The following is a 56,038-nucleotide window of genomic DNA, read 5'->3' as shown; positions in this document are numbered from 1 at the left end:
AGGCCGCGGCCCTGCAGGATGTGAACTCGGCCGTCAGCGCCATTGACCACAACACCCAGCAGAACGCGGCCATGGTCGAACAGACTTCCGCCGCTGGCCGCAGCCTTGCCGACGAGGCCGAGCAGCTCAATACCCTGCTGGACTCCTTCACGCTTGAGGGAGGGGCTTCGGGTGTAACGGATATGGTCAGGAGGAAGGACGAGAGTCATCCTGCCGCTGACGTATCGCAGCTTCAGCTTGAGCCTGCTCTGGATTGATGTGTTGATTGAGCCGGTCGGTGAAATAGGTAATGCTTTTTTCACTGGCCGGTGCTGTGTAATGCCACCTTTAACCAAGGTGGGCAGGAGAACCGGTGCAGTGGGCATTTCATGCTCTGTATCCGGTTTTCTTCCGTAAGACAGCGATTATGTAATCAGGCTCATGCCCAGAACCGGAATATGGGATGTCGCGCCACCATTGGCTGATATGATCGCCAGGTGGTGACGGGGCAGGAACGGCGGCTGCCCAATGGCCTCGATTTCCAGCTTCCATTCCGGTCGGGTGCTGTATCCGACAATAGAATTGGACAGGCGGCGTTGCGGCTTTTTCCTGTAGCGGATGTTGTGACGGAGTGATCCTGTCTGGCCGATTGTCTGAAAAGAGGCGTCGGTTTCTAAAACACTGTTTGAAAAGCCAATCCACGGAACATCCTGTAATCATAAGGAAGTTTTTGGTGAAGCTTTTTTCAAAAAGCTTCAGGAAACGCCACCTTATTTGAAAAAAGCGACATCCAGAAATGGCCGCAAGGTGCTCTGACCATCTGCTGTGAGCCTGGCAGCATGGGCATAGCAGATGGCTTGAGCCTCCTCATCATGTGAAAAGAGACGGGATGATAACCGAATTATAGAATGCAGATTTCGCCTGTCCTGCTGCACAGAAATATTGCCTGCGATAAAATAATATCCTGAACCGTGATGAAATCAGGTAAAAATATCTATTCTCCACACACTTCAAGTGCCGTACCAGCGGCAATCAGCTTGTCATGTATGCTGCGTTTGAGGTGGGTATCGGTCAGGACAAGGTCGAACGTATCCATGCCAGCCAGTCGATACAGGCCACCTGTATGGAATTTGGAACTATCCGCCAACAGGATGGTCCGGTCGGATATGTCCATGAGCGTCCGCTTGATTTTTACAACATCGGGATTGTTCTGGAATGCGGTCGTGCCATGGATGACGGAGGTGGACATGAACATCATATCGGCATGCAGCCCGCGCGCGGCCTGTTCACACACAAGCCCGAAAAAGGCGTCACGCGGCCGGTTGTAATCGCCCCCCAGGCAGATCAGGCGTAGGCCGGAGCAGGGGACCAGGGCCGTAATCACCCCCATGGCGTTGGTGATGATGGTCAGCGGCGCGAGTGCGGGCAGCAGGGGCAGCATTTCGGCAACCGTGGTGGAATCATCGAGTACCAGAATCTGCTCCGGCCGGATCAGGGATACGGCATGGGTAATGATGGCCTGCTTGCTGCCGGTTGCCCGTGCCTTGCGGTAGGTAACGGTCTTGCGGGTGGCATTACGATCACGCAGGGCAATGCCGCCGTGCAGTTTTTCAACCAGCCCCTGTTGCACCAGTGCATTGGCATCACGGTGGATGGTCATGCGACTGACGCCAAAATGTGCGGCGAGATCATCAATCGTGGCGTTCCCCGCCTCAAACAGCAGGTCAAGGATACGATGCTGGCGCCCGGCGTTATCACGGCGGCGGAGGGAAGGGCAGTGTAGGGCCAGATCATCGGTCATGCGCGAAAGCGATCTTTGTCCATAAGGGCAGGGGAGGCGGTTCCTGTCTGAAAAAATACCATTCATTCCACCATGCGCAACCTGCGTTCCGGTTCCCGTGGTATATGATCACATATTTATGTGATATAAATAACATATAAGGTGTTATTTATTGCCTCCTGAATCCGTTGCCATCTGTCGGATATCAGGAGGTCAGGGATGAGCCGGGACTTCATCATTGGCATTGACTGTGGGTCAACGGCGACCAAGGCAGTCATTTTTTCACCAGCCGGTCAGGTCGTGGGGACAGGGCGCACGCGCCTGGCCCGGCACATGGACAGGCCCCACCATGTCGAGCGCGATATGGGCGATATGTGGCTGGGCGTGGCTGGGACCATACGCGCGGCACTGGCGGATGCCGGCCTGTCGGGGCGGGACATCGCCGGCGTGGGGGTTACGGCCCATGGTGATGGCGTATTCATGCTTGATCGCATGGGCAACCCGCTCGGGCGTGGCATCATGTCGCTCGACAGCCGTGCGACCGCGCTGCATGACAACTGGCGGCAACGCGGCCTGCTGGACCAGATGCTGCCGGTCGCGGGGCAGCGGCCCTATGTCTATTCAGCCAATACATTGCTGGCGTGGATACGTGACCATGAACCCGAGCGTTATCACGCCATCGGTTCCGTCCTGTTTGCCAAGGACTGGATCAGGCTGTGCCTGACCGGGCAAATCGCAACTGACATAACGGAAGCCAGTACCGCGTTCACGGACCTGCACACGCAGCAGTATAGTGAGGCAATACTGGATATACTGGGGCTTGAGGCGATACGTGACTGCCTGCCCCCCATGCTGGATTCCTGCACGCGCGCGGGGTGTGTCACCCCGGCAGCGGCAGCGGTTACAGGGCTGCTGGCCGGGACGCCCGTGGCAGCCGGATTGCATGACGTAACCGCTGCCGCCGTGGGTATGGGCCATACGCGCCCTGGTGACATGTCGCTTACCGCCGGGACTTTTTCCATCAACGAGGTTTTTCGCGATCACCCGGCCACGGGCGATGGCTGGGCCTGCCGCGCGGGATATCGGCGCGGGTTGTGGAACTGTATGGCGATCTCGCCTGCGTCCTCCAGCAATCTGGAATGGGTGGCGAAACTGCTGCTGCCGCATGATGGGGACGCCATGGGAACGTTGATGCAGGAAGTGGAGGGGCGTCTGGCCAGCGCGCGTGATGCCCGGCCTCTCCCGCTATTCCATCCCTTCCTGTTCGGCTCCCCTTATGATGCCCCGGCCAGTGCATCCTTTTTTGGCGTGCAGTCATGGCATGACCGTACGGACCTGTTTCAGGCTGCGGTGGAAGGCGTGGTTTTCAACCACCGCATGCATGTCACTGCCCTGCGCCAGACTGGCGCGGTCATGCGCCTGGGTGTATCGGGCGGCAGTAGCGCCCGACCCGGCATCGCCCGGCTTTTTGCCGATGTGCTGGACATGCCCGTCAATATTTCCGAAGTACAGGAGGCCGGGGCGCTGGGTGCGGCGCTGACGGCTGCGGTTGCCGTTGGCATCCATCCTGATCTGGAACATGCCGTGGACGGGCTGGAGGTGCCGCATGCCACCTGTTGCCCCGATGCGGCGCGCGCGGCGGTTTATGACAGCCTGTATCACCGTTACGTCGCGCTGGCGCGCGCCATGCGCCCGTTCTGGCCATCACTGTACAACATGGCACCCCGGCCGGAGGCCCAGCAGCAGCCCTCTACCCATACCGCCATTCCCCTGCACCTGTCGGGTGCGACCGTAATGGGAAGGATTCCGTCATGAATACTTATATGTTCCCTGATCAGGGGCGCACGGAATTTGATGTCATCATCATCGGCGCGGGAATTAATGGTGTCGGGCTGATGCGCGAACTGGCCCTGCAGAATGTGCGCGGGCTGGTGGTGGACCGGGGGGATATCTGCTCGGGGGCGTCATGCGCGCCATCACGCCTGATCCATGGCGGCATCAAATACCTTGAAACGGGTGAATTCCGTCTGGTCGCGCAATCCACGCTGGAGCGTAACCTGCTGCTGCGCAACGCCGCGCATATGGTGCATCCACTCCCCACCACCGTGCCGCTTCAGTCATGGTTCGGGGGGATCGTGCCCTCCCTCCGGCGGTTTGTGGGGCTGGGTGGCAAGATGACTGATCGGGGTGCCCTGGTGACCGAACTGGGCATGCTGATGTACGATATTCTCGGTCGGCATAACCGGGTCATGCCCCGCCACCGTTTCTTCACGCGCGGGCGGACCCGGGCGCGCTGGCCGCACATGGCCAGTTCCGTCATGGCGACGGGCATGTATTACGATGCCGCGATCACCCAGCCCGAACGGTTGGGCTATGAATGTGTGCGCGATGCCATGATGACCGAAAGCGGATGCGTGATCGCCACCTATACCCGCATCGAGGGATTTCATGATGGAACGCTGACATTGCGTGATCGCCTGTCCGGCCGATCATGGAGGGCGCGTGCGCCGGTCATGGTCAATGCGGGCGGCGCATGGATTGACCAGATCAATGCCGTTCTGGGTCTGCGCACCCGTTACATCGGCGGTACGAAAGGGTCGCACCTGCTGTTGCGTCATGATGCGCTGCTGCGTGAACTGGATGGTCACATGGTCTATTTCGGCACGCCGGATGGACGTATCTGCCTTGTCTATCCGTTCTTGGGACATGTGCTTGTCGGCTCAACGGATATCCGCGTGAGCGATCCGGACAGCGCCGTATGCACGGATGATGAGCAGGCCTATATGCTCGAACGGCTGGGCGCGCTGTTTCCCGGTTTCAAGTTTAGTGCGGATGACGTGATTTACCGTTATTGCGGTGTGCGGCCGCTTCCCGCTGCCAGTGTATCCGATCCCGGCGCGATCAGCCGTGACCATATCGTGCATGAGGACAGGCTGGGTGCGGTCCCGCTTTTCTCACTGGTGGGGGGGAAGTGGACAACCTTCCGGGGCCTTGCGGAAGAAGTCGCTGATCTCATCCTGCCCCATCTGGGCCGGACGCGACAGGTCTCGACCCGGATGCTGCCCATCGGGGGTGGCAGGAATTTCCCCACACCTGCCCGGCAGGCCACCTATATTGCCGGTATTGCCGAAGCCTACGGCATATCACACGAACGCGCGGGCATACTGCTTGCACGCTATGGAACGCTGGCGCAGGACATTGCGCGCTTCTGCGCCCATGCACCTGATGCGCCGCTGCACAGCCTGCCCGATTATACCCGGCGCGAGATCGCGTTTATTGCACGTTATGAACAGGTGCGGCAGGTAGCGGATATTCTGTACCGGCGCACGACCATTGCCCTGTCTGGTGCGTTAACGCCTGCTGTCGCGCGCGAAGTGGCGGAGGTGGCGGGTGACGCGCTGGGGTGGGACGGAGATGAAATCCGGCGTCAGGCAGATGACGCCTGGCAGCAGGCCCGGACATGCCACCACATAGCGTCCCGACCCATGCCTGAATCCGCGCGGCCTGAACCGATCGGAGCATAAGCCATGAACAGGTATGAACAGAAGATCGCCCGCATGCATGCGGGAACCGACACGCGCGCCGATTTCATCCTGGCCGATGCGAAGGATGCCGACATGGCCGCCGGTATCAGCGCCATGGGCCGTAACCGCAGCACGGGGGCAGCGTCCGCCTACCGGCCGCGCGGGGCCTATCTGGATGATATACGCGCCATGCTGGAGCAGGATATTGTTGATATCATGCTGGTTTCCGCCTCCACACTGGAAACGCTGGCTGGCGAAGGCGCATTTGAGGGGGGCCGTGTGCAACCCGCCATCCGCGCCAATGACACCAGTGAGTTATGGCGTGGTCGCGCCAGTCCCTATACGACCCAGCAGTCAGTACCGTTCCGCTCGGCCTCCCTGTCACGCGCGCAGACCCGGCTTGGCCTGTATTCCCTGACCTTCAATGGTGATGCAGCCCAGGATGTCCACACGCTGGAATGTTTCCAGCGCTTTCGTGAAGATGCCTCCACTTACGGGTTTTCCTATTTTCTGGAGGTGTTCAACCCCAATGAGGGGCGGATCGCGCCACGCGATTATGGCGTGTTCATGAATGACATGATTGTACGCAGCCTTGCAGGGTTGCGGCAGTCGGAGCGGCCTGCCTTCCTCAAAATCCCCTATAATGGCGCGGCGGCGCTGACGGAATTGTGCGCTTTTGACACGCGTCTGGTCGTGGGCATCATGGGGGGCGGCAGTGGTACGACACGTGACTGCCTGGAACTGCTGTATCAGGCCCAGAACTGTGGCGCACGCGCGGCGCTATTCGGGCGCAAGATACTGGATGCCGATGACCCGCTGCTGCTTGTACAGGCCATGCGCCATGTAACGGATGGCCAGTTGCTGCCCGATGAAGCCACCTGTTTTTATCACGAAGCCCTGGCGCGGAAGGGGCGCAGCACGACCCGCCCACTGGGCGCTGACCGCCAGATTACGGAATCCAGCCTGCAGGATGGACCCATGCGTGCGGAAGTTACGGGATAGTAATTCCGCCCCGGTGACGTATTTCTTTATATGTATTCAATCCGGAATATCCGGATTTATTTATACGCCATCGCGGCTCATGGGAACGTGATGGGCCGCCTGCGCGGGCGTAGGAAACGATATCCCCTTAAATGAGATATATCACACATGGAGAGTTACGTATGAACGCTCTGACAGGGGTGGAGACGGAAAATGCACCCAGCACCCATATGGGTCGGCACAAGCTGGAAAATGAACAAGGGGCCCGCGGCGGCAATTGAGGCGGCGCGCGCACTGGCCGCCTTTACCCCGCCTGAAGGTGTGACACCGTTTGTCGTGCCGCCTTTTACGTCACTCAAGGATGTGTGCGCCATCCTGCACGACACACCCGTACTGACCGGCGCGCAGAATACGCATTGGGAGGATGCGGGTGCGTGGACGGGCGAGATTTCTCCCGCCATGCTGGCGGAATGTGGCGCGGATCTGGTTGAAATCGGCCATTCCGAACGGCGCGCCCATTTTGGTGAGACGGACTGGACCGTCAACCTGAAGGTCCATGCCGTGCTGCGTCACGGCATGCGGCCGCTGGTCTGTATTGGCGATAGCGCGCAGGAACATGATTTTGGCGTAACGCGTGATGTGCTGGCCCGCCAGATCAGGATTGCGCTGCATGGTGTCTCGCCCGCCAGGATGGCACGGGTGCTTGTGGCCTATGAACCCATATGGGCCATAGGCACGGGCGGCCGCGCGGCGGAGGCGGGATTTGTGGCTGACATCCATGCCAGCCTGCGTGCGGTGCTGGTGCAGATCGCGGGGGAGCAGGCGGGGCGGAACGTGCCGTTACTGTATGGCGGCAGTGTAACGCGTGACAATGCCCGCACCTATACCCGGCTTGAAAATATAGATGGGGTCTTTGTCGGGCGGGCGGCGTGGAATGTAACGGATTTCGTGCAACTGATCAGGAGCGTGGCGGCATGAACATGACCCATCTGGCTGAATCCCGCACGGTTGCCGCGCGCAGGCGCGCCATTGTCGATTACGTCATTACCCGTGGCAGTGCGGAGATTGATGAACTGGTGCTCCGCTTTGAAACCAGCCGCATGACCATCCACCGTGACCTGCATGCCCTGTCCGGGCAGGGACTGGTACGTAAGGTGCATGGGGGTGTCACGACACTGCCCAACGGCATTGTTGAAAGCAGCGTGCTCTACCGCCTGCGCCGCGCCGTGCGTGAAAAGAAGGCCATAGCCGCACTCGCGGCAGGCATGATCGCACCGGGTGACGTGATCGCGCTGGATGATTCAACCACGGCGCGGTTCCTGTCGGACCATCTGGCTGGCATTGGCGCGGTGACGGTGCTGACCAACAGCCTTGGCATCGCGACCATGCTGGCGGGTGTGCCCGATATCAGGCTGATGGCTCTGGGCGGGTGTTATCATCCTACTTTCGATGCGTTTTTCGGGCTGTTATGCGAACAGGCCATTGGCGCGCTGCGGGTGAATACACTGTTCATGTCGGTTTCCGCCATCCATGGGCTGGGCGCCTATCATCAGGAACAGGACATCGTGAAGGTCAAGCTCGCGCTCATGCGCGCAGCCGACAGGCGCGTGCTGCTGGCTGACAGCACCAAGTTCGGCGTGACTGCTCTCAACCGCCTGGCCGACCTTGCTGAATTCGATGTGGTGATCACCGATGATGGCCTGGCCCCGGATATACGCGACCGCCTGCAGGATCATGACATCATGCTGCGTGTGGCGCGTTCCAACACGTCCGACACCGTTAAGGATGACCTGAAAACGGAACGGATTGCCCAACAGGGAGAAGAACCATGCGTATAGCCATTGGCGGCGACAGCGTCGGTAAGGGGCTGGCCGGAATTCTCGTGCAGCACGTCATAGACCGGGGGGAGCATGATGTGCTCGACATGTCCGCGCAGTCCCCGGGCAGCGCGGAACCTTATGCCACGTTGAGCGAGCGGGTTGGCCTTGCCATCCTGTCCGGTGAATTCGACCGCGGCATCCTGTGCTGCGGCACCGGGATCGGGGTGTGCATCGCCGCGAACAAGATACCGGCCATCCGCGCGGCCCTTACACACGATACGTATTCTGCCGGGCGGGCCGCGCTGTCCAACAACGCGCATATCATCACCATGGGTTCGCGCGTTATTGGCGTGGAAGTGGCCAAGGGCATTGTCGATGCCTGGCTGGCCTGCACCTTTGACCCGCACGGGCCATCGGCTGGCAATGTCGCGGCGATTGACGCGCTGGGCCTGAAATATGCCTGCCACGCGCCCGCCACTACGGAATGCTGAACCGGGCAGGTCATGCCCGGTAGAAAAACGGCAATGGGAAAGAATAATAAAAATGAAAATGGCTTTTCTGTTTTCCGCGCTGCTTGCATGCGCGCCGCTGGCCGCCAGGGCGGCTGACACGGGTGCGCCCCTGCGCTTCGTGCTGATCCCCAAAACGGTGCATCCGTGGTTTGACAAGGTCAATACGGGCGCGCACGCGGCGGCCGACCTGCTGGCAAGGTTGACGGGGCGGCGGATCGAGATCGAATACCGCGCCCCGCAGACGGCCGATGTCTCATCGCAGAATGATATTATCGAGCGCGCGGTCGCCACGCATCCCGACGGGCTCATTCTCGACCTGCTGGATGAAAAGGGCAATCACGCCACCATGCAGGAAGCGGTGGATGAAAAGGTCCCCATGACCGTGTTTGACTCCCTGCCGCCCGAGGGCATGGATGTGACGGCGGTGGGCGCGGATTTCTGTGAACAGGGCACCATCGCGGCCCAGCGCCTCGCCAGCCTGATCGGGGGAAAGGGTGAGGTCGCGATCATGATGGGTGTGCCGACCGCGCCCAACCACAGCCTGCGCGCCCAGTGTGAACGCACGGCCTTCGCGAAGTATCCGGGCATTACGGTGGTGGCGACGGGCATTGATAACGACAGCATCGAAACCGCGCAGAAACAGGCCGCCGCCGTCATGCAGGCGCATCCGGACCTGGCGGGATGGGTGGCGTGCGATGCGTCCGGCCCGGTCGGGATCGGTCAGGCCATCCGTGAAAGCGGGCGCACGGGCAAGGTGCGTGAGGTCGGCCTTGATAACCTTAATGACATGATCCAGCTCATCCATGATGGCGTGGCTGATTCATCAGCCTCCAGCCGCCCAGAGATGCAGGGGTACTGGGCCGTGGTCGCGGCATGGCAGCGCGCGCTGGGCCAGAAGACACCCAAGTATATCGACACGGGCATAGATGTGCTGACCCGCAAGAATATCTGAACAGGCCAGTCAGTATGGAGTAACGGTTATGACGGTTCTCCAGGTTGAATCCCTGCGCAAGGTCTATCCCGGCGTTGTCGCGCTCGATCATGTTGACCTGACGCTCGAGGCGGGAAAGGTCCATATCCTCGCAGGTGAAAACGGGGCGGGAAAGTCCACGCTGATAAAGGTGCTGACCGGGCTTGTTCCGCCCGATCAGGGGCGCGTGCTGATCGGGGGGGAGGACGCGCTGGCCGATCCCGGCCTGTTTGCCCGCGTGGCGTACGTGCCGCAGGAACTGAACCTGTTTTCTTCCATGACCGTGGCGGAAAACATGTTCATGCCGTTTTCGCGCTCCGGCTTTGGCGGCATGCTGCTGTCCCGGCGGGCGATGCAGGCCGCCGCGCGCAGGCTCATGACCCGCTTTGGCATGCATGCCCGCCCCGATCAGGCGGTCGGGCGCATAAGCGTGCCGGACCAGCAGCTCCTCCAGATCGCGCGCGCCGCCAGCCGGGAGGAATTCCGCGTGCTGATCCTCGATGAGCCGACATCCTCGCTCACCTCCAGCGAGACGGAACACCTGTTCACCATCCTGCGCACGCTGCGTGATGAAGGATGCGCGATCGTATTCGTCTCGCACCGGATGGAGGAAATATTCGCGCTGGGCGATACCGTGACCGTGCTGCGCAATGGCCGCAGCGTGGGCACATACCCCATGGCGGAAATGGGGGAGCAGGAACTTGTCCGCCTCATGTCCGGCAATACCGTGCAGCTTGATGAGCGCTTCCAGCCGCACGCGATACCCTGCGCGGATGACGAGACCATCATGAAGGTGGAGCACATGAGCGGCCCCGGCTTTGCCGATGCGTCATTCACGCTGCGCCGGGGCGAGATACTGGGTTTTGCCGGGCTGGTTGGCGCGGGGCGGTCGGAACTCATGCAGACCATGTTCGGCTACCACCGCGCCACGGCGGGGCGGTGTGTCGTACACGGGCATGAAATCCCCCCCGGCCGGCCGGACAGGGCGGTGGAACTGGGCATGCTCTACCTGCCCGAGGAACGCAGGCACCACGGCATCTTCCCGCTGCTGAGCGTGCGCGAGAACATTGGCATTTCCGTGCTGGGACAGATCATGAAGGGCGGCGTCATTTCATCGGGGCGGGAGCGTCAGGTGGTGGCGGATACGGTCGAACGCTTCGATGTGCGCACGTCCTCGGTGGAAAAGAAGATCATGTACCTGTCGGGCGGCAACCAGCAGAAAGCGATCATCGGCCGCGCCATGGCCTGCCAGCCGCGTGTGCTGATTTTTGATGAACCGACCAAGGGCATCGACATCGGCACCAAGTTCCAGATCTACCGGATCATGCAGCAACTGGCCGAGGACGGGGTAGGGATCATCCTCGTCTCATCCGAAATGGCGGAACTGCAACGCTGCGCCACGCGCATCATCACCATGCATGCGGGCCAGATTACCGGCTCGTTCGATCAGGCCACGACCGACATCAATACACTTGTGGGCGCGATCATTGGCGCGCCGGAGGTTCGTCATGTCGCTTGAAACCACATTTCCCACCACCCCGCCCACGCCACCGCGCCTGCCGCCCCTGCGCAGGCTGGCCGCACGCTGCATGCGCAGCCCGCTGGGGGGCGTGGTTGCGGCACTTGTCATCATATTTGGCGTATCATGCCTGCTGTCGCCACATTTCCTGACCAGCTTCAACCTCATGATCATGGCGCGCGCGCTGGCCTTCATCGGGCTGGTCACGATCGGGCAGTCCGTACTCATGATCCTGGGGGAACTGGACCTGTCGGTTGGCGCGATTGGCGGGCTGGCCGGGATTACGGGCGGCATGCTCATGGTGCAGGCGGGGCTTGATCCGTGGCTGTCGCTTGGGCTGTGCCTGCTGCTGGGCACGCTGTGCGGCATGCTCAATGGTGTGCTGATCACGCGGCTGCGGCTCCATTCGCTGGTGCTGACCATCGGCATGGCAGGCGTGTATGGCGGGGCCAACCTGGTCGTGACCAAAGGGGTCGCCATTACCGGCGTGCCGGGGGATATTTCCTTTCTGGGGCGCGGGGTCGTGTATGGCGTGCCGGTGCCCTTCCTCATCCTGCTGGCGTGTCTTGGCGTTGTGGGCTTTGTCATGTCGCGCACGCCGGTGGGGCGGTATGTCTATGCCATTGGCAGCAACCCCGAGGCCGCGCGCATGCTGGGCCTGCGGGTTGACGCCATCCGGGTTGCTGCCTTCGCCACGGCGGGGTTCCTGTCCGCCCTTGCGGGCATCCTCATGGTGGCGCGACTGGGCACGGCGCAGCCCTCCATCGGGGATACATGGGTGCTGGCCCCGATCGCGGCCGCCGTCATTGGCGGTGTGGCGACAACGGGCGGGCTGGGCAGCCCGGTCGGCGCGGTGCTGGGGGCCGTGATCATCGGCATTATTGAAAATATCATCGTGCTGTTCGGCATCTCGCCGTACTGGCAGTCCATCGTCAGTGGCGGGATCGTCGTGCTTGCCATTTCCTTTGATTCGCTGGCGCGTCGCTACATCCATCGTGATGCGTAGGCGTACGGGCATCTCCTGAAAGCAGGGATACACGACAATGACCATAATTTGTGGTGACGCTTCCGGTTTCGCCCTTTCGGCGCTGCATGGCTACAGCCTTGCGAACCGCCATCTGGTGCGCATGGTGCGCGGCGGGGTCGTACGCGCAACGCCGGGCAGGACGGGCAAGGTGGCGGTTGTGGTGGGGGGTGGTTCAGGCCATTACCCCGCCTTTAACGGATATGTCGGCGCCGGATTTGCCGATGCCGCCGTGGCGGGGGACATCTTTGCCTCTCCCTCCACCCAGGCGATCCATGCCGTGGCCCGCAGGGCGGAGCGCGGTGGCGGTGTCATTCTGGGGTTCGGGAATTACGCGGGTGATGTCCTGAACTTCGGCATCGCCGCCGAGCGCCTGCGTGAAGCCGGGATTGATACACGCCTGCTTGCCACCACCGATGACGTGGCCAGCGCGGAGGCCGCCGATGCGGCGCGCAGGCGCGGCGTTGCGGGCGATCTGGCGGTTTTCAAGATCGTGGGGGCGGCGGCGGAGGCTGGGCTGGATATTGATGCGGTCGAGGCCATCGGCCAGCGCGCCAACCGCCAGACCCGGACCTTCGGCGTGGCGTTTGATGGCTGCACGCTCCCCGGTGATCATGACCGCCTGTTCCATGTGCCCCCCAACCGTATGGCGCTTGGTCTGGGCGTGCATGGTGAGCCGGGGGTGGATGAGCAGGACATCCCCACGCCCGCCCAACTGGCGCATATACTGTTTAACCGTGTGGTGGCCGAACTGCCGGATGATGCGCCGCGACGTGTCGCCATTATCCTCAACGGTCTGGGCAGCACCACGCCGGAAGAACTCTTTGTGCTGTGGGAAGCCCTCTTTCCCCTGCTTGCCCGGGCGGGCCTGCATGTAATTGCGCCACTGGTGGGGGAATATGTGACCAGCCTTGATATGGCGGGCTGTTCGCTGACCATGACATGGCTGGATGCGGAGCTCGAGCATTACTGGCGTGCCCCGGTCGAGACCGCGGCCCTGCGCCATGCGGGCATACAGGACGAGCCGGACATGACGGACACCGTGATGGAAACCGAGCCACCACCCGCCCATGCCCCCGCCCCAACGGCGGAGGGACGACGCGGCGGCCTGTGCGTGGCGGAGGTAATGGCAGGACTGGCGCAGGCGCTGGCGGCGGCGGAAACGCAGTTGGGCCAGATTGATGCCGTGGCGGGCGATGGCGACCACGGGCAGGGCATGGCGCGGGGTTCGGGTGCCGCGCGCCATGCCGCCCGCATCGCCGCCATGGCCCATGCGGGAGCCGCCACCGTGCTGGCCGCCGCGGCCGATGCGTGGGCCGACCGGGCGGGTGGTACGTCCGGGGCATTGTGGGGTGAGGGGCTGCGTGCCTTCAGCATGGCGCTGGATGACGCCAGCCTGCCAGATGCGGCGCAACTGATACAGGGTGCGCGACGTGCGATGGAGCGCGTGATGCAGTTGGGAAAGGCCCGGCGGGGCGACAAGACCCTGCTGGATGCGCTCGTACCCTTTGTCGAGACACTGGAGCATGAACACGCCATGGGCCACGCCCTGCCCGAGGCGTGGCGGCGTGCCGTGGAGGCCGCGCAACAGGCGGCTGACGCCACGCGCGACCTCATGCCCCGCATGGGCCGTGCCCGTACGCACGGTGCGCGCAGTCTGGGCCACCCTGATGCGGGCGCCCTGTCGCTGGCGCTGTGCCTGCGCGTGGCGGGCGCGCATCTGCCTGACGCCACGCCATCGCCAGCGGAAATGGCGTGTGTGGCGGGTGAAGCGCGCGATCCCCTCCAGCCCCGGGCCTGAATCGGGGCAGCATACCCGGAGCGTGCGACAGGGCGCGCTACCGGGCGTGTTTCAGGCGCGCCGTGGCGTGGGCGCGCCTGTCAGGCTGCGTATCTTGCGGTGCAGGGTGGAGCGGCTTATGCCCAGCATTCGGGCGGCCACGGCAACCTTGCCGCGCGCACTGGCCAGTGCCGTGTCAATCGCCATGATCTGGGCGTCGCGCAACGGGGCCGCAGTGGTGCCCATGTTGTCCAGCAGGCACAGGTCCACATCCTGCGCGGGGGCAATGCCCATGTGCTGGCGCGCGGCATGGGTGGCGCCCACCACCCGGCGCTCCTGATCCAGCGCCAGCATCGGCACGGACGTACCTTCCGCCGCGCCAAGGATCATGATGGCGTGGTTGCGGTATTTGTCCATGAAACAGGCATGTTCGATCTGGCGGGCCGCGTGTAGCAGGCAGGTCGCGATCAGCATGCCATTGGCATCATCATGCGTGGAATGGAACGTGCTGGCGTTTATGGCCCCGGCAAGGCGGCCTGCCGCATCATAAAGCGGCATGGCGATGCAGGTCAGCCCATGCAGCCTGCTGCGCCAGTGCTGGTTGCGGTGAACGCGCACGCCCCGGTGTTCGGCCAGGCAGGTTCCGATGCCATTGGTGCCCGCGCCGCGCTCATGCCATACGGCGCCCGGCCATAGCTGCCACCGCCGGCACCCCCGCTGCATGTTCGCGCCGGTTTTGTGCGCCACCACCACCCCGCCCGCATCGGACAGCAGCACGGAATAGCCCGCAGGTTCCACCGCCGCGAGCACCCGCTCCATTTCAGGTCCCGCGAAATGCAGTATCCGGCCCATCTTCTGGCAGCACTGGCGCAGTTCCGCGCCGGACAGCACATCAGGCAGGGCGGGTGTTGCGGGGTCAAGGCTGTAGTCATCCCGGCAGCGCCGCCATGAGGCTTCCAGCCCCGCCTGCGTTGCGGGCGGGGGAGAGGATACAGACAGGAAACGCGCGTTACGCAGCATGTTATATTTTGTTCCTGACCATGATGGACATGAAGGGTGGCGCGTAAACTCGTAGCCATGTGTCGCGGTTTCGCGACACTTCGTACCGTGTCCGTCACATGGGTGTGAAAGCCAGCGGGCCATGCTTGCCCGGTTGTTCACCGGGGGTGTGTGCTGCGTGTGTACCCGCTCGCGGCCCTGTCGTGCCCGATGGGCGGGACCAGTAAAGAACAGGGGAAACACCCATGCAAATAGCGCGTGAAACGCTGCTGCGCTCATACAGGGCCATGCGCACCATCCGCATGTTTGAAGAGCGTCTGCATGTTGAATTCGCAACCGGCGAAATTCCCGGTTTCGTTCACCTTTATTGCGGCGAGGAAGCCTCCGCCGTGGGGGTGTGCGCCAATCTGACGGATAATGACACCATCGCCAGCACCCATCGCGGCCATGGCCACTGTATTGCCAAGGGCGTGGAAGTGGGCGGCATGATGGCCGAGATTTACGGGCGCAGCACCGGCGTGTGCCGGGGCAAGGGCGGCTCGATGCACATAGCCGACCTGACCTGCGGCATGCTGGGGGCCAATGGCATCGTGGGGGGCGGGCCACCGCTGATCTGCGGGGCGGCGCTGTCGCACAAGACCCTGGGTGATGGTGGGGTCGCCGTTGCCTTTTACGGGGATGGAGCCTCCAACGAAGGCACGACGCTCGAAAGCCTCAACCTCGCCATGGTCTGGCAGTTGCCCGCCGTTTTCGTGGTGGAGGACAATGGCTATGGCGAGGCCACAAGTTCGTCCTACGCCTGTGCAGGCACCCAGCAGGCGCGTGCGGCGGGGTTTGGCATGCCGTATCTTGAATGTGACGGGTCGGACTATTTTGCCGTACACCAGGCGGCGGGTGAGGCGATTGCCCATGCGCGCGCGGGCAAGGGGCCGGTCATGCTGCATGTGCACCTGACACGCTGGTACGGCCATTTTGAAGGGGACGCCATGACCTATCGCGCCCCGGATGAAGTGCCGAAGGCCCGGAGCGAGCATGACTGCCTCAAGATGTTCCGTGAGCGTGTGACACAGGCGGCCCTGCTTGACGCCAGCGTGCTGGATGAAATCGACGCCGCCGTGGCGGACGAGATCGAGGCCGCCGTCATGAAGGCGAAGGACGACCCGCTGCCGCAGGCCCCCGACCTGCTGGCTGATGTGTATGTCCGGTACTGAGCCGATCCCTTCAAGAACGAAAGAAACGAACAATGAGCAGGAAAAGCTTTCGTCAGGCCATTAACGAGGCCCTGCGGCAGGAAATGCGCCGTGACCCCACCGTCGTCCTGATGGGTGAGGACGTGGCCGGTGGCCGTGGCGGGTCGGCTGGCGTAACGGATGCGTGGGGCGGTGTTCTGGGCGTGACCAAGGGGTTGCTGGAGGAATTTGGCGACACCCGCGTACTCGACACCCCCATTACCGAAGCCTCCTATATCGGTGCTGCCGCCGGGGCCGCCGTCACGGGCCTGCGCCCGGTTGCGGAACTTATGTTTGTCGATTTTGTGGGGAGCTGCCTCGACCAGATCATGAATCAGGCGGCCAAGTTCCGGTACATGTTTGGCGGCAAGGCGCGCACGCCACTGGTCATCCGCGCCATGTACGGTGCCGGGTTCAATGCCGCCGCCCAGCACAGCCAGGCGCTGTATCCGCTGTTCACCCACATCCCCGGGCTGAAGGTTGTCGTGCCGTCTTCGGCTTATGAAGCCAAGGGCCTGCTGATTTCCGCCATCCGTGATGATGATCCCGTCATCTTCCTTGAAAACAAGGTGATGTATGATGACGAGGATGAAGTGCCCGATGAGGCCTATACCATCCCGCTGGGGGAAGCGAACCTGACGCGTGAGGGGGATGATGTCACCATCGTCGCCTTCGGCCGCATGGTGGGGCTTGCCAACCAGGCCGCTGACCGGCTGGAGAAGAAGGGCATAAGCTGCACGGTCATCGACCCGCGCACCACGTCCCCGCTTGACCGGGAAACGATACTGGAATGTGTGGCCGATACGGGCAGGCTGGTCATTGTTGACGAATCCAGCCCGCGCTGCAACATGGCGACCGATATTGCGGCCCTGGTGGCGGAAGAGGCGTTTGATACCCTGCGCGCGCCCATCCGCCGCGTCGTGCCGCCCCATACCCCGGTGCCCTTCGCCACGGTTCTGGAAACGCTGTACCTGCCCAGCGTGGAAAAGATCGAGGCGGCGGTGACCGCAACCATGAACCATCGTGTAGTGGAGAAAGTCTGATATGGCTCAGGACATCATCCCTATTACCATGCCCAAATTCGGCCTGGCCATGACGGAAGGCAAGATTGCCGGCTGGATGGCCCCTGCCGATACGGACATAAAAACCGGTGATGAACTGGTGGATATCGAGACCAGCAAGATCACCAACACATTTGAAAGCCCCGTGACCGGCAGGCTGCGCCGTCAGGTCGCGGCGAATGGCGAGATGCTGCCGGTTGGCGCGCTGATCGGTGTGGTGGCCGACGCAGCCGTGCCGGATGCGGACATTGATGCGTTCATTACCCGTTTCCAGGCGGATTTCGCCGCCACATCCGGCGGGGCGGACGCGGATGCCCCGGCGGATGAGCCGGTCATGGTGACGGTGGGCAACCACACGCTGCGCGTGCATGACCGGGGTGAGGGGGAGGAGACGCCCCTTGTGCTCATTCACGGTTTTGGCGGTGACCTGAAGAACTGGATGCTCAACCATGCCGCACTGGCGCAGGGGCGGCGTGTCATCGCCTTCGACCTGCCGGGGCATGGTGGTTCATCCAAGGATGTCGGCCCCGGAACGTTGGCCTTCTTTGCGGAGGTCACAGCGCAGCTTCTGGCCCATCTCGGGCTGGAGCGGGTGCATGTGCTTGGTCATTCACTCGGCGGCGGTATCGCCCTGACGCTGGCGCATACGGCACCGAAAAGCGTCGCCTCGCTTACGCTGGTCGCCCCGGCCGGGCTGGGGCAGCAGATCAACATGGAATTCATCAATGGCTTTATCGAGGCCGATCGCGTGCGCACACTTCAGGATGTCCTGAAATACCTGGTGCATGACAAGTCGCTCATTGGCCGGCGCATGGCGGATGACGTGCTGCGTTACAAGCGTCTTGATGGGGCGGAAGCCGCACTGCGCACCATTTCGGCCGCGTGCTTCCCCAATGGCAGGCAGGGTGATGACCTGCGCCCGGTGCTGGAATCCGCAAGCCTGCCCATAACCGTGATCTGGGGGCGTGAAGACGAGATCCTGCCCGCGGCCGAGGCGGAAAACCTGCCCGCAGGCATCGTGCGGCATATCCTGCCCGATATCGGCCACATGCCCCAACTGGAAGCCGCCAGCACATTCAACACGCTGGTGACCGACTTCATCAAAAGCCCGGATCTTGTCAAAACGGCCTGACAGGCAGGCTGTTCGGACCCAGGTCCATCCATATCATCCATGAACAGGGAAAGGGGAGGGGCGTGATGGCTTCTCCCCTTTGTCCGTTACGGGGAATGGCTTATGGGCCAGCCCGAAAAGTAAAACTGATTTTACTGCCAGTTCCACAATTAAAACAGATTTCGCCCGGCTACATACTTTGCGTTGCACCTGCCGGGTTCAGGGATGTGGGAAGAAATTTCCCGTAATGATCCTCACCACAAGGTGTGTAAGGCACGCTTGCCACATGGCAGGTCATGTGTGTTCACTTGTATTGATTAAAGACGCGGCAAAAAGAAAAAGCCGGACTGAAACAACAGTCACGGTATGGGAAGAATAATGTTTGTCGGAATTGATCTGGGTACGTCCGCCCTCAAGGCCGTTCTTGTGGATGACAGCCAGCGTGTTGTCGGCAGCCACACATATCCATTACGTGTCAGTTCCCCGCATCCCGGCTGGAACGAGCAGGCGCCGGAAGACTGGTGGACCGGCCTGCTTGCCACAATGGATGCCCTTGCCCACGCCCACCCGCGCGAAATGGCGGCGGTAAAGGGCATCGGCCTGTCCGGGCAGCAGCATGGCGCGGTCCTGCTGGGTGGGGATGGAAACGTGCTGCGCCCGTGCATTTTGTGGAATGACGTGCGTGCGGCCCCGCAATGCCTGACCTTTGAGCACAGGTTTCCCCAAAGCCGGGAAATCTGCGGCAACATGGCCATGCCCGGTTTTACGGCCCCCAAGCTGATATGGGTGGCGGAGCATGAGCCGGACATCTTTCGCGCCACCCGGCATGTCCTGCTGCCCAAGGCATGGCTGCGCTACCGCATGACCGGCGAGATGATTGACGACATGTCCGACGCATCCGGCTCCCTGTGGCTGGATGTGGGCGCGCGCCAGTGGTCGGATGAGGCATTGGCGGCAACCGAACTCCCGCGCAGCGCCATGCCAGAACTGGTGGAAGGAACGGCGCGGGCGGGCACGCTGCATGCCGGTCTGGCCGGGCGGTGGGGCATGGCGTCGCGCCCGGTGCTGGCGGGTAGCGCGGGTGACAATGCCGCCGGTGCGGTGGGGCTTGGCGCGGTTACGGCCGGGTCATCTTTCCTCTCACTGGGAACGTCGGGGGTGCTGTGGGTTACGACGGATCGCTTCCGCCCGCATCCACAGGGCGGTATCCATGCCTTCTGCCATGCGGTGCCCGGTATGTGGCACCAGATGGGGGTGACCCTTTCCGCCGCGTCCGCCCTTGCATGGTGGGCGCGGACCACCGGCATGGCAGAACAGGCATTGCTGGCGGAACTGCCACAACATATTGCGCGGCCATCCCCCGTCATTTTCCTGCCCTACCTTTCAGGTGAGCGCACACCGCATAATGATGGCAATATCCGTGGGGTTTTTGCCGGTCTGTCGCATGGTACCAGCCGTGCCGACATGACGCAGGCGGTGCTGGAAGGGGTTGCGTTCTCGTTTCGCGATGTCGTGGATGCGCTGGCGGATGCAGGCTCCACCCTGCGCGATGCGGATGTGATTGGCGGTGGTTCCAACAGCCGTATCTGGGTGTCCATACTGGCCAGCGTCACGGGACTTTCGTTGCACCGGCTGGCGCATGGGGAACAGGGCGGCGCGTTCGGCGCGGCCCGGCTTGCGCGCATCGCCGTAACGGGCGAAGCCGTGGATGCCGTCTGCCTGCCACAGCCCCGTGAGGAAACACTGGTGCCCGATAGGGAACTTGCCGCCAGCTATGCGGCTTCGCTGGCCCGTTACCGTGCGCTCTACCCCGCCATCCGTGGCGCAATGGATGCCCCCGTGGCCTGACGGCGCGGGCATGGGTGAAAAAAACAGGTGGCCACTTCCGGGCCATGGGGCCAAAAATCGTGCAGGAACAGGAAAGTGGACGGACTGTTATGAAAAAAGGCTTGTTATACACGGTTTTCCATCGCTGCGGTGCTGCCGCCGTGCTGGCGATGCTGGCCTGCGGCACCGCGTTCGCGGCGGATAGTGTGGACCATGGGGCAGCGCCCAGCGGCAATATCACGGTCATGGCGCGCTTTGCGGACATGCAGCCATCGGGCATCGCGGTACTGCGTGACGGGCGGATCATCCTCGCCTTTCCCCGTAGTGCCGCCGATCATGCCGGCCCCCGCCTGGCCCAGTTGCGTGACGGGAAGGCCGTTCCCTTTCCCGATGCGGCAACCCAGTCGCGTTTCATTTCCCCCCTTGGCATGACGGTCGATGCCACAGGCCGGTTATGGGTGGTGGATGAGGGAACCGTCGCGGGGCAGAAACAGCCGCCCACCCCCGCGCTGATCGGGCTGGACGGGCAGACCGGCCGGATCGTGGCCACCATCGCGCTGGGCAGTGGGGCCACCCGCCCGGACAGCCACGTCAATGACGTGCGCGTGGACATGACGCATGGGGCACAGGGCACGGCCTATGTAAGCGATACGTCGCTTATGGACCATCCGGCCATTATTGTTGTTGATATTGCAACAGGTTACGCGCGCCGCGTGCTGGAAAACGCACCCTCGACCCGTGCCGAGCCGGGTTTTGCCATGGAACTTGACGGGCAGATGCTGCGCTATGACATGGCGCACCCGGTCATGGGGCAGGGGGGGATAGATGGCGTGACGCTGAGTACGGATTCAGGACGGCTTTACTGGCAGCCCCTTTCCAGCCGCCGGTTGTACAGCGCGCCTACGGCCATGCTGGCCGATGCCGCCGTGTCCCCCGCGCAACTGGAACAGTCCGTGCGGGATGAGGGAGAGGATGCGGTTGTCGATGGCATGGCGACCGGACCCGACAATACTCTGTACTTGACCGATATTGAACGCCACGCCGTATTGCGCCGCACGGCGGACGGGCACCTGTCCGTCCTGGCGCATGACCCGCGCCTGATCGCGCCGGACGGGCTTGCGATCAAAGGGGACAGCCTGTGGCTGACGGTGGGGCAGTGGGGGCGGCTGCCCGTATTCCATAACGGACGCGACATGCAGGAACGCCCCTGGCTCGTGGTGCGCATACCCCTGAAATAAAGTCCCGGCGGCGGCAGGATGAAGGAACGCAGATAGATGGCGCATGACGGCCAGACGGCTTCGGGCTCCGGCATCGTCAACCTGATCGCGGCGGTGGCCGCCACGGGTGGCCTGCTGTTCGGATATGACACCGGCATCATATCCGCCGCCCTGCTGCAGATCACGCCCGATTTCGCGCTTGATACGCTGGGCCAGCAGGTCGTGACCTCGGCCATCGTGGCGGGCGCGCTGGGGGGCTGTCTGGTGGCGGCACCCCTGTCCGACCGGCTGGGGCGGCGGTACATGATCATGTTCGCGGCACTGGTCTTTATCATTGGCACGCTGGTCGCCGCGCTTTCGCCATCGGTGGGGCTGCTGGTGTTGGCGCGGTTCATCCTCGGGCTGGCCGTGGGCATGTGTTCGCAGATCGTGCCGGTCTATATCGCGGAAATTGCCCCGCGTGAGACGCGCGGGCAGATGGTTGTCCTGTTCCAGCTTGCGGTGGTGTTCGGGATTCTGGTCTCCTTCATCGCGGGGTATCTGTGCCGTAACCAGAGCTGGCGGCTCATGTTCGGGCTGGGGATCATACCGGCGGTCATCCTGTTTGTCGGCATGTCGCTGCTGCCGCGCAGCCCGCGCTGGCTGGCCATGAAAGGCAACCTGGAGGGGGCGTTCGAGGTCCTGCAACGGCTGCGGCGTGACCCGGCTGCGGCGCGTACGGAGCTTGATACGATCGTAGCCATGCATGATGAGCAGGCCCCATGGTCCGCGCTACTGCAGCCATGGGTGCGCCCGGCCGTGGTGGCGTCGGTAGGGGTGGCGCTGTTCTGCCAGATTACCGGCATCAACGCGGTGCTGTATTATGCCCCCACCATTTTTGCCGGGGTGGGGTTTGGCCAGAATTCGGCATTGCTGACATCCATCGCCATTGGCGTTGCGATGGTCATCTCCACCGCCTTTGGCAGTTGGGCGGTGGATGCATGGGGGCGGCGCAGGCTGCTGTTGCGGCTCATTCCCGGTGCCGTCATTTCGCTTGTGGTGCTGGGGGTGATGTTCGCCATCGGCTCGACCAGCGGGATCAATACATGGATCACGGCCATGGCGGTCGTGTGCTATGCCGTTTTCAACGTGGGCAGCCTGTCGGTGGCCATCTGGCTGGTGGGGGCGGAAGTTTACCCCCTGTCATGCCGCAGCAAGGGCATGAGCCTTGTGGCCGCGACCCACTGGTCGGCGGACCTGCTGATTTCACTGACCACGCTTTCGCTGGTGCAGGCGCTGGGGGCGGCGGGTACGTTCTGGATGTATGCCGGCATCAATTTCCTCGCCTTTATGTTCGTCTGGCGTTACGTGCCGGAAACGCGCGGGCACTCCCTGGAGAAGATCGAGGCGAGCCTGAAGGCCGGGACTTTCCGTGACCTGACCTGACACGCCTCCTGCCCATGACCTGATACACGGCCTGCCCCTACAGTGGGGGCAGGCCGATGTCGTATCTGGTGGCAGGGATGCGGGCAGGTTTCTTCCCGCCTGCTTACCGTTCCCGCCCGGCAGGCGGGTCCCCCGGCTTTGTGAAAAAACACGTTCGGCTACCGGGCGGATTTCGGGTATGTGCGGATAATATGTTACGATTTCAGATCGGTTTTCCGTTCCCGCACCCCATGAGCACATGAAGGGTTATACCTTATTTTGCACTTTCTATACCTTTTTATGCGTATTTGTTGCGGGTCAGAAACTTCCTGCTATATCGTAAAAATGGCTGAAAACTGCTGAACATGGGGATCATGGATCAGGGAAATCATACATGATGAATTAAACGTAAATTCTCTGTATTTTAAAATAAGACACACTCATGTGGAGTTATCTTAAAATAACAGAATGATTTGTGTGTATTTTGCCTGTAACATACAACCTGCGTTGCCGGACCGGCCGGACGCCACGAGAAGCATGATGGGGAAGAGATGGAACTGTCCGCGTTAATCTATTTCGTCTCGCTGGTTGACCATAAATCAACCCATGATGCCGCGTCCGTCCTGAATGTCAGCCAGTCCACCATAAGTCACGCCGTATCCGCGCTGGAACACGCCATGGCGGCCCCGCTTATTACGCGTGGCGTGCGCCGGCGGAACCATACCGGCATCACCACGGCGTATGGGCAGAATCTCTACCGTTCCTCCGTCATGCTGCTGCACTGGTGCGCCGACCTGCTTTCGGGCAAGACGATGCGTGCCCCCCGGCTTGCCCTCAATCTTTATTCCGACCGGCGCGTCACCTTTCCCGGCCTGTCGGATGAGAGCCTGCAACGCATCCTGCGCTCCAACCTGAGCCTGCGCATGATCGGTCATTTCCTGACCGTGTGCGACGTGGGCAGCATCGCGGGGGCGGCGCGCAAGCTGCTGCTGACCCAGCCCACGGTTACGCGGCAGCTCCATAAGCTGGAAAGCATTGTCGGCACGTCGCTGCTGGTCCGTTCAACCTGCGGCGTGCAGCCGACTGCCGCCGCACGCCTGCTCATTCAGGGCTGCCAGTCCATAGACCGGATGTACCGCCGGATCATGAAGGATGAAAACATCAGCTACTTCCTTCAGACCCGGGCGCTGCACCTTGCGGCCATGATGCCCTCCAGCCCCGACAGTTCGCTTACCATCCTGCTGGCAAGGCTGGTGCGTTACTGGCGTGAAAAACGCTTTTCACCATCCCTGACCATTTCCACCACCGCAGCGCCCACCATCATAACGGGTCTGGTCAATGCGGATTATGACGTGGGGCTGTGCGATCTGGTTGACCTGCCATCGCACTTCCAGTCGGTTGATGTGGAAACGCAGAACCTCTTTCTCGTGCTGCCCATGAACAGTACGGAATCCGCCGCCATGTCGCTGCCCACCATCATGGGCGCGCATGTACTCGCCGTGCCCGGTTTTGGTACCGGCCTGCGCCGCCTGACCGATATGTTCCTTGAAAACGAAGGCATCGTACCGGCGGGCGTGGTGGAAACGCAGTCCCTGTCGCTGCTGCTGCGCCTTGTCATTGATGGCACATGCTGTGCGCTGCTTCCGGCCGGGTCGTTCCATGCGGCCAATGTGCGCGCCATTCCCCTGCCACGGCGCTACCGGATGACAACCCGACTGGTGTGGAAAGCCAGTCATGCCGACATGGCAAGTATTGAGCGCCTGAAGAACAGCATCATGGAAATACAGTCACAGCGCTCACGCAACGCCACCATCCGTTCACGCCCGGCGCAGGCGAGTGCGGCATGAACGCCATGACCTTTTCCGGTCCGGTTGGCGGCCTGTGGCGGCGGCGTGGGGTCGTGGCGCTGCTGGTCGTAGCCGGTGGCATAAGCTACATCGACCGTTCCGCGCTATCGGTGGGCAATACGGCAATCGTGGCCGACATGCACTTTTCCGATACGCAGATGGGCTGGATGCTCTCGGCCTTCGCATGGGCCTATCTGGTGTTCCAGATTCCGGCGGGGCTTCTGTCCGATCGCTGGGGCGGCCGCCTTGTGCTGGGGATCAGCCTGGTTGTCTGGTCACTGGCACAGATTGCTTTCGGCCTGGCTTCGGGCGTGTGGGCTTTCTTCATCTGCCGTGCGCTGCTCGGGGCAGGGGAGGCCCCGCTTTTCCTTGCCGGAACCAGCGTGATCACACGCTGGTTCCGGCCGGAGGAACGTGGTGGCCCCATCGGGCTGTTCAACGCATCCTCCACGCTGGGGCCAGCCATCGCGCCGCCGCTGCTGCTCGCCATCATGAGCGTGTGGGGGTGGCGGGACATGTTCATTACTGTCGGGTGCGCCAGTCTGGTGGTGGCCTTTGTCTGGCTTGCCGTCTATCGCGACCCTGCCCGGATCGTGCCCGCCCCTGTGCGGCAGATCCCCACACGCGCCCATCTGTCCTATCTGCTGGGGCAGCGTTCGACATGGGTGCTGACCACGGGTTTTGTCGGGGTGATCTATATTACCTGGCTCTATGGCGCGTGGCTGCCTGCTTACCTGCAGAAGGTTCATCACCTTACGCTACGGCAGGCGGCGCTGTTATCCGCGCTGCCCCAGCTGTTCGGTTTCTTTGGTAGCGTGCTGGGCGGTTTCCTGACTGACCGGCTGGGACGCAGGGGCATGTCGCCCGTCGCGGCCTGCCGTATTCCCCTTGTCTGGGGGCTGGTCTGCGCCTCTGTCGCGACCGTCATGGCGGCGGTCATTCCATCGCTGGGCGTGTCCGTTGCCCTGATCTGCGTGGCGCTGTTTTCCGGCGGGATCGCCATGACCTGCGGCTGGGCGCTGGGGGCGGTCATCGTGGCCGAGGACCGCGTGGCCACCATGGAATCAATTCAGAATACAGGGGGCTCACTGGGTGGCGCGCTTGCGCCCGCCCTGACCGGAATGATTGCCGATCACTTCGGCTCGTTTGTTCCGTCCCTGCTTGTTGCTGGCGCCATCGGTTTTCTGTGCGCCGGAATTTATCAGTACGGCCTGAACGAATAGTTCAGGCGCCTTTCGGAATATTCACCCTCATATCCATCGGGTCCGGGTGCAGGATAAAGGATACACAAGTATGGACTTCCGGAAAAATCTGGCACGTTCGACACTAATGGCCACCGTAGCAGCATTTGCACCCTACCACGCATGGGGCGCTGATGCACCGCCAGCGGAGCATGCCACCCATTCCCCTGACACAACAAAGGCGCACACCAAGCGCGCGCAGGCGGTCCTGAAGCATCAGGCAAGCGAGACCATTGCGGTTTTCGGCCATGGGTCAACGCGGCAGATGACCAGTGTAACCCGCTCGATGATGGAACAGAGCGTGCCCGGCACCTCCCCCATGAAGGTGCTGAACCAGTTGCCGGGCATTGTGTACCAGTCCGCCGATCCGTTCGGGTCGTATGAATATTCAAGCTCGCTGTACATGCGCGGCTTTTCACAGAACCAGATCGGTTTCACGCTTGATGACATCCCGCTGGGTGACCAGCAGTTCAACAACTATAACGGGCTGAGCATCAACCGCGCCATCACGACCGACAACGTGGGCGGGGCAGATGTGTCACAGGGTGCCGGTGCGGTGGATGTGGCGTCCAACAGCAACCTTGGCGGTGCGATTCAGTTCCATTCCATCGACCCCTCCCACACCCGTGGGGGCACGGTGGAACAGACCTTCGGCAGCAACCAGACCTTCCGCACCTTCGCGCGCATCAACAGTGGTGACCTGAACAGCAGCGGCACGCGCTTTTACGCATCCTATGCCCGTACGGACATGAACCTGTGGAAGGGTGGCGGCTACGATTATTCCGATCAGGTCAACGCCAAGATCGTGCAGCCACTGGCCAACGGGTCATCCATCAAGGCGTTTTTTGACTGGAGCTCGACCCAGCAGTTCGACTACCAGGACATGACCCAGAACTACCTGAGCACGATCGGCCCCAAGCTTTCCAACTATTACCCCAACTATACTGCCGCCTATCAGGCCGCGCAGGGCATCTATCCCGCGCAGTACCAGAAATCCAACGACCCGTATGATGCCGCTTACTATGCAGGCACCGCCAACCGCGTGGATTACTTTGGCGGGATCACGCTTGATGAAAACCTGACATCCCACCTGAACTGGAAAACAACGGTCTATGGCCATGGCGATAGCGGCTACAGCACATGGACCACGCCGTACATGCCCTCACCCAACGGTGCGCCGCTGTCGCAGCGTGTGCAGGACCCGGGCATCCAGCGCGGCGGTTTCCTTTCCGCCGTGACCTATGGCATTGCGCGGCACAAGATCAATGCCGGTGTGTGGTATGAATATGGCCGCTTTACCGAAGGGCGCTCCTTTGCCGAGGCCCCGCTGCTGGGGCAGGGTACGCTGGGCAACCCGACCGATGGCTATCCCTCCAACGTCTTCGCCACGCCATGGCAGGAAATCTTCCATAGCAACACGTTCACGTTCCACCTGCAGGATACATTCCAGGTCATGAAGAACCTGAAGATCAATGCAGGTTTCAAATCCATGATCGTCTCAGCGGGCAATACCGTGCCGACACAGAATGTCGCGGCCAATGGCGGGCTGATCGCACAGGGCAACCTGACGGCGGCTGATGCCTTCCTGCCGCAGGTCTCCGCCGCATGGCGCTTCCTGCCGCATCATGAACTGTTCTTCGATGTCTCGAAGAACATGCGTACCTATCCTGAAGATGGCTTCACCACCAACGTCTCCGCCACCCCGTGGACGGAAACGCAGACCGCCTTCCAGTCCACCAAGAACCAGCTACGCCCGGAAAAGGACTGGGTTTACGAACTGGGTTACCGCTACACCACGCCCATGCTCAGCGGGCTGGTCTCGCTCTACCGCGTCAACTTCTCCAACCGCCTGCAGCTGATCACATCCAACCACGGGATCAACGCGCAGACCGCGATCAGCAACGTGGGCGGTGTCACCACCAACGGGGCGGAAGCCAGCTTTACCGTGCGCCCGACCAATGGGCTGTCGATCTACAACTCCTTTTCCTATGCCCATTCCACGTACGACCAGAACGTCATGACGAGTGCCGGCCTTGAGCCGACCCGTGGCAAGCTCATACCGAACTATCCCACGTTCATGTACAAGGGCAGCATTTCCTATAGCTGGCACCACTTCAAGGCGAACCTGGATGGGAATTACATCTCCAGCCGCCAGCTTACCTATACCAACGATGCGCATGTGCCCGGTTACTTCCTGGCCAATTTCGGCATGCATTACAACTTCGGGGACTACAAGTTCCTCAAGGGCATCAACGCCAGCTTCAATGTCTATAACCTGTTCAACAAGACCTATGCCGCAACCACGAACGAACTGGGGAATACCTTTACCGCGGGCTACAACTACTTCCTGATGGGGGCGCCCCGGCAGTTCTTCGGTACGATCAGCACCAATTTCTGATCCATCCGGCATGCCTTCCTGCCCCGCTGATGCAGTTGGGGCAGGAAGGAATTTTACGTGATGAAGGACAAACGCCGTGCAGACGCCCCCCATGCGACATCGTAACCTGATTATGGCGGCTTCCGTCGGCAACCTTCTGGAATGGTACGATTTTACGGTCTATGCGCTGTTTGCCCGCTATATAGGGGAGGCGGTTTTCCGCTCGGCCGACGGGTTTTCCCAACTGGCGCAGAGCCTGCTGGTTTTCGGTCTGGGCGCGGTGGCGCGCCCGCTGGGTGCGTTCGTGCTGGGGCTTTATGCGGACCGGCATGGACGCCGCAAGGCCCTGTCGGTCACATGTGTTCTCATGGGGGTGGGGGCGGCGCTGATCATGCTGGACCCGCCCTATGCCCACATCGGGCGGCTGTCCATTCTCGTGCTGTGCTGCGCGCGGCTGTTGCAGGGAATATGCGCGGGTGGTGAGATTGGCAGTGCCACGGCCTTTCTCAATGAACAGGCGCCACGTCACCTGCGCGGGCTGTCGGGTTCGTTCCTGCAGGCCACGATGGGGCTGTCCAACATCCTTGGCGCGGGTGTCGCGGCAGTACTGACGACCATCCTTACGGATGCGCAACTGGGTGCGTGGGGCTGGCGTGTGCCATTCGCCATCGGACTGGCCATCATCCCTGTCGGGATCTACCTGCGTCGCTCCATGATGCCGGACATGCCCGCGCCCACGGCAGGCCGGAACATATCGGTCCTGTCCGAACTGTTTGGTAAATACAAAAGGAATATTGCCCTGGCGCTGTGCATGTCCATTTTGTGGGCAGCAGCGCCGTACAGCCTTATCATCTATTTCCCGCTTTACATGCAGACGGCCTTTGGTGTTTCGGCCCATGCCAGTTATGTCGCCTTCATGGCCGGGAACCTGGCGCTGGTGGGCGGATCGCTGCTGGCGGGCAGGATGGCGGACCGGATCGGGGCATGGCGCATGCTGTCCGGTAGCGCGCTTGCGCTGGCGGTCGTGCCCATGATGCTGACCGCGGCATTGCCACCTCATCCCGGCCTGCTGGCCATGGTGGGGGTCGAGACCGGGCTGTGCCTGCTCGTGGCGCTGTATGTGGGCGTGGCCCCGCTGGGTATTGCCAGCCTTTTCCCCCGTCAGGTCCGCGCCAGTGGCATCGCCATCAGCTACAATGCCGCGATGACGGTTTTTGGCGGTTTTGCGCCTGCGTTCCTGAGCATGCTCGGCGCACGGCAGCATATGCTTCTGGCACCCGCTTTCTATGTCGCGTTCGCGGCCATTCCCGCACTGGCGGCCCTGGTGGCCTGCGCAAGATATGTTGGCCCGACGCATGATGTGCAGCCGGAGGCATAGCTTGCGCAGGGATAAGCATAAGACCGCCAATGATATAAATGCGAAACTACCTGCATGGAAGATTGCATGATGCAGCACGCCACCGATGTGGTCCTGACGGGACATGACCTGTGCCTGGCACAGGTTGCCGCGATAGCGGATGGTGCGCCCGTCATCCTTTCGGCCGAAGGGATGGAACGGATGGCCGCCAGCCATGCCGTCCTGCTGGAACTGCTGGCGGAAGGCGGTGAGGTCTATGGCACCACCAGCATGGTCGGCGCCTTCAAGGACCGTGACATTCCCACGGATGACACGACCGCCTATGCCCGGCGGCTGCTGCGTTCGCATGCACTGGGTTCCGGGCCCGCCTTTGCCGTGCGTGAGGTGCGGGCCGCCATGGCCATTCGCCTCAACGGGCTGCTCAGTGGGCAGACGGGGGCTTCCCCCGCCCTGGCGGTGGCGCTGCGTGACCTGCTCAATGCGGGTATTACGCCAGTTGTGCGCATCTATGGCTCCATCGGGTGTGCGGATGTCGGGCTGATGTCACATATCGGCAAGGCGCTGCTGGGCGATGGGGATGTAATGGTACCGGGGTATGACACGCCCCAGCCCGCCATGGCCATGCTGCGCCGTCATGGCCTGTCGCCCTTCGTCCCCGGGCCGAAGGACATCATGACGGTGCTGTCCAGCAATGCGCTGTCGGTCGCCACCGTTGCGCTTGCGGTGATGGAACTGCGGCAGGCATTGCCGGTGAGCCTTGGGGTGTATGGCCTGTCCTGCGCCGGGTTTGGTGCGTTCCGTGCGCCATGGCAGGCGGTGCGGGCCAATGGCACGCCTGCCGAAAGGCGCGTGGCCACCTTCGTCATGCAGGCGATGGATGATGACGCATGGGTTTCACGCGGGCATATCCAGGACCCGTTATGCTTCCGCTGCCTGCCCCAGACAGGGGGCGCGCTGCTTTCGGCCCTGCTGCGGGTGGATGCGGCGCTGCGCCATGCCTTCAACCACTGTGATGACAACCCGCTGCTGGTGGGTGACGAGATCCTGACCTCCGGCGGGTCGCTCCCGCTGGAACTGACGCTGGATGTGCAGATGCTGCTGCAGGCGGTCGCGCATTACGCGCGCGGGTCCATGGGGCGTATTCTGACCCTGTGCCGTGATGACCTGTCCGGCCTGCCGCGTAATCTTACCCTGCATGCGGGATATGACATCGCCTTCGGCGCCGCGACAAAGCTGGCGGTCGATCTGGGCACCCGAATCCTGCGTGAGGCGGCGCCTGCCTCGCTCTATCAGGTGCCGGTGGCCAACGGGGTGGAGGATGAAGCCTCTTACCTGCCCATGGCCGGGCGCGCGCTGGAACTGCAGATCGGCCTGCTGCGCCGGCTGGTCGCGCAGGAAGCCGTGACCGCCTTTCAGGCCGTGCATCTGGCGGGCAATGAAAGCACCCTGCACGGCATGGCCGGGCGGCTGCATGCGCGACTGGCGACCCGGATCGCGCCCGTGACCGACCTGGTCCCGCTATGCACAGTTTTTGACGCCGCGCGTGAGGTCCTGTTCACCGGCGCAACCGAAATATCTGGCCCTTCCGCCCTTCTGTTCGGGGCTGACGGCATCTTGCAGGAGCATCATGAAAATGCATGAACTTGTCCTGACCGGAACGGTCGTGACCTGCGCGGGAATACTGCATGATGGCTGGATCGCGGTCGATCATGGCCGTATTTCCCGCTTCGGGCAGGGGGCAGCCCCACAGGCGGCGGAAACGCAGGATTATGGTGACGCCCTGCTTCTTCCCGGCGGGGTTGACGCGCAGGTCCATTCCCGCTCGCAGAAGGGGCAGGAAGACTTCATCTGGACCACGCGTTCCGCCGCGGCGGGGGGGATCACCACCATTGCCGACATGCCGTATGATGATGGCTTTCTGGTCTGTACCGCTGACCGCCTGCGGCTCAAGGCGCGGGAGGCTGCCGAACAGGCCCGTGTGGATTTTGCCCTGTGGGGCACCATAGCACCCGCCGATGGCCCGGCCCATATTGCCGACATGGCGGCGGCGGGGGCCTGTGCCTTCAAGTTCTCCACCTTCGGCACCGACCCCGAGCGGTTCCCGCGCATCCCCGCTGATCTTCTGGCTGAATGTTTCACCGCGGTTGCCCGCTGCGGTCTGGCCGCCGGTGTGCATAACGAGCATGACGCGATGGTGCGCGCCCATATCCGCCGCGTGGCGGAATCCGGCATTACCGACTGGCGTGCGCATGGGCTGTCCCGCCCGCCACTATCCGAAGCACTGGCTACGTCCGAGATTTATGAAATCGCGGCGGCGACCGGCTGTTCGGCCCATGTGGTGCATGCCTCCATCGCTCGTGGCTACGAACTCTGCGCCGCGTACCGCAGGCAGGGGTTTGATACTACCATCGAGGCCTGCATCCACTACCTGACGCTGGATGAGGAACATGATGTCGCGCGTCTGGGCGGCAAGGCCAAGATCAACCCGCCCATCCGCCCCCGGAGCGAGGTCGAGGGCATATGGGCGCATCTGGTGGCGGGGAACGTGACGGTGGTTTCAACCGACCATGTTTCATGGAGCGAGGAACGCAAGACCGACCCGAACATGCTGAAAAACGCCTCCGGCGCGCCATCGCTTGAGGTTCTGTACCCGCTTTTCCTGACCGAACTGTCGCGCCGTGGGCTTCCGGCCACCTTCGCGGCAAGGCTGCTGGCGGAAAATCCGGCGCGCCTGTTCCGCCTGTCCGACCGCAAGGGGGGCATTGCCATCGGGCGTGATGCCGACATCACGGTCGCCCGGCCTGAAACATGGATCTATGACCCGCGCGCCAGCGGCAACGCCTTTGCCACATGGAGCCCCTATGAGGGGCGGACGCTGGACTGGCGCATCGCCGCCACCTACCTGCGTGGCCAGCGCGTATTTGATGGCGTGGAGGTTTTGGCGGAACCGGGAACGGGCCGGTTCACCACCCCCGAAAGGCATGGCGCATGAGCATGCAGGCCCTTTCACCCCATATCCAGCCCGAGCGGCTGTGGGATGATCTGATGGAACTGGGAACGCTGACCGACCCCGGTCAGCCTTATACCCGCCGCTCCTTTTCCCCGCGTTTTCTCGAAGGGCGTGAATGGCTTCGCCATCGTTTCGAACAGGCGGGGCTGGCGTGCCGGATTGATGCGGCGGGCAACCTGATCGGGCGTCGCGGCGCGCAGTCGCCCGATGCGCGGACGATCATGACCGGCTCCCATTCCGATACCGTGCCCGGTGGCGGCAGGTTTGATGGCATACTGGGCGTGCTGGCGGGGCTGGAGATCGCGCGCGCGATGCGTGATGCCGGTGTTACGCTGGCGCATCATTTTGAAGTGACCGATTTCCTGGCGGAGGAGCCGAGCGAGTTCGGCCTGTCATGCATCGGCAGTCGCGGCATGACCGATTGCCTGACCCCACAGCACCTGGCCCTGCAGGCGCCATGGGGGGAAACCCTGGCTGCTGCGATAGACCGCATGGGGGGCGATGCGTCCCGGCTGTCTCACGCGCAGCGCCACGATATTGCAGCCTTCATGGAACTGCATATCGAACAGGGTATCGTGCTGGAACGTGAGGGCACGGAGATCGGCATTGTCGAGGCCATTGTGGGCGTCACCCGCATCGAGGTCATTTTTTCCGGTCGCGCGGACCATGCGGGCACGACCCCCATGGACTGCCGGTGTGACGCCATGGTCGCGGCGGCGGGTCTGATTACCGCCGTCTCGCATCTGGCGCGCGATGCGGCGCGGGCGGGCAGGGGGCATGTCACGGCAACATGCGGCATTGTGGAGGTACTGCCCAATGCATCCAACGTCATCCCGCGTCAGGCCCGGCTGGTGATCGACATCCGCGTGAGCGAACGCGATGCCTGTGAACGCCTGCTGGCCCGGCTGCGCGCCGTCGCCACAGAACAGGCCGTGGCCTGTGACGTGACACTGGCACGCTTTGAAATCCAGTCCGACTCACCCCCCGTTGCCTGCAGCCCGGTCCTTGCCGGCAGGCTTGAGGCGGCGGCGGGTGCGCTGGGCCTGTCATCGCGCCGCATGGTCTCGGGTGCGGGGCATGACGCGGCGTTCATTGCGCGCGTGGCCCCCAGCGCCATGGTTTTCATTCCCTGCCGTGACGGCCGCAGCCATGACCCGGAAGAATGGATCACGGCACATGATGCCGCCAACGGCACGCGCGTGCTGGCCGATGCAATCATGGCGACCGACGCCAGTAGCTGAATACATACGAAATTAACCCCTTACTTCCTGTACGAGGTCCGACTGTGGGTAGAATACTTGTAGCCAGAGATGTCGAGGCCGCCATTCGCGGCGGTTCAATTTTTGCCTGTGGCGGTGGCGGATGGGTCGAACATGGCCGCATGCTGGGCACCGCCGCCGTCAATGCCGGGCGGCCCGAACTGGTCAGCATGGATGAAATTGCCGATGGCGCCATCATCGCCACGGCGGCCGCCATCGGCGCACCTGCCAGCACCACGCAGTGGGAAATGCTGGGCGTTGATTACGTCAATGCCGTGCGACTGGTGCAGAAGGAACTGGGTGCGCCGATATATGGCCTGATGATTGGCCAGAACGGTAAGTCCAGCACCCTCAATGCGTGGCTGCCGGGTGCCATTCTGGGCACGAAGGTGGTCGATGCGGTGGGTGACATGCGCGCCCACCCCACGGGCGACATGGGTTCGATCGGCATGGCCAATTCCCCCCTGCCCATGATCCAGGCGGTCGTGGGCGGCAACCGGGCGCATAACGCCTATATCGAGATGGTGGCGAAAGGGGCCACGGCCCGTATCTCGCCCATCCTGCGCACGGCATCGGACATGTCGGGCGGGTTCATCGCCTCATGCCGCAATCCCCTGCCAGCCTCCTATGTGCGCGCCCATGCCGCCGCCGGAGGTATTTCACGCGCGCTGAAGCTGGGTGAAGTCGTGCTGGAGGCGGAAAAAAAGAGTGGCCATGCCGTGATCGACGCCATCGTGCGCGAACTGGACGGGCGGATCATGGCGCAGGGGCGCGTCACCGCCAAGAATGTGCGCTACACCGATGAAGCGTTTGATATCGGGACCATAACCGTCGGTTCCGGTGAATCCGCCGTGGTGCTGCATGTCATGAACGAATACATGGCGGTGGAAACACCGGACGGGCAGCGTCTTGCCTCCTTTCCCGATGTCATCACCACACTCGACCCCACCGGCTACCCGCTGAGCGTGGGCGAGGTGGAGGAAGGCATGGAGATCCTTGTGCTTCATGTCGAGAAAACGAAGTTTCCCCTTTCTTCCAGCGTCGTTGACCCGGCGGTCTATCCCCCGGTCGAGCGCGCGCTGGGTATCGAACTTGCATCCTATGCCATAGCAGGAAAGACACAGGAATCATGACGCAGCGACGCTTTGAAGTCACATCGGGCAACACGCTGCGCTGTCGGGGCTGGCGGCAGGAAGGGCTGCTGCGCCTGCTGGAAAACGTGCTGAGCGTGGGCGAGGACCCGGACAACCTGGTCGTTTATGCAGCCCTTGGCCGCGCCGCGCGCAACTGGCCCGCGCATGACGCCATTGTAGCGACACTGAAGACCATGGCGGATGACGAGACGCTGATTGTCCAGTCAGGCAAGCCGATTGGCGTGGTCAAGACGCATGCGGGCGCGCCCATCATCATCATGGCGAACTGCAACATGATCGGCCAGTGGGCGAAGGCGGAGGAATTCTACCGGCTGGAAAAGATGGGCCTGATCTGCTGGGGCGGCCTTACGGCGGGGGACTGGCAGTACATTGGCTCACAGGGTGTCATTCAGGGCACCTATGAAATTTTCCGCCGCATTGCCGAGCAGCATTTTGACAGCAGCCTTGCCGGTCGCCTGATCCTGACATCCGGGCTGGGGGGCATGGGGGGCGCACAGCCGCTGGCCGGGCGGCTGGCGGGTGCGGTCATCCTGTGTGTCGAGATCAATCCTGAACGGATCGAAAAGCGTATCCAGTCCGGTTATCTCCAGCACCGGGCCGATACGCTGGATGAGGCGCTGGCCATGGTCACGGCCGCGCAGGCCCGTGGGGAGGCATGTTCGATCGGGCTTACCGGCAACGCGGCCGAAATCTTCCCCGAGATTCTGGCACGCGGCATCACGCCCGACATCGTGACCGACCAGACTTCGGCCCATGATCTGGTTTATGGCTATATTCCTGCCGGGATCAGCCTTGAGGATGTCGAGCAGTTGCGCCGTGATGAGCCGCAGCGGCTGATGGAACTGTCCTCACAGTCCATCGTGCGGCATGTGCGCGCCATGCTGGCGTTCCGCAAAAACGGGTCGGTTGTTTTTGACAATGGCAACCTCATCCGCACGCAGGCGCACAAGGCCGGGGTGAGCGATGCGTTTGACATCCCCATCTTTACCGAAGCCTATCTGCGCCCGCTTTTTGCCCGCGCCATTGGTCCGTTCCGCTGGATTGCGCTGTCCAACGATCCCGAGGACATCCGCAAGATAGATGATTACCTGCTTGAAACGTTTGCGGATGATGCATCCGTCGTCAACTGGATCACCCTTGCGCGGCAGTACATTCCCTTTGAGGGGCTGCCCGCGCGGATTGCATGGATCGGCCATGAATCCCGCACCATGGTCGGCCTTGCCGTAAACCGCATGGTGCGTGAGGGCATCCTGTCCGGCCCGGTGGCCTTTACGCGCGACCATCTGGATGCCGGCGCCATGGCGCATCCCAACATCATGACGGAGAACATGAAGGACGGTTCGGACGCCATTGCCGACTGGCCGCTGCTCAACGCCATGCTGGCCTGCTCCTCGCAGGCGGACCTTGTTGCGATCCATTCCGGCGGTGGCGGATATGCCGGTTACATGACCAGTTCGGGCATAACCGTGGTTGCTGACGGTTCGGCGGAAGCGGATGAACGGCTTCAGAAAACCCTGACCAATGATACCAGCCTTGGTGTCATGCGCTATGCCGATGCGGGCTACGAGGAAGCCCATGACGAGGCCGACAGGCGCGGCATCCATTACCTCGGCGTCAAATAGGGCACACGGCGAGGCGCTGGTATCGGGCAGGCTTGAGTTATGCTGGCCTGCCTGCCATCGTGCTCCCCATGTCGTCCGATCCGTCTCCCCTCCCTACGCACGGCCTGTCGGTTGATGGGGCGGCGCATGCGGCCCTGACGCCAGCCGGGGTCGCGGCGCTGGATGTGGCGACCGGCTTTGCCCGGCGTGCGACTTCCCCCGCCACGCTGCGCGCCTATCGTGCCGACTGGGCGCATTTCCAGTCCTGGTGCCAGAAAACCGGTTTTTGCCCGCTCCCTGCCGCGCCAAGGGTGGTCGGGGCCTATTTGGCTAGTCTGGCCGAAGATTTCGCACCCACCACCATCCGCCGCAGGCTGGCCGCCATTGGCAAGGCTCACCGTTTTGGGGACCTGCCGTGGAACCCGGGGCATCGCGACATTCAGGGGCCGCTACAGGGCGTGCTGCGTACGCAGCGCCGGGCGGTCAGCAAGCCGGTGGCCGTGCGGCGGGACCTGCTGCGCCAGTTGCTGGCCACCTGTGACCTGTCCGCCCGTGGCCGCCGTGACCGCGCACTGCTGCTTGTAGGCTTTGCGGCCGCCCTGCGCCGTTCCGAACTGGTGGGACTGTGTGTGGAGGATGTGACACCCACCACACAGGGCGTGCAACTACACATCCGTTCAAGCAAGACCGACCAGACCGGGCAGGGGGTGACAATCGGCCTTGCCCGCGGGCAGCAGGCCCAGACCTGCCCGGTCCGGGCGCTGGAAGCATGGCAGGCCGTGGCCCGGCGTGGGGCGGGACCACTGTTTCGCAAGGTGGATGCGCATGGCCGGGTGTGGGCGAAGGCGCTGCACCCTGATGCCGTGCGCCAGATTTTGCAACGCCGGGGTGCGATGGCGGGCCTGCCGGATGCAGTGCTGTCCCGCCTGACCCCGCACGGGCTGCGTTCAGGGTTTATTACTGAAGCCTATCTGGCTGATGTGCGTGAAGAAGAAATCCGCCGCCATGTCCGCCATCGTGACCCGCGCAGCACGCGCGGCTATATCGAGTTGCTGGACCTTGTTCTCGATACACCTGCGGGCAAGGTCGGCCTGTAAGCTGAAGGCCGTTTTGAAATAACCTGCCTTTGAAAAACAAGAAGAGTTTCTGGGCACCGTCTTTTCCGCAAAAGGCGACGTGCTGTGAAACTGTTTTGACAAATCTTATGACTGCAACGAAAGGCAGCGCGGATCACGTCTTCGCGCATGCGGGGTAGGGCGTGCTGTATGGATACAGGAAAATGGCTGTATTCCTGCACTTTTCTGGTTTCTGCAGTTGTTTGCGGATTGCAGATAACCAAACGGCATGGCGCAACCTGATATGGGAAATACCGTTATCAAGGGCAGAAATTTTCAAGTGCAGGGCATCTTCCCGGTGGGGATGGCATGAAGAAAATTTCCGTTTCCGGGAACGGGGGCGAACGGATTGGATCACCTGACGTTTGTTGGTTGGCTGCAATGATTTTCAGGCAAGAAGAAAAAGGATAATCCGCAGCCACAATAATCACGATTGCCCTATGGGCCGGAGTGCTGAAGGCAGGGGCCGTGATGGCGGGGTATGGACATACATGCTGCCATCATGGCCTGTCCGGAATACTTGCAAAAGTAACAGGTCGTCCCATTCATGGTTCAACAAAAAATAAAATAATCACGGGCCAGACAGAAACAGACCCACATACACATCCATAAAAAGCACGACATTCCCGATGTCCCAGCCATGCCCACCGGGAGGGGGCAGGCTGGTCTGGCAATGGTCATGGCGTGCGGTCCATTCGTGGTCGCGCCCCGTGCGCGGCCATGCAGGACAGGTTTGCTTCCTGGTTCACGATATTCATTTACGTGAGGTTTAGGGCATGCACGTTCCTCATGAATCATTACTTATGTCACTTGCCTGTCGATCCTTTTATGCTGTCAGGGCCAGTCTTCTGCAATGTGTGATGACGGCGTGTCTTGGCCTGATGCTCCTGTCCAGTAATCCGGGCATGGCGGCCAGTACTGCGACGGCGCAGATACCCCCGGCAACCGCCCTGCAGGATCTTGACCTGCCTGCGTGGCTGCGCGGCATTGTAGGGCCGAAAAAGCAGCCGGAGATTCCACAGGTATCAAACCCCACACCATATGCCGAAACCCAGCCCACAACCCCTGTTTATGAAGCAATTCCGGGCTTCCTGAACGCGGCCTATGGTCCGCCCTCGTTCGGTCCGCCCTTCGGCACGACGCACCTGCTGGGGGATTGGGGCGGCGCGCAGCCATGGCTCCAGAAGCGCGGGCTCTATCTGGCCTTTGATGTGTATGAGGACATTGCAGGCAATGTGGCGGGCGGCAAAAAACAGGATTACACCGGGACCGGCCAGGTGGCATCCACGCTGGATGTTGACTGGGACAAGCTTCTGCACCCCGGTGCATGGGCCAAGGATTTCTGGCTGCATCTGCTGGTCATTAACGGTAATGGCCGCAATCTGAGCCGTATCTTTGGGGATAACGGCAACCAGGTGCAGCAGATTTATGGCAGCCGTGGCAATGTCATCGCCCATCTTGTCTGGGCCTATTTCGAGAAGGCATGGCTTGACCACAGGGTTGACCTGTCGGTTGGCTGGATACCCACCGGCGCGTTTTTCCAGAACTCCCCATGGGTCTGCAACTACATGAACGTCTGGCTATGTGGTGGGGAATCCCCCACCAAGTATCTGGCGGGTGCGCGGGGGTGGCCGTCAGGTAATATTGGCACCGTGCTGCGTGTCATGCCGATAAAGCAGGTCTATGTCATGGGGGGGCTGTTTGCGGTTTCACCCCATGCGTACAACGGCGGCATTTCCGGCTGGTCATGGGGGCAGGATGGGCTGGGCAAGCTCTCCACGCAGGTTGAAATCGGCTGGATACCGGCATTTGGCCGTGACCATCTTGTCGGCCATTACAAGCTGGGGGGGATGTATGACAATTCCCGCTACAATGACCTTTATGAAGGTGTGAACGGTGAACCATGGGTGGTCAGCGGTCTGGCCCCGCGCAAGCAGAGCGGGCAGACATCGGTCTGGGTCATAACCGACCAGATGCTGGTGCGTCGGGGCGCGGGTGACATGAACGGCCTTATTCTGGGTGGATATTACGCTTATGCGTCCGGCCAGACATCACAGGTCAATCATACCCTTGTCGCCGTGCTTATGGATACGGGCGCGCTGTGGCACCGCCCGCTGGACAGCGTGGGCATTGCCGTCCTGTGGGCAAGTTTCAGCCGCTCCGCCATCAGGTCTCAGGAACTGGCGGCCAGCCATGGCCTGGCCCTGCCGGGCGGCAATTTTGGCGTGCCGTACGGTATTCAGGGCCATGAGACGATATATGAAGCCTATTACGGTGTTCATATTCTCGATGGCCTGTCGATCAAGCCAGACTTCCAGTACGTCAACCACGTAGGCGGCACGACGGTGTTCAAGGATGCCGTTGTGCTCAGCACGGCCCTTAACGTTGCGTTCTGACAGGGTGCAGGCGTATCCATATCATGTCGTTCAGTATTTGACTGTTACATTCCTGTTCAGTCAATGTAACAGTGTATTCATGGGTAAATACTATGGTTTCCTGAACTTTCTGCATGGCCTGCGCGTTTTTCGTACCCCGCCGCATCATGTGGCATGGGCTTGAAAAGAAAGATGAACATTCATGTCTCTCGTCGGGAAAGTTGCCGTTGTTACGGGTGCCGCACAGGGGATCGGGCGTGGTATCGCACTGCGTCTGGCACGGGAGGGGGCGGATCTGGCCTTGGTTGACCTTAATCATGAGCGTCTGGGCAATGTGCGCACGGAAGTGGAGGCGCTGGGCCGTAAGGCGCTGACCCTCAGCGCGGATATCAGTGTGCGTGAACAGGTCTTCTCGGTTGTTGATCAGGCCGTGGACCAGTTGGGTGGCGTTGACATCATGGTCAACAATGCCGGGATCGCACAGGTGAAAGCCCTGCTTGACGTTACCCCTGATGACATGGACCGTATTTTCCAGATCAATGTGGCAGGCACGTTATGGGGCATACAGGCCGCAGCCCAGGCGTTCAGGAAACAGTCGCGTAACGGCAAGATCATCAATGCCTGCTCGATAGCCGGGCATGAAGGATATGCGTTCCTTGGTGTCTATTCCGCGACAAAGTTCGCCGTCAGGGGACTGACGCAGGCGGCGGCCAAGGAACTTGCCCCCTTCGGCATTACCGTCAACGCCTATTGCCCCGGTGTGGTCGGAACCGACATGTGGGTGGAAATAGACAAACGCATGGCGGAAGCTACCGGTGCCGAAGTGGGGGCGACCTACCGCAAATATGTCAGCGGGATCACGCTTGGCCGGGCCGAGACGCCTGATGACGTGGCGGCCTTTGTCGCATGGCTTGCCGGGCCGGATTCAGATTACATGACAGGGCAATCCGTGCTGATCGATGGGGGGCTTGTGTTCCGTTAATCCGCCACCGCCACACATGCGCCCGCATATCGGTTTGTCCACGGTCAGGCCGGTTTCGCGGGCGTATGGTGTTTGGGGCAAAGGACCATCAGGTGGACAGGAATGCGTCCACAAGCGCCAGAAAGGCGGCGGGAGCCTGTGCATGTACCCAGTGTCCGGCATCTTTTATGGTGTCCAGCCGGTAATGCGGGAAAAGCTGGCGCATGACGGGGTAATTATCGGGCTGGATATAATGTGAGCGCCCGCCTGCGATAAACAGGGTGGGGCCATCATAATGTATTCCCGGCGCAATGGCAGGCCACCCGACAATCGCGGGCATGGAGGCCGTGATTTCGTTTATCCCGATGTTCCAGTGCGGGTTTTCCCCCAGGTCAAGGTTCATGAGCATGAGGTCGCGTACCGGCTTGTCGGCAATGACCTGTCCCAGCCATGCTTCGGCCCCGGCGCGGTCCAGAAAACCGGGCAGGGGCAATGCCGCCAGTTCCCGCGCAAGCTGGTTGTACTGCGCGAACCCGCCCTGACCCGGCGCGATATCGGCAACCACCAGCGAATGGACGGCAGCCGGGTGCTGGAGTGCCAGCATCATGGCTGTCTTGCCGCCCATGGAATGGCCGATGACCGTTGCGGGCAGGGCATTATGCGCGGCAAGTGTTTCGTGTACGTCGGCTGCCATGGTGGGATAATCCATCGGGCCGTGGGGGCTTTTCCCGTGGTTGCGCAGGTCAAGCGCGAGCGTGCGGCGTGTGGCCGCGATACGCCGCTGGAAAAAGCCAAAATTGCGCGCGCGCCCAAACAGACCATGAAGGAAAACGACAGGCGGGCGGGACAGGTCACCATTTTCCGGCCCGAGTTCGATTGTATTGAGAAGCATGGTTACGCAGGTTCCTGTTTCTGGTCAGCGACAGGAAACCATCATAAACCCGGTTACGGAAATTGCTGAATGATGCCCTGAACCCGCATGGTATTTACGGTGGCGGGATCACGGGGGCCCACCAGTCCGGTCCAGCCGGGCCGGGGCAAGCAGGTCGTCATTGGCGCTTACCGCCAGTGTCACGCCCTCCTCATTACCAAGGAGCGACGGCACATTGATCACAAGAGGCGGCAGACTGGCGCGGGATGTATAAAGACTACGCCACAGCAGGGCAGACAGCAGGAGCATCCCCCCCATAAACCACGCCGAGGCCACGGAGCGCGCCGCCCATGTCGCAACCGGCTCAGGCAGGTGCGCAGGATAGAGGACCGGCAGGGAAGATAGGACAATGCTGCCCCATACCGGCCATGACGCCATCGGTCCGTCATCATGTGGCAGACGTCCGGTAATGTAGAAGGACCACGGCAGTAAAAGAAGCAGGTAATAATGCGTCCATGAAAGCGGGCTTGTCACGACACACAGGGTGGTCAGCAGGCTGAAATCAAATATATCCGCGCTATGTTGGTCAGGTTGGGGAGCGGCCATGAATTCCTTGCGCCATTTCCACCCGGCATAACCCGTAAGCAGCAGAAGAAAGAGTGGAACGGTTTTTGCAAGTATATGAAAGTTGCCTGCAAGTGCCTGACCATGCCAGTCATGCAGATATGCTGGCCCTGTCTGTAAACGCAACAGGAATGCACTGACGGACTGGTTGTTGAATGCGCCAATCGGGTGTCTTGCAAACTCCACAATGCAGTGCTGGTACCATTCGCGTGTTATTGGCAAGCCAAAGAAGAGCAGGGACAATACAGCCATTGCCGCGATAACGGCCGCGCTGGACAGGGTAGCGCGGTAATTGCGGCGATAGAAAAAATACAGGATGAAAATCGAGATCATCGGTTTGATTGCTGCCGCCATGCCGATCAGCAGGCCAGCCATGTACATTTGCCTGCGCTGCAACAGCAGCAATGAGCAGACCAGTGCAAGCAGTATGAAATGCGTGGTGTTGCCCATGGTCATGAGGCTGTACCATAGCGGGCCATTGGCCAGAAACAGCAGTAGAAGAACCGTCTTTGTCCTTAAATTACTGCCCTGTGCAAGTAATGCAAATGCACCGGCTGTTGCCGCGATGCCGAGGAAAAGAAAAATCCGCTCCGCCACATCCTGCCCGAACCAGGCGAAGGGGACGAACAGATAGACCTCGATTGGCCAGTTGACGAACTCGGCCTGTTCAATCAGCGGCCATAATGCCTGCGGGCCACCCTGATGTACCGCCACCGCTGCGGCATAATACGCTTTTTCAAAATCAACCTGAAAAAGGGGATGGTGGCCGAATAGTGGGAAAGAGTTGTAAGCATTTATTGCCGTAAGGAAGACAGGGATAAATAAAACTGCCTGCCTTGCCGTGGATAGCCATGTCACGTTGCGCAACACACGCCTCCATTAATGGGAGAGGACCAAGCCGACAGCTATCCCTAACGCCATTGCAACGAATTGTTTCATTTGGCTGAAATCAACTGGGTGTGAAGGAATTTCCCATAACCCGCCCCAATAAGGCGGAAAATCAGGTTGGCAGGACAACAGACAGAAAGGCCCCCGATGTTCCTGACGGAGCGATAGGCCATACGAAGTCACTCTGACTGCTTTCCACATGGCAGGGGCCGGTTGTGCTCCGATCATGCCATGCATTATGAATTCGTGCGCAGGGCTATAATGTCCGCGATAGTGGTAGGGGATGGCACGGGCCGGACGATTGCTTTTATTTTCTTCAGACAGTTTTGGAATTGTCATCTCCGATCCTGTTCGGGATAACAATTCCTGAAACAGACCAGGGGACCCAGGTGCGCATTGCTATGATCGGTGGAGGCTATGTTGGCTTAGTCTCCGGCACATGTTTCGCGGAATTTGGTACGGATGTTGCCATTGTCGAAACCAATCCCGACCGTCTGGCCGCCCTGCGGGAGGGGCGGATACCGATTTATGAACCCGGCCTCGACCGTCTGGTTGAAGATAACGTGGCTGCGGGCCGCCTGACCTTTGGTGATGACATTGCCGCCGCCATCAAGGGTGTTGACGCGGTATTCCTGGCCGTGGGCACGCCATCGCGCCGGGGCGATGGACAGGCCGATACAAGCTACGTCCATGCGGCGGTGAAACAGGTCGCCCGCGCGGCGGATGGCTATACCCTTATCGTGACAAAATCCACGGTGCCGGTCGGCACGGGCCGTGAAATTGCCCGCATCGTGCGCGAGACCCGGCCCGACCTTGATTTTGACATCGCCTCGAACCCCGAATTCCTGCGTGAAGGCAACGCCATACAGGACTTCATGCGCCCTGACCGCGTTATCATCGGCATTGACGAGAGCAGGCCGGGGGGCGCCACGCGGGCACAGGATATCCTGCGCAGGCTGTACCGGCCGCTCTACCTGCTTGAAACGCCCATCGTGTTCACCGGGCTGGAAACGGCGGAACTGATCAAGTATTCCGCCAATTCCTTCCTCGCGATGAAGATCACCTTCATCAACGAAATCGCTGATCTGTGCGAAAAGGTGGGGGCGAACGTGACGGATGTCGCGCGTTCCATCGGGCTTGACGGGCGCATTGGCAAGAAGTTCCTGCACCCCAGCCCCGGCTTTGGCGGCTCCTGCTTTCCCAAGGATACACGCGCGCTGACGGCAATCGGCCGCAAGGCGGGGTCTCCCGTGCGCCTGATCGAGACGACGGTTGCGGTCAATGAAGCACGCATGCAGGCCATGGCCGAGCGGATCATCGCCTTTGCCGGGGGGGATGTCAGGGGCATGACGATCGGCGTGCTGGGGCTGACCTTCAAGCCCGAGACGGATGACATGCGCGAGGCCGCATCCATCACCATCCTTGGCCAGCTTGACGGGGCCGGGGCGCATATCCGCGCCTTTGACCCTGCTGGCATGGAGACCGCGCGCGCCGTGCTTCCGCCCGGTGTGACCTATTGCGGGGATGCCGTGGCGGTGGCTGAAGGGGCGGATATTGTCGTTGTGCTGACGGAGTGGAACGAATTCCGCTCACTTTCGCCCGACAAGCTGAAAAAACGGATGAAGGGCCGCAGGATTGCGGACCTGCGTAATATCTGGGACCCGCAGGTGATGCGGGAGGCGGGGTTTGAATATATTTCCCTCGGCCGGCCCGAGCAGGCGGATATTTAGCTGAAATAGAAGGAAATATTCCTGCCCCCGACCAACAGGCGCCAGATCACAAAGCTGTGTCAATACATGGTAGGTGGGCAGGTTTTCTACATCGCGAACAAAGAACTCCTTATATTTTCAAATACATTCATTCAGGAGAACATCATGGGGCGTGTTTCAGGAAAAGTGGCGCTGGTCACGGGCGCTGCACTGGGTATCGGCCGGGCCACGGCCCTGCTGCTGGCGCGTGAGGGCGCCAGGGTGGTTGTGGCCGACATGAAGGAAAAGGAAGGCCAGGCCACCGTGGCTGAAATCGAGTCCGCCGGTGGGGAAGCCCTGTTCGTATCCCTGAACGTGACGGTGGAAGCGGATTGGGAAAAAGCCATGGCCGCCACCCTCAGCCGGTTCGGGCGGCTGGACATCGCGGTTAATAACGCGGGCATCCTGTATAGCGGCTCGGTCGAGACCACCAGCCTTGCCGACTGGCGGCGCGTGCAGTCGGTCAATCTGGATGGGGTCTTCCTTGGCACGCGCTACGCGGTGGAAGCCATGAAGCCGCATGGGGGCGGCTCGATCATCAACCTCTCATCCATCGAGGGGCTGATCGGTGATCCCACCCTTGCCGCCTATAACGCCAGCAAGGGCGGTGTAAGGCTTTTCACAAAATCCGCAGCCCTGCACTGTGCGCGCTCAGGCTATAAGATCCGCGTCAATTCCATCCATCCGGGCTATATCTGGACACCCATGGTCCAGGGATTTACCGCCGAGACACCCGATCAGGTCGCCGCCCGCCAGAAACTGATCGACCTGCACCCGCTGGGCCATCTGGGGGAGCCGGATGATATCGCCTATGGCATCGTGTTCCTTGCATCCGACGAATCAAAGTTCATGACCGGCAGCGAACTGGTCATTGATGGCGGATATACCGCCCAGTAACATCTTTTCTGCCGGTTTGCCCCCGTAAGCGGGCAGCGCCGCCTTTTCGGGAAAAAAGGCGGCACCCGCAAACCCGTGTTTTCAGCGGGTCATTGTCTTGAAGTTGCGGGTCTGCTCGGTCAGGGCAATCTCCACGGGCAGGCGCTCCATGCTGGATGCGCCATAGAAGCCATGGCAGCCGGGGCAGGCGGCAAGCACTTTCTGCGCATCGGCGGGCATGGCGATCGGCCCACCATGGCACAGGATGATGATGTCAGGGCGGACGCTGCGGGCCGCTTCGATAATCTCGTTAATCAGCGTGATCGAGTCCTCCAGCGTGAAGGCGGTTTCCGCCCCGATCGCACCGCCCGTGGTCAGGCCCATATGGGCAACCAGCACATCCGCGCCTGCACGCGCCATGTCCACCGCCTGCGCGGGGTCGAACACATAGGGCGTGGTCAGCAGGTCCTTGCGGTTGGCGCGGGCCACCACGTCAACTTCCATGCTGTAGCTCATGCCGGTTTCCTCAAGATTCTTGCGGAAGTTGCCGTCAATCAGGCCAACGGTGGGGAAGTTCTGGATGCCCGAAAAGCCCACGCGCTTCACGTCATCCAGAAACACATCAAAATCCACAAACGGGTCGGTGCCGTTCACCCCGGCCAGAACGGGCGTATTGGGCACCACGGGCAGCACCTCGCGCGCCATTTCCATCACGATCTGGTTGGCGTTGCCATAGGCAAGGATACCCGCCAGCGAACCCCGGCCCGCCATGCGGTAACGGCCGGAATTATAGATTACGATCAGGTCGATCCCGCCCGCCGCCTCGCATTTGGCGGACAGGCCGGTCCCCGCGCCACCGCCCACGATAGGTTTGCGCGCGGCGATCAGGCTGCGGAAGCGGGCGAGGATGTCACTCCGGGGGATACTGGGCATTATCGGTGCTCTCCTTGAATATGCAGGAAAATTCATGTGCCAGCGCCGCGGCGAAGGCCGGGTCGTTGATGGCATGGGGAAGGCGGATAAGGCGGCGGCGCGCGGTCTGTTCCAGTGTCTGGTCCAGCGCGGTGTAAAAGGCCTCATCCGCATCCGGGTCGTAAAAGGGGCCACCCGGCTGGTCGAGCAGCGAAAACCCTCCCTCCGGATACAGGAAGCGGACTTCACCTTCGCACCGGTTCAGTTGCTGGCCGATCATGCGGCCCATTTCACGACATTCATCCGCGCTGGTGCGCATGAGGGTAATCTGCGGGTTGTGCTCGACCAGCCTGCGCTGGCGGTAGCGTTCAGGCACCGTGTCGCGTGCGCCGAAATTGACCATGTCCAGCCCCCCGCAACTGCCCACATAGGGCAGCCCCGTGCGGATGGGCGCACCCAGGCGGTCGGTATCACAGGGGAATATGCCGCCTGCCACCAGATCACAGAACTCGGTCAGGGTAACGTCAACCAGACCGCGTATCGTCCCGTCATCCGCCAGCCGTTCCATCGCGCGCCCACCCGTACCGGTGGCATGGAAAACAAGGCAGTCAAACCGGCCGGATAGGTGATGGACAACCTGATCGACACACGGCGTGGTCACGCCAAACATGGTCAGCCCGATGGCGGGGCGCGGGTCGTCCTGCCGTGGGCAGGGGGAGCGCACCATGCCTGCCATGGCATGGGCGGCATTGCACAGGATCACGCGGGAGAGGCGGTTCAGCCCCTCCATATCCGTAACGGAATACAGCATTGCAATATCGGAGCCGCCCACATAGGGCGCGGTATTGCCGGATGCTACGGTGGAGACAACCAGCTTGGGCAGGCCCAGCGGCAGGGCCTGCAATGCGGGGGTCACCAGCGCCGTACCGCCTGACCCACCTATGGCGATCACCCCGGCAATATCCGTGCGCGTGGCAAGGTAGCGGCGCAGCGCCTCGGCCATGGCCCCGATGGAACGCCCCCTGTCGCCACAGAAGACGGCCTGCGCCCCGTGTGGATGAAAACCGGCAACGGTGCGCGCACTTATCTCGGCCTGCGCCGGGGCACCGCGGGTGCTGACATCGACAATGCGGGTGGCGACGCCGCTTTCATTCAGGAGCCGGGCAATATAGCCAAGCTCCGCCTGCTTCGTATCGCATGTGCCCAGCACATAGACATGACCCGTGGTCATCCTGCCTGCCTCCGTGCCTGTAGCAGGCCAAGAACAATGGCGACCCCGCCCGTTGCGCACAGCCCGCCCAGCAGGAACACGATGTCATAGCCGTAGCGGTCCGCCAGCAGGCCGGCCAGCGGCCCCGTCGCGCCGTAGGCCAGATCCTGAAACGCCGCGAAACCACCCAGCGCCGTGCCGCGCATGTGTGGTGGTACTATCCGCACCACCTCTACCCCCAGCGAGGGATAGACCATGGAACACCCGGCCCCCGTCAGCACCGCCCCGGCAAGGGCGAGGAGCGGGGAGGGTGCGCACCATAGCAGGTACTGCCCCATGGCCTCGATCGTGAGCGACAGCGCCGCCATCCGCAGCCCGCCAATCCGGTCGGGCAGGTGCCCGCAGGTAAAGCGCCCCGCGACAAAGGCCACCCCGAAACAGGTCAGTCCCAACCCGGCATAGGGCCAGTGCGCGTGGATGAAGCGCAGCGGCAGGAACGCCCCGAGTGCCGCGAACCCGACCCCCTGCAACGCCACGGCAATGCCCTGCCAGCGGATGGTACCAAGGATATGCCAGAAGGGCGCCCTGCCGCCCGCATGCGTGGGGGTGGCCGGGATGCCGTGGACCAGCGCCAGCCCGATCAGGGGCAGCAGGGCCGAGACCAGCATGAGCGCGCCCATGCCCGCCCGTTCGTAAATGGCCAGCCCGATCGGCCCACCCACCGCAAACGCGCCGTACATGGCCGCCCCCGTCCAGGCCAGGACCCGCCCCGCACGCTGCTGGCCCACAAGACCGATCCCCCAGCCAAGCATGCCCACGATTGTCAGGCTTTCCCCCACGCCCAGCAGCAGCCTGCCCGCCAGCAGGATCAGGTAGCGCGTGGCCCCCGGCAGTGTGGTCAGCCCGGACAGTGCGCAGATCAGGCTGGCCGCGACATAGATGGCAAGCCCCGCGCGCATGCACGGGCGGCCGCCCTTCGTATCGGCAAAGGCGCCGGAGTGGTTGCGACTGAGGATGGTGGAAAAAAACGCGATCCCGACCGCCAGTCCGGCCAGCCCGTTGCCATAGCCGGGCCAGTGCAGGATGGAGACCGGTATGGCCGCCAGCGGCAGCGCCACCGCCATGTAGGACAGGAACAGCGCAATGGCGAGGCGGGCCAGCAGCCGCAGTGGCGCGGGGTCAGATTTCACGTGTGATGCGCACATGCAGCGGCTCGGCCAGCGCGGTCCGGAACACCTCCGCCATCGCACGGAAATGCGGCGTGGTTTCGTGTTCCTTCAGGGCTTCGGGGCTGGTCCAGCGTTCCACGAATACGAAAACATCCGGGTCCGTGATGTCGCGGTGGCACTGGTAGGACAGGTTGGCCTTTTCCTGCCGGGATTGCGCAACGCAATGCCGGATGGCGTCAAGTGCCGCTTTTTCCTGCGCGGGGTGGATGCGCAGGGTTGCGATGACCGTAATGGGCTGTTCTGACATGAAGGCTCCTGCCTGACCTGATATCCTGTCGGGCAGCATAAGGCCGGGTGACACTTTTCATCCACGAAGAAAGTGTCACGTGACACTATTTGCCCTCTCTCCACATAACCGCCGCAGGCGGCGCAGGGCTTCGGTCAGGTCGGGCAGGGTCGCGGGCCCAAGGCTCAGGCGTATGCCCGCCTGCATGGCCCGCCCCGGTTCCACCATGAAGGGCTGGTACGGTGTCACCATTACGTCATGCGCCTTTGCCAGCGCCGCGAACCGCACGGCCTGTTCCATCCCCAGCGGCATCCATGCGTGAAAGGCGTCATAGGATGGCGGGGTGAGGTAGGGGCCCATCATGCGCAGGGCCAGTTCGCGCCGTCGCTTTGCTTCCCCCCGCAATGCCCGGCGCACCGAAGCCGCCGTGCCGTCCTGCATCCATTGCGCCATCATGGCGTAAGACAGCGGGGCGATCATGAGTGATGAATTCAGCAGCGCCCCCTGCGCTGCCTCCATGAACGCAGCGGGCGGGACAAGTGTGCCGATGCGCAGGCCGGGGCTGAGGGTCTTGGACAGGCTGCTGACATAGAATGTCCGTTCCGGCGCCAGCGTGACCAGTGGCGGCAGGCTGTCATCACGGGCGCAGTCATACACGTCATCTTCAATGATCAGGGCATCATGGTCGCGGCACAGTCGGGCAATGTCCTGCCTGCGCGCGTGGTCCATGGTAGCCGTGGTGGGATTGTGCATGGTGGGCGTCACATAAACGATGCACCGTCCCGGAGCCTGCCCGTGCAGGGCGCGCTCAAGGCTGTCGGGCCGCATGCCATGTCGGTCCATGCCCACCCCGTGCGCCCCGATGCCCGCCTGGCGGATCAGGGTCAGCATGCCGGGATAGGTCAGTTCCTCGGTCACAATGGCGGATGCGGCCGGGCGCGCCGCCGCCAGCGCCACACCCAGCGCCTGCTGCGCGCCGCTGGCCAGCAGCAGGCGCTCGGGCGGCAGGTCCACGCCCAGTTCCGCCAGCCAGTGGCTCATGATGCGGCGGTGTTCGATATGTCCGGCCACAGGCGGGTACACGTTGAACAGCGCCGGATCGACCGTGCGGGCCAGACGTGAAAGCGTGCGCGCCAGTGCGCGGTCACTGAACATGGGCGGCGGCATGTTGGCGGACAGGTCCAGCATCCGCCCCGACCCACCGGGGCGCGAGGCGACAAAGGTACCCCGCCCGCGCACGCTGCGCACCAGCCCGCGCCGTTCAAGCATGGCATAGGCGCGGGTGACGCTGCCAACTCCTATGCCCAGTTGCCACGCCAGATCCCGGTGCGCGGGCAGGCGGTCGCCCGCATCCAGTTTTTCAGCCAGTATGTCGCCCGCCAGCGCATCGGCCAGACGCTCGGCGGGGGAGGTATCACCCGCCGGAAGATGGGCGTGCCATGGTGAGCGCAGGCGCATGACCCCTAAAGCCTGTCCGGTTACAAAGGACTGCCAGCCATAGCAGGTGATGCACCCGCACGGAATATGGGGCGGGAGGCTGTCGGCCGCACCTGTTTCTGTTACGCTTCCGGCATAAGGGCGCGCCGGTCGCGCGCCGTGGCCGTGGGGGGCAGGATTTGGCCGGACATTATCAGGAACCACCCTGCGGGGGGCATGGCATGCGGCCGCTGGCGGTCATGGCTGGCCTGTTCTTTATCATCGGGTTCGTGACATGGCTGAACGGCCCGTTGATAACCTTCGTGCAGGTTGCCTTCGGCCTTGGGCCGGTGGGCGCATTTCTGGTGCCGCTGTGTTTTTACCTGTCCTATTTTTTCTGCGCGCTTCCGGCAATGGCGCTGGCGCGGCGCACGGGCCTGCTGCACGGGATTGTGGCGGCCCTTGTCATCATGGCGGGGGGAACGCTGGGCTTTGGGGAATGTGTGGGCAGGCGGTGGTATCCCGGCGCGCTGGCGGGCCTGTCCGTGCTGGGGGGCGGGCTGACGCTGCTACAGGTTACGGTCAACCCGTATGTGACCCTGCTGGGGGCGGCGCAGCATGCCGCGCGGCGTATCGCGATCATGGGCATTGCCAATAAGGTATCCGGTATTATCGCACCTGTTGTATTTTCAATATGGGTCATGCGCGATATCGGGGGCGTCGCCAGCCGTCTGGCCATGGCGGGAAGCCCGCAGGCGCGCGCCCCCGTTCTGGCGGCCTTTGCCCATGCGGTTGTGGGGCCTTACCGCATCATGGCCCTGATCCTGCTGCTTGTGGCGGTCGGGCTGCGCCGTGCCGGGTTGCCGGATCTGCGCCTGTCTGCTGCGCCTGCCGCGCGATCGTCCGGTACTGCCCTGCTGCCCGTGCATATGGGCGCACGGGCATGGGCCGGGGTGGGGGTGGTGTTCGTGTATGTGGGGGCCGAGGTCATGGCGGGCGATGGCATCGGGCTTTATGCGGGTCATCTTGGCCTGTCGCTGGGGCAGGTCAGGTTCCTTACCGCGCTTACGCTCGCGGCCATGCTGTGTGGTTACGTGATCGGCACGGTCGTGGTGCCCGTGGTGTTCAGCCAGATGGGCTATCTGGCGCTATCGGCCTTCCTTGGCATGGGGCTGTGCCTTGCGGCGGCGCTGACACAGGGCATGGGGTCGGTCCTGTGCGTTGCGCTGTTTGGTCTGGCCAATGCCATGATGATGCCCATCCTGTTCCCGCTTGTGCTGCGGCTGGCGGGCCGGTGGCAGGCGCAGGCCACCGCCGTTCTGGTCATGGCGTTTGCCGGGGGCGGGGTGATGCCGCAGGTTTTCGCGGCCCTGATTCCCTGCGTTGGGGTGAAAGCCGCCTTCATGGGGCTTATGATGCTGTCCTATGCCGCTGTGCTGCTTTACGCACTTGCCCTGCGGCGTGGGACGGTGGGGCTGGAAGAAGGGGCATGAGGGTGCGCCTGACACTGGGGGAATCATGATCGCTGCAAATCCCGCCCGCTGTTTGCGGTTTCTGGCCGTATTGCTGTGCATGGGCGGCGTGCAGGGTGTGGCGGGTAACTGCCTTGCGGCCCCGGCCCTTATGCCGCAGCCGGTTTCCTACCTGCCCCGGCCGGGTGCGCTGGCATTGGCGGGTGGGGTACAGGTTGAATGGCAGGGCACGCGATCCGCGCTGCTGGACCGGGCGGTGGCGCGTTTTACGCAGCGGCTGGCCATGCTGTCGGCCCGTTATGCCACGCCGGGGCAACCCGCCGGGCTGACGCTGCGCATCCGGTGCCTTGATGCCGATCCGGCCATGCTCTCCATCCACATGAAGGAGCATTATCACCTCGAGACCGGCCCGGAAGGCGCAACGCTGGTGGCGGATGGCCCGGCGGGCGTGCTGCGCGGGTTGAGCACCCTGTTGCAACTGGTGGAGCGGCAAGAAAGCGGCCCCGTTCTGGATGCCGCCGTGATTGATGACAGCCCGCGTTTTGCATGGCGCGGCGTGATGGTGGATGTCAGCCGCCATTTCATGTCCGTCACGGCACTTGAGCGCCAGCTCGACATGATGGAACTGACACGACTGAATGTCCTGCACCTCCATCTGTCCGATGGGCAGGGCTTTCGTGTGGAAAGCCGCCTGTACCCACGCCTGCAACAGGTCGCGGCCCATGGGGCGTATTACACCCAGCGCCAGATACACGAACTTGTGGCCTATGCCGCCGACCGGGGCATCCGGATCGTGCCGGAATTCGATGCACCGGGCCACAGCTACGCCCTGTTGCAGGCCTATCCGCAGTATGCAGCGCAGCCGGTCACGACGCCCATGGACCCCAAACGGGTGGTCCGGGCCGCCATGGACCCGTCCAACCCACAGACCTATGTCTTCCTCTCCCGGCTCTATCATGAAATGGCGGGCCTGTTCCCCGATGCCTATTTTCATGTCGGCGGTGATGAGGTCCGGCCGGATGAATGGACGGGCAACCCCCATATCGCCGCGTTCATGAAACAGCATGGTTATGCGGATGCCGCCGCCCTGCAGGCTGCATTCACCCGGCGGATATATTCCATGCTGGCGCATGAGGGCAGGACCATGATGGGGTGGGATGAACTGATCGACGCCCCGGTCCCGGCCAGCATCGTTATCGAACCCTGGCGTGGCTCACGCTACACGGTTGCCGCTGCGGCTGCCGGGCACCCGGTCGTGGTGTCCGCCGGGTATTATCTGGACCTGCTGCTGCCCGCTGCCGATTATTACCGCGTTGACCCGCTTGATCCGCAGGGCAACGGTCTGCCGCCCGATCAGGTCGCACAGGCCAATGTGCCCGCGCTCAATCCCTTCACGCTCGATCCCGCCGCCCGCATGACACCGGAACTGGCCACGCATGTCATGGGGGCGGAGGCGCCGTTATGGACCGAAATCGTGACGGAGGAGATGCTGGACACCCGCCTGTGGCCACGCTGTGCCGCGCTGGCGGAGCGGTTCTGGTCACCCGCCAGCGTGCGGGACGAAGCCAGCCTTGCCCGCCGTCTGCCCGTGGTGCAGTCGGAGCTGGAGATGCTGGGCAATCGCGCCAGCGCTGATTCCCACCGCATGATGGCGCGCCTTGCCCCGGATGATACGGCCCCGTTATCCGTCCTGCTGTCCGTCACCAGCCCGGTGCGCAATTATGCCCACAACCATGTTTTCGGCCCCAGCCGTGTCGCGCCTACGCTACAGGCGCGCCCGCTGGACCATGCGGCCGATATCGCCAGCCCGGACAGTTTCGCGGCGGCTGCGTTCGAGCGTGACGTGCGGGCCTATTTGGCCGGTCGGCACGATCTGGTGGCCAGCCTGCGCGCGCGGCTGGAAACCTGGCGTGGCAATGACAGCCGCCTGCGGGGGATGGCGGCAACCGATCCCGCGTTGCGTGAGGTCCTGCCTGCCTCCGCCCAGCTTGCGCAACTGGCACAGGCCGGGCTGGATGCCCTGAACGCGGCCCCCGCAGGCTGGCGCGAACGCGCGGAGGCGGCAGTCAGCACGGCAAGGGCGCAGTTCGATGCCTCACGCTCCATGCTGGATGTCAGGAAGCAGCCCCAGCCAGCAGGCGACCTGCTGCAGGACATTACGCCCGCCATCGCGCTACTGGTGCAGGGCGGAGACCAGCCACCCATGGCGCACTGAAAATCCGCCCGGCAAACTGTCTCCTGACAGCAGAAAGTTTTTGGTGAAGCTTTTTTCAAAAAGCTTCTATCAACCAGCCACCCTCAACCCGCATGTAGGGCGCGGGCGGCGGCGGTGGCCACGTCATGGCGCAGCGCCACAACATTGCCGCGCCCGTCCGGATGGACCCGGTTGGTCAGGATCAACACATAGCTGTCGCTTTGCGGGTCAATCCATAACGATGTGCCGGTAAAGCCGGTATGCCCGAAGGAGCCAACCGGAAACCCATCGCCCCGCGCACTGGAATAATGGGTGGCGATATCCCACCCCAATCCGCGCAGTTCCGTGCTGCCCGCCGGTTGCCGGGGCGTGGTCATGAGGACGAGCGTATCCTGTCGCAACGGGAACGGGGTGCCGGGGCGTCCGGCGCGGCGGTCCAGCAGGGCCTGCGCGTAGCGGCAGATATCATCGGCATTGGAAAACAGCCCCGCATGGCCCGCCACCCCGCCCATCCGGCGTGCGGTCGGGTCATGCACGATGCCGCGCAGCATGTGGCCATCCGTATCCGCCTGCGTGGGCGCGATCCGGGGCAGTAGGCTGGCATCGGGCCGGAAGTAAGAATGGCCAAGGCCCATCGGGCGCAGGATATTCTGTGTGGCATAGACCTCCAGCGGCTGGCCGGTCAGCTTCTCCAGCACAAAGCCCAGCGCGAGGTAATTGATGTCACTATAGATGAATTTCCGGCCCGCAGGCTGGTCGGGGCGGGCGTTCATGGTGCGGCTGCGGGCCTGATCGTGACCCTGCCATGGCTCCGTCAGGTCAAGGTCGGGGGGCAGGCCGGAGTAATGGGTCAGCAGGTGGCGGATGGTGATGCCGGCTTTCCCATTGGCCGCGAATTCCGGCACATAGGTGCTGACAGGTACATCCAGTTCGATCAGCCCTTTTTCCCACAACTGCATGATGCACGGCGCGGTAATGAGGGGCTTGGTCAGCGATGCCATGTCGAACACCGTGTCCCACGTCATGCGCTCCGGCGCCGGGTCTATGGCGCGCTGGCCATAGACCGCACGATGCACGACACGGCCATGCTGGCCCACCGCGCAGACAACACCCGGTGTCTCATGCGTGCTGACCGCCCGGCGCAACCTGTCGTCAACATCGCGCATATCCACCGGAGTGCTCCGGCCCGCACGTGGCGCGCAGGCGGATACGATCAGGCCCATGCCTGAAGCCATGACCATGCGCCGTGTTGGCTGGGGGGCGGCAGGGCAGTGGGGCATGTATGGGGTCCTGGGGCAGGGGAGCGGATTACGCGGCGGGACAGGACCAACATTATAT

The 56,038-nt window shown here is 62.3% G+C and carries 42 protein-coding genes and 1 pseudogene; 33 read left to right on the top strand and 10 right to left on the bottom strand.

Annotation, left to right across the window (positions count from 1 at the left end; genetic code table 11):
• Positions 1-257 (top strand): annotated as a pseudogene (locus DY926_RS18010) (globin-coupled sensor protein); the annotation flags it as partial.
• A gap of 716 nt (positions 258-973) precedes the next feature.
• Here the strand turns inward: DY926_RS18010 and DY926_RS13640 are convergent.
• Positions 974-1,780, bottom strand: coding sequence for a DeoR/GlpR family DNA-binding transcription regulator (locus DY926_RS13640; RefSeq protein WP_116703861.1), 807 nt, complete (start codon positions 1,778-1,780; stop codon positions 974-976).
• A 198-nt stretch (positions 1,781-1,978) separates the two neighbouring features.
• Between DY926_RS13640 and DY926_RS13635 the strand changes: the two genes are divergently transcribed.
• The 10 genes from DY926_RS13635 to DY926_RS13590 all read left to right on the top strand — a co-directional run bounded on the left by DY926_RS13635 (position 1,979) and on the right by DY926_RS13590 (position 13,910).
• Positions 1,979-3,574 carry an FGGY-family carbohydrate kinase gene (locus DY926_RS13635; RefSeq protein ID WP_116703860.1) on the top strand — a complete coding sequence of 532 codons (1,596 nt, stop codon included), beginning with the start codon at positions 1,979-1,981 and terminating at the stop codon, positions 3,572-3,574.
• A complete protein-coding gene (locus DY926_RS13630) occupies positions 3,571-5,283 on the top strand; it encodes a glycerol-3-phosphate dehydrogenase/oxidase (RefSeq protein ID WP_241503226.1) in 1,713 nt (570 codons plus the stop codon). The genes DY926_RS13635 and DY926_RS13630 overlap by 4 nt, the downstream gene beginning before the upstream one ends.
• A gap of 3 nt (positions 5,284-5,286) precedes the next feature.
• Positions 5,287-6,285, top strand: a complete 999-nt coding sequence (locus DY926_RS13625; protein ID WP_116703859.1) for a beta/alpha barrel domain-containing protein — start codon at positions 5,287-5,289, stop codon at positions 6,283-6,285.
• 192 nt (positions 6,286-6,477) lie between these two features.
• Positions 6,478-7,242 carry a triose-phosphate isomerase gene (locus DY926_RS13620; RefSeq protein WP_116703858.1) on the top strand — a complete coding sequence of 255 codons (765 nt, stop codon included), beginning with the start codon at positions 6,478-6,480 and terminating at the stop codon, positions 7,240-7,242.
• Complete coding sequence (locus DY926_RS13615; protein ID WP_241503225.1) at positions 7,239-8,102, top strand: DeoR/GlpR family DNA-binding transcription regulator; 864 nt, start codon at positions 7,239-7,241, stop codon at positions 8,100-8,102. The genes DY926_RS13620 and DY926_RS13615 overlap by 4 nt, the downstream gene beginning before the upstream one ends.
• On the top strand, positions 8,093-8,575 hold the full coding sequence (locus DY926_RS13610) for an RpiB/LacA/LacB family sugar-phosphate isomerase (RefSeq protein ID WP_116703857.1): 483 nt from the start codon (positions 8,093-8,095) through the stop codon (positions 8,573-8,575). Before DY926_RS13615 ends, DY926_RS13610 begins: the two co-directional genes overlap by 10 nt.
• Before the next feature lie 52 nt (positions 8,576-8,627).
• Positions 8,628-9,548 carry a substrate-binding domain-containing protein gene (locus tag DY926_RS13605; protein WP_116703856.1) on the top strand — a complete coding sequence of 307 codons (921 nt, stop codon included), beginning with the start codon at positions 8,628-8,630 and terminating at the stop codon, positions 9,546-9,548.
• A 28-nt stretch (positions 9,549-9,576) separates the two neighbouring features.
• Positions 9,577-11,085 (top strand): sugar ABC transporter ATP-binding protein, encoded by a 1,509-nt coding sequence (locus DY926_RS13600; protein ID WP_116703855.1) that lies wholly within the window; start codon positions 9,577-9,579, stop codon positions 11,083-11,085.
• The gene (locus tag DY926_RS13595) at positions 11,075-12,091 is read left to right on the top strand and encodes an ABC transporter permease (protein ID WP_116703854.1); all 1,017 of its coding nucleotides are present in this window, start codon (positions 11,075-11,077) and stop codon (positions 12,089-12,091) included. Before DY926_RS13600 ends, DY926_RS13595 begins: the two co-directional genes overlap by 11 nt.
• Before the next feature lie 37 nt (positions 12,092-12,128).
• Entirely contained in the window at positions 12,129-13,910 is a 1,782-nt protein-coding gene (locus DY926_RS13590; RefSeq protein ID WP_116703853.1) for a dihydroxyacetone kinase family protein, read from the top strand.
• A 51-nt stretch (positions 13,911-13,961) separates the two neighbouring features.
• Here the strand turns inward: DY926_RS13590 and DY926_RS13585 are convergent, their stop codons facing one another.
• Positions 13,962-14,909 (bottom strand): helix-turn-helix domain-containing protein, encoded by a 948-nt coding sequence (locus DY926_RS13585; RefSeq protein WP_116703852.1) that lies wholly within the window; start codon positions 14,907-14,909, stop codon positions 13,962-13,964.
• 224 nt (positions 14,910-15,133) lie between these two features.
• Between DY926_RS13585 and DY926_RS13580 the strand changes: the two genes are divergently transcribed.
• From DY926_RS13580 to DY926_RS13495, 18 genes are all read left to right on the top strand, one after another.
• Entirely contained in the window at positions 15,134-16,099 is a 966-nt protein-coding gene (locus DY926_RS13580; RefSeq protein WP_116703851.1) for a thiamine pyrophosphate-dependent dehydrogenase E1 component subunit alpha, read from the top strand.
• 32 nt (positions 16,100-16,131) lie between these two features.
• Positions 16,132-17,160 (top strand): alpha-ketoacid dehydrogenase subunit beta, encoded by a 1,029-nt coding sequence (locus DY926_RS13575; protein WP_116703850.1) that lies wholly within the window; start codon positions 16,132-16,134, stop codon positions 17,158-17,160.
• Position 17,161: 1 nt separating this feature from the next.
• Positions 17,162-18,310: an acetoin dehydrogenase dihydrolipoyllysine-residue acetyltransferase subunit gene (locus DY926_RS13570; RefSeq protein WP_116703849.1), complete on the top strand. Its 1,149-nt coding sequence runs from the start codon at positions 17,162-17,164 to the stop codon at positions 18,308-18,310.
• Between the two features lie 357 nt (positions 18,311-18,667).
• Complete coding sequence (xylB, locus tag DY926_RS13565) at positions 18,668-20,137, top strand: xylulokinase (RefSeq protein WP_116703848.1); 1,470 nt, start codon at positions 18,668-18,670, stop codon at positions 20,135-20,137.
• Between the two features lie 89 nt (positions 20,138-20,226).
• On the top strand, positions 20,227-21,354 hold the full coding sequence (locus DY926_RS13560) for an L-dopachrome tautomerase-related protein (protein WP_116703847.1): 1,128 nt from the start codon (positions 20,227-20,229) through the stop codon (positions 21,352-21,354).
• A gap of 36 nt (positions 21,355-21,390) precedes the next feature.
• The gene (locus tag DY926_RS13555) at positions 21,391-22,758 is read left to right on the top strand and encodes a sugar porter family MFS transporter (protein WP_116703846.1); all 1,368 of its coding nucleotides are present in this window, start codon (positions 21,391-21,393) and stop codon (positions 22,756-22,758) included.
• 530 nt (positions 22,759-23,288) lie between these two features.
• Positions 23,289-24,584, top strand: coding sequence for a LysR family transcriptional regulator (locus tag DY926_RS13550; protein WP_116703845.1), 1,296 nt, complete (start codon positions 23,289-23,291; stop codon positions 24,582-24,584).
• Positions 24,581-25,807: an MFS transporter gene (locus tag DY926_RS13545; protein WP_116703844.1), complete on the top strand. Its 1,227-nt coding sequence runs from the start codon at positions 24,581-24,583 to the stop codon at positions 25,805-25,807. The genes DY926_RS13550 and DY926_RS13545 overlap by 4 nt, the downstream gene beginning before the upstream one ends.
• A gap of 70 nt (positions 25,808-25,877) precedes the next feature.
• Complete coding sequence (locus DY926_RS13540) at positions 25,878-28,223, top strand: TonB-dependent receptor (protein WP_241503224.1); 2,346 nt, start codon at positions 25,878-25,880, stop codon at positions 28,221-28,223.
• 76 nt (positions 28,224-28,299) lie between these two features.
• A complete protein-coding gene (locus DY926_RS13535) occupies positions 28,300-29,580 on the top strand; it encodes an MFS transporter (protein ID WP_196778585.1) in 1,281 nt (426 codons plus the stop codon).
• A gap of 66 nt (positions 29,581-29,646) precedes the next feature.
• Complete coding sequence (locus tag DY926_RS13530; RefSeq protein ID WP_158552003.1) at positions 29,647-31,200, top strand: aromatic amino acid lyase; 1,554 nt, start codon at positions 29,647-29,649, stop codon at positions 31,198-31,200.
• Positions 31,187-32,551: a dihydroorotase gene (locus DY926_RS13525; RefSeq protein ID WP_116703841.1), complete on the top strand. Its 1,365-nt coding sequence runs from the start codon at positions 31,187-31,189 to the stop codon at positions 32,549-32,551. The genes DY926_RS13530 and DY926_RS13525 overlap by 14 nt, the downstream gene beginning before the upstream one ends.
• A complete protein-coding gene (locus DY926_RS13520) occupies positions 32,548-33,810 on the top strand; it encodes a Zn-dependent hydrolase (RefSeq protein WP_196778584.1) in 1,263 nt (420 codons plus the stop codon). Before DY926_RS13525 ends, DY926_RS13520 begins: the two co-directional genes overlap by 4 nt.
• 44 nt (positions 33,811-33,854) lie before the next feature.
• A complete protein-coding gene (locus tag DY926_RS13515) occupies positions 33,855-34,961 on the top strand; it encodes a DUF917 domain-containing protein (protein ID WP_116703839.1) in 1,107 nt (368 codons plus the stop codon).
• Positions 34,958-36,604 (top strand): urocanate hydratase, encoded by a 1,647-nt coding sequence (locus DY926_RS13510; RefSeq protein WP_116703838.1) that lies wholly within the window; start codon positions 34,958-34,960, stop codon positions 36,602-36,604. Before DY926_RS13515 ends, DY926_RS13510 begins: the two co-directional genes overlap by 4 nt.
• 32 nt (positions 36,605-36,636) lie before the next feature.
• Positions 36,637-37,680 carry a site-specific integrase gene (locus DY926_RS13505; RefSeq protein ID WP_241503223.1) on the top strand — a complete coding sequence of 348 codons (1,044 nt, stop codon included), beginning with the start codon at positions 36,637-36,639 and terminating at the stop codon, positions 37,678-37,680.
• Positions 37,681-38,558: 878 nt separating this feature from the next.
• Entirely contained in the window at positions 38,559-40,094 is a 1,536-nt protein-coding gene (locus DY926_RS13500; protein ID WP_241503222.1) for a carbohydrate porin, read from the top strand.
• A gap of 181 nt (positions 40,095-40,275) precedes the next feature.
• Positions 40,276-41,055, top strand: coding sequence for an acetoin reductase (locus DY926_RS13495; protein WP_116703837.1), 780 nt, complete (start codon positions 40,276-40,278; stop codon positions 41,053-41,055).
• Between the two features lie 88 nt (positions 41,056-41,143).
• Here DY926_RS13495 and DY926_RS13490 read toward each other — a convergent pair whose 3' ends face one another.
• Positions 41,144-41,926 carry an alpha/beta fold hydrolase gene (locus DY926_RS13490; protein WP_116703836.1) on the bottom strand — a complete coding sequence of 261 codons (783 nt, stop codon included), beginning with the start codon at positions 41,924-41,926 and terminating at the stop codon, positions 41,144-41,146.
• 108 nt (positions 41,927-42,034) lie between these two features.
• On the bottom strand, positions 42,035-43,387 hold the full coding sequence (locus tag DY926_RS13485; RefSeq protein WP_241503227.1) for a glycosyltransferase 87 family protein: 1,353 nt from the start codon (positions 43,385-43,387) through the stop codon (positions 42,035-42,037).
• Positions 43,388-43,818: 431 nt separating this feature from the next.
• On the opposite strand from DY926_RS13485, the gene DY926_RS13480 reads away from it, so the two are divergent.
• Together DY926_RS13480 and DY926_RS13475 are read left to right on the top strand one after the other, a co-directional pair.
• On the top strand, positions 43,819-45,147 hold the full coding sequence (locus DY926_RS13480; RefSeq protein WP_116703834.1) for a UDP-glucose dehydrogenase family protein: 1,329 nt from the start codon (positions 43,819-43,821) through the stop codon (positions 45,145-45,147).
• A gap of 144 nt (positions 45,148-45,291) precedes the next feature.
• A complete protein-coding gene (locus DY926_RS13475) occupies positions 45,292-46,062 on the top strand; it encodes an SDR family oxidoreductase (RefSeq protein WP_116703864.1) in 771 nt (256 codons plus the stop codon).
• 81 nt (positions 46,063-46,143) lie between these two features.
• On the opposite strand, the gene DY926_RS13470 is transcribed toward DY926_RS13475, so the two are convergent.
• From DY926_RS13470 to DY926_RS13450, 5 genes are all read right to left on the bottom strand, one after another.
• Positions 46,144-46,974 carry a phosphoenolpyruvate hydrolase family protein gene (locus DY926_RS13470; protein ID WP_116703833.1) on the bottom strand — a complete coding sequence of 277 codons (831 nt, stop codon included), beginning with the start codon at positions 46,972-46,974 and terminating at the stop codon, positions 46,144-46,146.
• Complete coding sequence (locus DY926_RS13465) at positions 46,952-48,184, bottom strand: Tm-1-like ATP-binding domain-containing protein (RefSeq protein WP_116703832.1); 1,233 nt, start codon at positions 48,182-48,184, stop codon at positions 46,952-46,954. The genes DY926_RS13470 and DY926_RS13465 overlap by 23 nt, the downstream gene beginning before the upstream one ends.
• On the bottom strand, positions 48,181-49,368 hold the full coding sequence (locus DY926_RS13460; protein ID WP_116703831.1) for an arabinose transporter: 1,188 nt from the start codon (positions 49,366-49,368) through the stop codon (positions 48,181-48,183). The genes DY926_RS13465 and DY926_RS13460 overlap by 4 nt, the downstream gene beginning before the upstream one ends.
• Complete coding sequence (locus tag DY926_RS13455; protein WP_116703863.1) at positions 49,343-49,639, bottom strand: putative quinol monooxygenase; 297 nt, start codon at positions 49,637-49,639, stop codon at positions 49,343-49,345. The genes DY926_RS13460 and DY926_RS13455 overlap by 26 nt, the downstream gene beginning before the upstream one ends.
• Before the next feature lie 75 nt (positions 49,640-49,714).
• A complete protein-coding gene (locus DY926_RS13450) occupies positions 49,715-51,076 on the bottom strand; it encodes an aminotransferase-like domain-containing protein (RefSeq protein ID WP_116703830.1) in 1,362 nt (453 codons plus the stop codon).
• A 200-nt stretch (positions 51,077-51,276) separates the two neighbouring features.
• On the opposite strand from DY926_RS13450, the gene gluP reads away from it, so the two are divergent.
• Both gluP and DY926_RS13440 read left to right on the top strand, forming a co-directional pair.
• Positions 51,277-52,527, top strand: coding sequence for a glucose/galactose MFS transporter (gene gluP / locus DY926_RS13445; RefSeq protein ID WP_116703829.1), 1,251 nt, complete (start codon positions 51,277-51,279; stop codon positions 52,525-52,527).
• A 25-nt stretch (positions 52,528-52,552) separates the two neighbouring features.
• Positions 52,553-54,721, top strand: a complete 2,169-nt coding sequence (locus tag DY926_RS13440; protein ID WP_241503221.1) for a beta-N-acetylhexosaminidase — start codon at positions 52,553-52,555, stop codon at positions 54,719-54,721.
• Positions 54,722-54,804: 83 nt separating this feature from the next.
• On the opposite strand, the gene DY926_RS13435 is transcribed toward DY926_RS13440, so the two are convergent.
• On the bottom strand, positions 54,805-55,980 hold the full coding sequence (locus DY926_RS13435; protein WP_116703828.1) for a serine hydrolase domain-containing protein: 1,176 nt from the start codon (positions 55,978-55,980) through the stop codon (positions 54,805-54,807).
• Positions 55,981-56,038: the final 58 nt, after the last annotated feature.

The organism is Komagataeibacter melaceti (assembly GCF_003403295.1).
GTDB classification, from domain to species: Bacteria; Pseudomonadota; Alphaproteobacteria; order Acetobacterales; family Acetobacteraceae; genus Komagataeibacter; species Komagataeibacter melaceti.
Note: the sequence above shows the minus strand (reverse complement) of the source record. Positions and strands in the feature narration are given on the sequence as shown.

Bases quoted from the DNA above. Each gene is read 5' to 3' on its own strand.
- DY926_RS13640 (WP_116703861.1), bottom strand. From the start codon at position 1,780: ATGACCGATGATCTGGCCCTACACTGCCCTTCCCTCCGCCGCCGTGAT.
- DY926_RS13635 (WP_116703860.1), top strand. From the start codon at position 1,979: ATGAGCCGGGACTTCATCATTGGCATTGACTGTGGGTCAACGGCGACC.
- DY926_RS13630 (WP_241503226.1), top strand. From the start codon at position 3,571: ATGAATACTTATATGTTCCCTGATCAGGGGCGCACGGAATTTGATGTC.
- DY926_RS13625 (WP_116703859.1), top strand. From the start codon at position 5,287: ATGAACAGGTATGAACAGAAGATCGCCCGCATGCATGCGGGAACCGAC.
- DY926_RS13620 (WP_116703858.1), top strand. From the start codon at position 6,478: ATGCACCCAGCACCCATATGGGTCGGCACAAGCTGGAAAATGAACAAG.
- DY926_RS13615 (WP_241503225.1), top strand. From the start codon at position 7,239: ATGAACATGACCCATCTGGCTGAATCCCGCACGGTTGCCGCGCGCAGG.
- DY926_RS13610 (WP_116703857.1), top strand. From the start codon at position 8,093: ATGCGTATAGCCATTGGCGGCGACAGCGTCGGTAAGGGGCTGGCCGGA.
- DY926_RS13605 (WP_116703856.1), top strand. From the start codon at position 8,628: ATGAAAATGGCTTTTCTGTTTTCCGCGCTGCTTGCATGCGCGCCGCTG.
- DY926_RS13600 (WP_116703855.1), top strand. From the start codon at position 9,577: ATGACGGTTCTCCAGGTTGAATCCCTGCGCAAGGTCTATCCCGGCGTT.
- DY926_RS13595 (WP_116703854.1), top strand. From the start codon at position 11,075: ATGTCGCTTGAAACCACATTTCCCACCACCCCGCCCACGCCACCGCGC.
- DY926_RS13590 (WP_116703853.1), top strand. From the start codon at position 12,129: ATGACCATAATTTGTGGTGACGCTTCCGGTTTCGCCCTTTCGGCGCTG.
- DY926_RS13585 (WP_116703852.1), bottom strand. From the start codon at position 14,909: ATGCTGCGTAACGCGCGTTTCCTGTCTGTATCCTCTCCCCCGCCCGCA.
- DY926_RS13580 (WP_116703851.1), top strand. From the start codon at position 15,134: ATGCAAATAGCGCGTGAAACGCTGCTGCGCTCATACAGGGCCATGCGC.
- DY926_RS13575 (WP_116703850.1), top strand. From the start codon at position 16,132: ATGAGCAGGAAAAGCTTTCGTCAGGCCATTAACGAGGCCCTGCGGCAG.
- DY926_RS13570 (WP_116703849.1), top strand. From the start codon at position 17,162: ATGGCTCAGGACATCATCCCTATTACCATGCCCAAATTCGGCCTGGCC.
- xylB (WP_116703848.1), top strand. From the start codon at position 18,668: ATGTTTGTCGGAATTGATCTGGGTACGTCCGCCCTCAAGGCCGTTCTT.
- DY926_RS13560 (WP_116703847.1), top strand. From the start codon at position 20,227: ATGAAAAAAGGCTTGTTATACACGGTTTTCCATCGCTGCGGTGCTGCC.
- DY926_RS13555 (WP_116703846.1), top strand. From the start codon at position 21,391: ATGGCGCATGACGGCCAGACGGCTTCGGGCTCCGGCATCGTCAACCTG.
- DY926_RS13550 (WP_116703845.1), top strand. From the start codon at position 23,289: ATGGAACTGTCCGCGTTAATCTATTTCGTCTCGCTGGTTGACCATAAA.
- DY926_RS13545 (WP_116703844.1), top strand. From the start codon at position 24,581: ATGAACGCCATGACCTTTTCCGGTCCGGTTGGCGGCCTGTGGCGGCGG.
- DY926_RS13540 (WP_241503224.1), top strand. From the start codon at position 25,878: ATGGACTTCCGGAAAAATCTGGCACGTTCGACACTAATGGCCACCGTA.
- DY926_RS13530 (WP_158552003.1), top strand. From the start codon at position 29,647: ATGATGCAGCACGCCACCGATGTGGTCCTGACGGGACATGACCTGTGC.
- DY926_RS13525 (WP_116703841.1), top strand. From the start codon at position 31,187: ATGAAAATGCATGAACTTGTCCTGACCGGAACGGTCGTGACCTGCGCG.
- DY926_RS13520 (WP_196778584.1), top strand. From the start codon at position 32,548: ATGAGCATGCAGGCCCTTTCACCCCATATCCAGCCCGAGCGGCTGTGG.
- DY926_RS13510 (WP_116703838.1), top strand. From the start codon at position 34,958: ATGACGCAGCGACGCTTTGAAGTCACATCGGGCAACACGCTGCGCTGT.
- DY926_RS13500 (WP_241503222.1), top strand. From the start codon at position 38,559: ATGACGGCGTGTCTTGGCCTGATGCTCCTGTCCAGTAATCCGGGCATG.
- DY926_RS13495 (WP_116703837.1), top strand. From the start codon at position 40,276: ATGTCTCTCGTCGGGAAAGTTGCCGTTGTTACGGGTGCCGCACAGGGG.
- DY926_RS13490 (WP_116703836.1), bottom strand. From the start codon at position 41,926: ATGCTTCTCAATACAATCGAACTCGGGCCGGAAAATGGTGACCTGTCC.
- DY926_RS13480 (WP_116703834.1), top strand. From the start codon at position 43,819: ATGATCGGTGGAGGCTATGTTGGCTTAGTCTCCGGCACATGTTTCGCG.
- DY926_RS13475 (WP_116703864.1), top strand. From the start codon at position 45,292: ATGGGGCGTGTTTCAGGAAAAGTGGCGCTGGTCACGGGCGCTGCACTG.
- DY926_RS13470 (WP_116703833.1), bottom strand. From the start codon at position 46,974: ATGCCCAGTATCCCCCGGAGTGACATCCTCGCCCGCTTCCGCAGCCTG.
- DY926_RS13465 (WP_116703832.1), bottom strand. From the start codon at position 48,184: ATGACCACGGGTCATGTCTATGTGCTGGGCACATGCGATACGAAGCAG.
- DY926_RS13460 (WP_116703831.1), bottom strand. From the start codon at position 49,368: ATGTGCGCATCACACGTGAAATCTGACCCCGCGCCACTGCGGCTGCTG.
- DY926_RS13455 (WP_116703863.1), bottom strand. From the start codon at position 49,639: ATGTCAGAACAGCCCATTACGGTCATCGCAACCCTGCGCATCCACCCC.
- DY926_RS13450 (WP_116703830.1), bottom strand. From the start codon at position 51,076: ATGCGCCTGCGCTCACCATGGCACGCCCATCTTCCGGCGGGTGATACC.
- gluP (WP_116703829.1), top strand. From the start codon at position 51,277: ATGCGGCCGCTGGCGGTCATGGCTGGCCTGTTCTTTATCATCGGGTTC.
- DY926_RS13440 (WP_241503221.1), top strand. From the start codon at position 52,553: ATGATCGCTGCAAATCCCGCCCGCTGTTTGCGGTTTCTGGCCGTATTG.
- DY926_RS13435 (WP_116703828.1), bottom strand. From the start codon at position 55,980: ATGCCCCACTGCCCTGCCGCCCCCCAGCCAACACGGCGCATGGTCATG.